The 57,671-nt window shown below is 68.5% G+C and carries 53 protein-coding genes and 3 tRNA genes (1 of these 56 cut by a window edge); 31 read left to right on the top strand and 25 right to left on the bottom strand.

Annotated features, from left to right (window positions below; translation table 11 throughout):
• From murJ to trxA, 6 genes are all read left to right on the top strand, one after another.
• Nucleotides 1-767, top strand: partial view of a murein biosynthesis integral membrane protein MurJ gene (murJ, locus tag AQJ27_RS33290; protein ID WP_067376699.1) — the end only. 1,537 nt of this gene lie to the left of the window's left edge; the window shows 767 of its 2,304 coding nt (coding positions 1,538-2,304); its start codon lies off the left edge, out of view; the stop codon is at nt 765-767.
• A 118-nt stretch (nt 768-885) separates the two neighbouring features.
• Nucleotides 886-2,601, top strand: coding sequence for a protein kinase family protein (locus AQJ27_RS33285; protein WP_067376696.1), 1,716 nt, complete (start codon nt 886-888; stop codon nt 2,599-2,601).
• A 28-nt stretch (nt 2,602-2,629) separates the two neighbouring features.
• Nucleotides 2,630-3,361, top strand: coding sequence for an RNA polymerase sigma factor SigM (gene sigM, locus AQJ27_RS33280; protein ID WP_067376693.1), 732 nt, complete (start codon nt 2,630-2,632; stop codon nt 3,359-3,361).
• The gene (locus AQJ27_RS33275; protein ID WP_067376690.1) at nt 3,358-4,302 is read left to right on the top strand and encodes an anti-sigma factor family protein; all 945 of its coding nucleotides are present in this window, start codon (nt 3,358-3,360) and stop codon (nt 4,300-4,302) included. Before sigM ends, AQJ27_RS33275 begins: the two co-directional genes overlap by 4 nt.
• Before the next feature lie 184 nt (nt 4,303-4,486).
• Complete coding sequence (trxB, locus tag AQJ27_RS33270) at nt 4,487-5,449, top strand: thioredoxin-disulfide reductase (RefSeq protein WP_067376688.1); 963 nt, start codon at nt 4,487-4,489, stop codon at nt 5,447-5,449.
• A gap of 42 nt (nt 5,450-5,491) precedes the next feature.
• Nucleotides 5,492-5,842 carry a thioredoxin gene (gene trxA / locus AQJ27_RS33265; protein WP_054236436.1) on the top strand — a complete coding sequence of 117 codons (351 nt, stop codon included), beginning with the start codon at nt 5,492-5,494 and terminating at the stop codon, nt 5,840-5,842.
• Between the two features lie 117 nt (nt 5,843-5,959).
• Here the strand turns inward: trxA and AQJ27_RS33260 are convergent, their stop codons facing one another.
• The 9 genes from AQJ27_RS33260 to rpmH form a co-directional block, all read right to left on the bottom strand.
• Entirely contained in the window at nt 5,960-6,577 is a 618-nt protein-coding gene (locus AQJ27_RS33260; RefSeq protein ID WP_054236435.1) for a GNAT family N-acetyltransferase, read from the bottom strand.
• Nucleotides 6,578-6,903: 326 nt separating this feature from the next.
• Nucleotides 6,904-7,998, bottom strand: coding sequence for a ParB/RepB/Spo0J family partition protein (locus AQJ27_RS33255; protein ID WP_067376685.1), 1,095 nt, complete (start codon nt 7,996-7,998; stop codon nt 6,904-6,906).
• Entirely contained in the window at nt 7,995-9,068 is a 1,074-nt protein-coding gene (locus tag AQJ27_RS33250) for a ParA family protein (RefSeq protein WP_079065448.1), read from the bottom strand. Before AQJ27_RS33250 ends, AQJ27_RS33255 begins: the two co-directional genes overlap by 4 nt.
• A 361-nt stretch (nt 9,069-9,429) precedes the next feature.
• Nucleotides 9,430-10,146, bottom strand: a complete 717-nt coding sequence (rsmG, locus tag AQJ27_RS33245) for a 16S rRNA (guanine(527)-N(7))-methyltransferase RsmG (RefSeq protein WP_067376677.1) — start codon at nt 10,144-10,146, stop codon at nt 9,430-9,432.
• Nucleotides 10,147-10,292: 146 nt separating this feature from the next.
• Nucleotides 10,293-10,802: a Jag family protein gene (locus AQJ27_RS33240; RefSeq protein WP_067376675.1), complete on the bottom strand. Its 510-nt coding sequence runs from the start codon at nt 10,800-10,802 to the stop codon at nt 10,293-10,295.
• Between the two features lie 15 nt (nt 10,803-10,817).
• On the bottom strand, nt 10,818-12,110 hold the full coding sequence (gene yidC / locus AQJ27_RS33235) for a membrane protein insertase YidC (RefSeq protein WP_067376672.1): 1,293 nt from the start codon (nt 12,108-12,110) through the stop codon (nt 10,818-10,820).
• A gap of 3 nt (nt 12,111-12,113) precedes the next feature.
• Complete coding sequence (gene yidD / locus AQJ27_RS33230; RefSeq protein ID WP_054236429.1) at nt 12,114-12,479, bottom strand: membrane protein insertion efficiency factor YidD; 366 nt, start codon at nt 12,477-12,479, stop codon at nt 12,114-12,116.
• Complete coding sequence (gene rnpA / locus AQJ27_RS52750; RefSeq protein WP_075031495.1) at nt 12,476-12,847, bottom strand: ribonuclease P protein component; 372 nt, start codon at nt 12,845-12,847, stop codon at nt 12,476-12,478. Before rnpA ends, yidD begins: the two co-directional genes overlap by 4 nt.
• 20 nt (nt 12,848-12,867) lie before the next feature.
• Entirely contained in the window at nt 12,868-13,005 is a 138-nt protein-coding gene (rpmH, locus tag AQJ27_RS33225; protein WP_006381191.1) for a 50S ribosomal protein L34, read from the bottom strand.
• A 399-nt stretch (nt 13,006-13,404) separates the two neighbouring features.
• Between rpmH and dnaA the strand changes: the two genes are divergently transcribed.
• The 9 genes from dnaA to AQJ27_RS33180 all read left to right on the top strand — a co-directional run bounded on the left by dnaA (nt 13,405) and on the right by AQJ27_RS33180 (nt 26,610).
• On the top strand, nt 13,405-15,495 hold the full coding sequence (gene dnaA / locus AQJ27_RS33220) for a chromosomal replication initiator protein DnaA (RefSeq protein ID WP_067376669.1): 2,091 nt from the start codon (nt 13,405-13,407) through the stop codon (nt 15,493-15,495).
• A 1,124-nt stretch (nt 15,496-16,619) separates the two neighbouring features.
• The gene (dnaN, locus tag AQJ27_RS33215) at nt 16,620-17,750 is read left to right on the top strand and encodes a DNA polymerase III subunit beta (RefSeq protein ID WP_067376666.1); all 1,131 of its coding nucleotides are present in this window, start codon (nt 16,620-16,622) and stop codon (nt 17,748-17,750) included.
• Between the two features lie 171 nt (nt 17,751-17,921).
• The gene (gene gnd, locus AQJ27_RS33210; protein ID WP_067376663.1) at nt 17,922-18,797 is read left to right on the top strand and encodes a phosphogluconate dehydrogenase (NAD(+)-dependent, decarboxylating); all 876 of its coding nucleotides are present in this window, start codon (nt 17,922-17,924) and stop codon (nt 18,795-18,797) included.
• A gap of 63 nt (nt 18,798-18,860) precedes the next feature.
• Complete coding sequence (gene recF / locus AQJ27_RS33205) at nt 18,861-19,982, top strand: DNA replication/repair protein RecF (protein WP_067376660.1); 1,122 nt, start codon at nt 18,861-18,863, stop codon at nt 19,980-19,982.
• Nucleotides 19,979-20,560, top strand: coding sequence for a DciA family protein (locus AQJ27_RS33200; RefSeq protein ID WP_067376658.1), 582 nt, complete (start codon nt 19,979-19,981; stop codon nt 20,558-20,560). Before recF ends, AQJ27_RS33200 begins: the two co-directional genes overlap by 4 nt.
• A gap of 365 nt (nt 20,561-20,925) precedes the next feature.
• On the top strand, nt 20,926-22,986 hold the full coding sequence (gene gyrB / locus AQJ27_RS33195; RefSeq protein ID WP_177324351.1) for a DNA topoisomerase (ATP-hydrolyzing) subunit B: 2,061 nt from the start codon (nt 20,926-20,928) through the stop codon (nt 22,984-22,986).
• A gap of 42 nt (nt 22,987-23,028) precedes the next feature.
• Nucleotides 23,029-25,623, top strand: a complete 2,595-nt coding sequence (gene gyrA / locus AQJ27_RS33190; protein WP_067376652.1) for a DNA gyrase subunit A — start codon at nt 23,029-23,031, stop codon at nt 25,621-25,623.
• Nucleotides 25,624-25,641: 18 nt separating this feature from the next.
• Nucleotides 25,642-26,421, top strand: a complete 780-nt coding sequence (locus AQJ27_RS33185; RefSeq protein ID WP_067376649.1) for a DUF3566 domain-containing protein — start codon at nt 25,642-25,644, stop codon at nt 26,419-26,421.
• Nucleotides 26,422-26,533: 112 nt separating this feature from the next.
• A tRNA-Ile gene (locus tag AQJ27_RS33180) sits at nt 26,534-26,610 on the top strand.
• Between the two features lie 54 nt (nt 26,611-26,664).
• Here the strand turns inward: AQJ27_RS33180 and AQJ27_RS56590 are convergent.
• Both AQJ27_RS56590 and AQJ27_RS33170 read right to left on the bottom strand, forming a co-directional pair.
• Nucleotides 26,665-27,042 (bottom strand): hypothetical protein, encoded by a 378-nt coding sequence (locus tag AQJ27_RS56590; RefSeq protein ID WP_159064450.1) that lies wholly within the window; start codon nt 27,040-27,042, stop codon nt 26,665-26,667.
• Between the two features lie 422 nt (nt 27,043-27,464).
• Nucleotides 27,465-27,818 carry a DUF6344 domain-containing protein gene (locus AQJ27_RS33170; protein ID WP_067376644.1) on the bottom strand — a complete coding sequence of 118 codons (354 nt, stop codon included), beginning with the start codon at nt 27,816-27,818 and terminating at the stop codon, nt 27,465-27,467.
• A 348-nt stretch (nt 27,819-28,166) separates the two neighbouring features.
• On the opposite strand from AQJ27_RS33170, the gene AQJ27_RS57980 reads away from it, so the two are divergent.
• On the top strand, nt 28,167-28,295 hold the full coding sequence (locus AQJ27_RS57980) for a DLW-39 family protein (protein WP_003999697.1): 129 nt from the start codon (nt 28,167-28,169) through the stop codon (nt 28,293-28,295).
• A 169-nt stretch (nt 28,296-28,464) separates the two neighbouring features.
• A complete protein-coding gene (locus tag AQJ27_RS33165) occupies nt 28,465-29,865 on the top strand; it encodes a hypothetical protein (protein WP_235613676.1) in 1,401 nt (466 codons plus the stop codon).
• Nucleotides 29,866-29,902: 37 nt separating this feature from the next.
• Here the strand turns inward: AQJ27_RS33165 and AQJ27_RS33160 are convergent, their stop codons facing one another.
• Both AQJ27_RS33160 and AQJ27_RS33155 read right to left on the bottom strand, forming a co-directional pair.
• A complete protein-coding gene (locus tag AQJ27_RS33160) occupies nt 29,903-31,588 on the bottom strand; it encodes a serine/threonine-protein kinase (RefSeq protein WP_067376638.1) in 1,686 nt (561 codons plus the stop codon).
• 132 nt (nt 31,589-31,720) lie between these two features.
• Complete coding sequence (locus AQJ27_RS33155) at nt 31,721-32,269, bottom strand: DNA-binding protein (RefSeq protein WP_067376635.1); 549 nt, start codon at nt 32,267-32,269, stop codon at nt 31,721-31,723.
• Between the two features lie 182 nt (nt 32,270-32,451).
• Here AQJ27_RS33155 and AQJ27_RS33150 point away from each other — a divergent pair.
• Nucleotides 32,452-32,524: transfer RNA gene (locus AQJ27_RS33150), tRNA-Ala, on the top strand.
• A 495-nt stretch (nt 32,525-33,019) separates the two neighbouring features.
• Here the strand turns inward: AQJ27_RS33150 and AQJ27_RS33145 are convergent.
• Nucleotides 33,020-33,706, bottom strand: coding sequence for a DUF5324 family protein (locus AQJ27_RS33145; protein ID WP_067376632.1), 687 nt, complete (start codon nt 33,704-33,706; stop codon nt 33,020-33,022).
• A gap of 312 nt (nt 33,707-34,018) precedes the next feature.
• Here AQJ27_RS33145 and AQJ27_RS33140 point away from each other — a divergent pair, with 312 nt between their 5' ends.
• Nucleotides 34,019-34,552, top strand: a complete 534-nt coding sequence (locus AQJ27_RS33140) for a peptidylprolyl isomerase (protein ID WP_067376630.1) — start codon at nt 34,019-34,021, stop codon at nt 34,550-34,552.
• A gap of 175 nt (nt 34,553-34,727) precedes the next feature.
• The gene (locus AQJ27_RS33135) at nt 34,728-35,639 is read left to right on the top strand and encodes a rhomboid family intramembrane serine protease (RefSeq protein ID WP_067376627.1); all 912 of its coding nucleotides are present in this window, start codon (nt 34,728-34,730) and stop codon (nt 35,637-35,639) included.
• A gap of 264 nt (nt 35,640-35,903) precedes the next feature.
• Here the strand turns inward: AQJ27_RS33135 and crgA are convergent, their stop codons facing one another.
• Nucleotides 35,904-36,158, bottom strand: coding sequence for a cell division protein CrgA (gene crgA / locus AQJ27_RS33130; RefSeq protein ID WP_054236413.1), 255 nt, complete (start codon nt 36,156-36,158; stop codon nt 35,904-35,906).
• 142 nt (nt 36,159-36,300) lie between these two features.
• Here crgA and AQJ27_RS33125 point away from each other — a divergent pair, with 142 nt between their 5' ends.
• The 6 genes from AQJ27_RS33125 to AQJ27_RS33105 all read left to right on the top strand — a co-directional run bounded on the left by AQJ27_RS33125 (nt 36,301) and on the right by AQJ27_RS33105 (nt 40,893).
• The gene (locus tag AQJ27_RS33125) at nt 36,301-37,080 is read left to right on the top strand and encodes a DUF881 domain-containing protein (RefSeq protein WP_067376624.1); all 780 of its coding nucleotides are present in this window, start codon (nt 36,301-36,303) and stop codon (nt 37,078-37,080) included.
• A gap of 35 nt (nt 37,081-37,115) precedes the next feature.
• Entirely contained in the window at nt 37,116-37,850 is a 735-nt protein-coding gene (locus AQJ27_RS33120; RefSeq protein WP_067377190.1) for a class E sortase, read from the top strand.
• Nucleotides 37,851-37,923: 73 nt separating this feature from the next.
• Nucleotides 37,924-38,085, top strand: a complete 162-nt coding sequence (locus tag AQJ27_RS54945; protein ID WP_165854063.1) for a hypothetical protein — start codon at nt 37,924-37,926, stop codon at nt 38,083-38,085.
• The gene (locus AQJ27_RS33115; RefSeq protein ID WP_067376619.1) at nt 38,082-38,720 is read left to right on the top strand and encodes an aminodeoxychorismate/anthranilate synthase component II; all 639 of its coding nucleotides are present in this window, start codon (nt 38,082-38,084) and stop codon (nt 38,718-38,720) included. Before AQJ27_RS54945 ends, AQJ27_RS33115 begins: the two co-directional genes overlap by 4 nt.
• Nucleotides 38,717-40,078: a class E sortase gene (locus AQJ27_RS33110; protein ID WP_067376616.1), complete on the top strand. Its 1,362-nt coding sequence runs from the start codon at nt 38,717-38,719 to the stop codon at nt 40,076-40,078. Before AQJ27_RS33115 ends, AQJ27_RS33110 begins: the two co-directional genes overlap by 4 nt.
• A gap of 62 nt (nt 40,079-40,140) precedes the next feature.
• Complete coding sequence (locus AQJ27_RS33105) at nt 40,141-40,893, top strand: class E sortase (RefSeq protein ID WP_067376613.1); 753 nt, start codon at nt 40,141-40,143, stop codon at nt 40,891-40,893.
• A 254-nt stretch (nt 40,894-41,147) separates the two neighbouring features.
• Here AQJ27_RS33105 and pknB read toward each other — a convergent pair whose 3' ends face one another.
• From pknB to AQJ27_RS56585, 7 genes are all read right to left on the bottom strand, one after another.
• Nucleotides 41,148-43,142, bottom strand: a complete 1,995-nt coding sequence (gene pknB, locus AQJ27_RS33100) for a Stk1 family PASTA domain-containing Ser/Thr kinase (RefSeq protein ID WP_067376610.1) — start codon at nt 43,140-43,142, stop codon at nt 41,148-41,150.
• Nucleotides 43,143-43,312: 170 nt separating this feature from the next.
• Nucleotides 43,313-44,797, bottom strand: coding sequence for a peptidoglycan D,D-transpeptidase FtsI family protein (locus tag AQJ27_RS33095; protein WP_067376607.1), 1,485 nt, complete (start codon nt 44,795-44,797; stop codon nt 43,313-43,315).
• Nucleotides 44,794-46,242, bottom strand: coding sequence for an FtsW/RodA/SpoVE family cell cycle protein (locus AQJ27_RS33090; protein WP_067376604.1), 1,449 nt, complete (start codon nt 46,240-46,242; stop codon nt 44,794-44,796). The genes AQJ27_RS33095 and AQJ27_RS33090 overlap by 4 nt, the downstream gene beginning before the upstream one ends.
• 26 nt (nt 46,243-46,268) lie before the next feature.
• The gene (locus AQJ27_RS33085) at nt 46,269-47,855 is read right to left on the bottom strand and encodes a Stp1/IreP family PP2C-type Ser/Thr phosphatase (protein ID WP_067377186.1); all 1,587 of its coding nucleotides are present in this window, start codon (nt 47,853-47,855) and stop codon (nt 46,269-46,271) included.
• A 90-nt stretch (nt 47,856-47,945) separates the two neighbouring features.
• The gene (locus tag AQJ27_RS33080; protein ID WP_067376600.1) at nt 47,946-48,482 is read right to left on the bottom strand and encodes an FHA domain-containing protein FhaB/FipA; all 537 of its coding nucleotides are present in this window, start codon (nt 48,480-48,482) and stop codon (nt 47,946-47,948) included.
• Between the two features lie 10 nt (nt 48,483-48,492).
• The gene (locus tag AQJ27_RS33075; RefSeq protein WP_067376597.1) at nt 48,493-49,350 is read right to left on the bottom strand and encodes an FhaA domain-containing protein; all 858 of its coding nucleotides are present in this window, start codon (nt 49,348-49,350) and stop codon (nt 48,493-48,495) included.
• Nucleotides 49,338-49,481, bottom strand: coding sequence for a hypothetical protein (locus AQJ27_RS56585; protein WP_159064449.1), 144 nt, complete (start codon nt 49,479-49,481; stop codon nt 49,338-49,340). Before AQJ27_RS56585 ends, AQJ27_RS33075 begins: the two co-directional genes overlap by 13 nt.
• A gap of 367 nt (nt 49,482-49,848) precedes the next feature.
• On the opposite strand from AQJ27_RS56585, the gene AQJ27_RS33070 reads away from it, so the two are divergent.
• A tRNA-Leu gene (locus tag AQJ27_RS33070) sits at nt 49,849-49,935 on the top strand.
• A 136-nt stretch (nt 49,936-50,071) separates the two neighbouring features.
• Here the strand turns inward: AQJ27_RS33070 and AQJ27_RS33065 are convergent.
• Nucleotides 50,072-51,238: a sensor histidine kinase gene (locus AQJ27_RS33065; protein ID WP_067376593.1), complete on the bottom strand. Its 1,167-nt coding sequence runs from the start codon at nt 51,236-51,238 to the stop codon at nt 50,072-50,074.
• Nucleotides 51,239-51,549: 311 nt separating this feature from the next.
• On the opposite strand from AQJ27_RS33065, the gene AQJ27_RS33060 reads away from it, so the two are divergent.
• Nucleotides 51,550-52,155, top strand: coding sequence for a TetR/AcrR family transcriptional regulator (locus AQJ27_RS33060; protein ID WP_079065428.1), 606 nt, complete (start codon nt 51,550-51,552; stop codon nt 52,153-52,155).
• Between the two features lie 512 nt (nt 52,156-52,667).
• Here AQJ27_RS33060 and AQJ27_RS33055 read toward each other — a convergent pair.
• Nucleotides 52,668-53,288 (bottom strand): ScbR family autoregulator-binding transcription factor, encoded by a 621-nt coding sequence (locus AQJ27_RS33055; RefSeq protein ID WP_054236402.1) that lies wholly within the window; start codon nt 53,286-53,288, stop codon nt 52,668-52,670.
• Between the two features lie 221 nt (nt 53,289-53,509).
• Nucleotides 53,510-54,304 carry a response regulator transcription factor gene (locus tag AQJ27_RS33050; protein ID WP_067376588.1) on the bottom strand — a complete coding sequence of 265 codons (795 nt, stop codon included), beginning with the start codon at nt 54,302-54,304 and terminating at the stop codon, nt 53,510-53,512.
• Nucleotides 54,305-54,778: 474 nt separating this feature from the next.
• Between AQJ27_RS33050 and AQJ27_RS33045 the strand changes: the two genes are divergently transcribed.
• The 3 genes from AQJ27_RS33045 to AQJ27_RS33035 all read left to right on the top strand — a co-directional run.
• Nucleotides 54,779-55,897 (top strand): ScbA/BarX family gamma-butyrolactone biosynthesis protein, encoded by a 1,119-nt coding sequence (locus AQJ27_RS33045; protein ID WP_079065427.1) that lies wholly within the window; start codon nt 54,779-54,781, stop codon nt 55,895-55,897.
• Nucleotides 55,898-55,987: 90 nt separating this feature from the next.
• Nucleotides 55,988-56,947, top strand: coding sequence for an NAD-dependent epimerase/dehydratase family protein (locus AQJ27_RS33040; protein ID WP_067376585.1), 960 nt, complete (start codon nt 55,988-55,990; stop codon nt 56,945-56,947).
• Nucleotides 56,948-57,383: 436 nt separating this feature from the next.
• Nucleotides 57,384-57,671 (top strand): biotin carboxylase N-terminal domain-containing protein (locus AQJ27_RS33035; RefSeq protein WP_279636197.1); only part of this gene is annotated, 288 nt, incomplete at its 3' end.

Here is a 57,671-nt window from a genome sequence, read left to right as displayed (position 1 = left end):
CCAACGCCCAGCTCGTGTGGGGCCTGCCGCAGGCCATCATCACGGTCTCGTTGATGGCGGCGCTGCTTCCGCGCATCGCCCGTTCGGCCCATGAGGGAGACAGCGGAGCCGTCCGTGACGACATCTCTCAGGGACTGCGCACGACTGCTGTGGCCATCGTGCCGATCGCCTTCGGCTTCGTCGCGCTCGGCATCCCGATGTGCACCCTGATCTTCGGTTCCTCGGGCACCAGCGAAGCCACCAACATGGGCTTCATGCTCATGGCCTTCGGCCTCGGCCTGATCCCGTACTCCGTGCAGTACGTCGTCCTGCGTGCCTTCTACGCGTACGAGGACACACGCACCCCCTTCTACAACACGGTCATCGTCGCCGCCGTCAACGCCGTGGCCTCCGCCGCCTGCTACTTCGTGCTTCCGGCCCGCTGGGCAGTGGTCGGCATGGCCGCCTCCTACGGTCTCGCCTACGCGATCGGCGTCGGTGTCGCCTGGAGCAGGCTGCGCAAGCGGCTCGGCGGTGACCTGGACGGCAACCGCGTCCTGCGGACGTACGCCCGTCTCGGCATCGCCTCGGTGCCCGCGGCCCTGCTGAGCGGAGCGGCCTGCTACGGCATCGGCCACACCCTCGGACAGGGCGTCGGGGGCTCCCTGGCAGCCCTCCTCGCGGGCGGCATCGCCCTGCTCGGCGTCTTCTACGTCGCCGCGCGGAAGATGCGCATCGAAGAACTCAACTCAATGGTCGGAATGGTCCGCGGGCGCCTGGGGCGCTGAGGCGGGGGTACGCGCACAACCATCGTCCGTCGCCGTGTGTCGTGCATAGCGCCGGACTGTGGGCACAATTGGTTTCTGCGTCGGACAGCGCGCAACGAATGGGGAGGCGGGAACGACGGTGGCGGAACGGAGCACGGCTGCCGTCGACGTGGCAGACAACAGCGGCGATGAGCCGCTGACCGCCAAGGCGGACCAGTCCACGTCCGACGGGGTGGCCCAGAACCGGGAGCGGGAGACGGACAGCGAAGAGGCACAGGGGAGCGGCGGGACCGAGAGTCCCGGAAAGGCCTCACCGCCCGAACTGCACAGCGGTCACAAGCTCGCCAGGCGTTATCGCCTCGAGGAGTGTGTCACCCGTCTGGACGGTTTCAGCAGTTGGCGTGCCGTGGACGAGAAACTCCGCCGCGCCGTCGGTGTGCATCTGCTGCCCGCCGACCATCCACGGGCCCGCTCCGTACTGGCGGCGGCCCGTTCCTCGGCCCTGCTGGGTGATCCCCGGTTCGTCCAGGTCCTGGACGCGGTCGAGGAGAACGACCTCGTCTATGTGGTGCACGAGTGGCTGCCGGACGCCACGGAGCTGACCGCGCTGCTGGCCTCGGGCCCGCTGGAGGTGCACGAGGCCTACCAGATGGTCAGCCAGGTCTCCCAGGCCATGGCCGCCGCGCATCGTGAGGGCCTCGCCCATCTGCGGCTGACGCCCAGTGCCGTGCTGCGCACCTCCAGCGGCCAGTGGCGCATCCGTGGGCTCGCCGTGAACGCCGCGCTGCGCGGCATCAGCTCGGACACCCCGCAGCGCACCGACACGGAGGCGATCGGGGCGCTCCTGTACGCCGCGCTCACCCAGCGCTGGCCCTACGACAACGACGCCTACGGTCTGTCCGGGCTGCCCAAGGGCGTCGGCCTGATCGCCCCCGACCAGGTACGCGCCGGTGTCCACCGCGGCCTGTCGGAGCTCGCCATGCGTGCGCTCGCCAACGACGGCGCGACCGCCTCCCGCCACGAGACTCCGTGCACCACGCCGGAGGAACTGGTGAAGGCGATCGCCGAGATGCCCCGCATCCGCCCGCCGGAGCCCACGTTCACGGCCCCGCCGGAGTACCAGCGCACCTCGTACCAGCAGGGCTACGGCCGCCCCGCGCCCCACATGGGCGCCACGCAGCCCGTATCCGCCCCGCCGCCCCCGCTGCAGAGCCGCACCGGCAAGGCCCTCAAGTGGGCCGTGTCGGCCCTCCTGATCGCCGCCCTGGGCCTCGGCAGCTGGCAGCTCGCGGATGCCCTGATGGACCACAGGAAGTCCGACGACACACAGAAGACCAAGACGACGGACGGCAACGGCAAGGGCACCGACGAGACCAAGCCGGTCAAGCCGATCGCCATCAAGGGTGCGCAGGAGTACGTCGCGAAGGGTGACGCCCAGGCGCCCGGGGACGTCGACAAGACGTACGACGGCGACAGCTCGACGTACTGGCGGAGCAAGAGCTTCGTCGACGGTCCGCAGATGAAGCCGGCCTTCAAGCCCGGCGTCGGCATCGTCTACGACCTCGGTTCGCAGCAGACCGTCACGGCGGCTTCGATAGGGCTCCGGTACCCCGGTGATCACACGACGATCACCCTCTACGGGACGGACTCGATGAGTTCCGCGACGCCGGTGGATTCGATGACGAAGATCGGGACCATCACGACGAGCGGCACCAGCGCGAAGATCACGGTCAGCAAGAAGGTGAAGACCCAGTACGTGCTGCTCTGGATCACGGCGATGCCCTACGCGTCCGGTGATCAGTACAGCGGCGCCGGCTACAAGCAAGCCATCACGGACGTGAAGTTCACCGGCTGACGTTCGTCGACGAAGGGGAGGGGGTCCGATGGCCGATGAGACCGGATACGGCGACGCAAGCGATCAGGACCTCCTCGCCCGTCACGTAGCGGGCGACCACGAGGCCTTCGGCGAGATCGTGCGGCGCCATCGCGACCGGCTCTGGGCAGTCGCCCTCAGGACGCTGGGAGACCGCGAGGAGGCCGCTGACGCCGTCCAGGACGCACTGGTCTCCGCCTACCGGGCCGCTCACACCTTCCGCGGCCAGTCGGCCGTCACGACCTGGCTGCACCGCATCACGGTGAACGCCTGCCTGGACCGCGCCCGCAAAGCCGCATCCAGGAAGACGTCTCCCGTCGATGACACCGAACGCCTGGAACAGCTCCTCGAACCACACGAGTCCGCCTCCGCCCCGGCCGAGCGCAACGATCTGCACCGCGAGCTGCTGACGGCACTGAGTACGCTCCCGGCCGACCAGCGCGCCGCTCTCGTCCTCGTGGACATGCAGGGCTACCCCGTGGCAGAGGCGGCCCGCGTCCTCGATGTGCCCGTCGGCACGGTGAAGAGCCGTTGCGCACGGGGCAGAGCCAGACTGCTGCCACTGCTCACCCATCTCCGTGTGGAGAACGGAAGCGGCGAGGGAAGCAACAAGTCGGGCGGCGGAAGGAACCGGACGCAGGGGACATCCGTCCCACCGGCAGCGGGACCGCACGATGCAGGTCCACGCGATGCAGGACCAAGCGATTCAGCTGCTGTGAAGGGCGGAGGTGGGCGAGCGTGACATCCACGACGGATACGGCCGGGCACCCGGATGTCGCGGAGATCTCCGACCTCTCCGAGGGTCTGCTCCCGCCTTCCCGCACCGCGGACGTACGGCGACACCTCGACGAGTGCGTGCTCTGCGCCGACGTGTACGACTCCCTGGAGGAGATCCGGGGGCTGCTCGGCACTCTGCCGGGCCCCACGCGCATGCCCGATGATGTGGCCGGCCGTATCGATGCCGCCCTTGCCGCGGAGGCTCTGCTCAGTGCCACGGCGCCCGACCGCGAAGCGGTCGAGGACGACAGCGCGGGTGTTTCACGTGAAACATCGCTCGCCGGGGTTTCACACACGTCGGGCGAACCGGGCCCTGCTTCCCTCACTGACCGTCCCTCGGGACGTCCCCACGCCGCCACCGGCCCCGGTCGCTCACGGCGGGGCCGCCGTGGGCGCCGCAGGGTGGTCGTCCTCGGCACGGTGTTCACGGCCGCCGCTCTCGGGCTGGGTGCGATCCTCGTGCAGTCGCTGGGCGACGGCTCCGGCAAGGGTCCACAGACGGTGACACAGCAGGGAGCGAAGGACACTTTTTCCGAGGGGAAGCTGAAGACTCAGGTCGCGGATCTGCTCGCGAAGAACAAGAGCGCGAGCACCCCCTCCGCCAGCCCGAAGCATCCTTGGGGGGTCCAGTCCAACGAAGCGGGCAACGGATCCGCCGGGGTCGACACCTTGATCACACCCACGGTGCAGATCCCCGACTGTATTCAGAAGGGGACCGGAAGCGCCGCGACGATCCTCGCGGCGCAGCAGGGCACGTACAAGGGGACGACGGTGTATCTCGTCGTAGTGCCCGACGCCTCCGACAGCACGAAGGTCACGGCGTACATCGTCGAAGCCGCGTGCGTAAAGCAGGCTTCGGCGTCCCCTGGCAAGCTCCTGCTGACACACTCGTACGCCCGCTCCTGAGCGCCTCGTCGTCGACCGGCCGCCTCCCCAGTAACCCCATGGCATCCCTGTGCGGTGTCTCGTCTCCGTGTGCCCGGACACAGAGGGAATGCAAGCCCCTTAGGATCCGTTGGGTGGGGTGAGAGTTCTGAGAGAGGCTCCCACCGGTAGAACGCAGCAGTCTCCAGAGACGAGGAATCAAGCCGTGAGCGACGTCCGTAACGTGATCATCATCGGATCCGGGCCTGCCGGCTACACGGCAGCGCTTTACACCGCGCGCGCGTCGCTGAAGCCGCTGGTCTTCGAAGGCGCCGTCACCGCCGGTGGTGCGCTGATGAACACGACCGAGGTGGAGAACTTCCCCGGTTTCCAGGACGGCATCATGGGCCCCGAGCTCATGGACAACATGCGCGCCCAGGCCGAGCGCTTCGGTGCCGAGCTGATCCCGGACGACATCGTCGCCGTCGACCTGACGGGCGAGATCAAGACCGTGACGGACACCGCGGGCACCGTGCACCGCGCCAAGGCCGTCATCGTCACGACGGGCTCGCAGCACCGCAAGCTCGGTCTGCCCAACGAGGACGCGCTCTCCGGACGCGGGGTCTCATGGTGCGCGACCTGTGACGGCTTCTTCTTCAAGGACCATGACATCGCCGTGATCGGCGGTGGCGACACCGCGATGGAGGAGGCCACCTTCCTCTCCCGCTTCGCCAAGTCCGTGACGATCGTGCACCGCCGAGACACCCTGCGCGCCTCCAAGGCGATGCAGGAGCGTGCCTTCGCCGACCCGAAGATCAACTTCGTCTGGGACAGCGAGATCGCCACGATCGAGGGCGACCCCAAGCTTGCCGGCCTGAAGCTGCGCAACCTCAAGACCGGTGAGATCTCCGACCTGGCGGTGACCGGCCTGTTCATCGCGATCGGCCACGACCCGCGCACCGAGCTCTTCAAGGGCCAGCTCGACCTGGACGAGGAGGGCTACCTCAAGGTCGAGGCGCCTTCGACCCGGACGAACCTGACCGGTGTCTTCGGCGCCGGCGATGTCGTCGACCACACGTACCGCCAGGCGATCACCGCGGCCGGCACCGGCTGCTCCGCCGCCCTCGACGCCGAGCGCTACCTCGCTGCCCTCGCGGACAGCGAGACCGCCGCGGCTGCCACCGTCTGACCCCCGTCCGCCCCACCGCACCAACCAGTTAAGGAGCCCGCCGTGGCCGGCACCCTGAAGAATGTGACCGACGATTCCTTCGAGCAGGACGTCCTCAAGAGCGACAAGCCCGTCCTGGTGGACTTCTGGGCCGCCTGGTGCGGTCCGTGCCGCCAGATCGCGCCGTCCCTCGAGGCGATCGCCGCGGAGTACGGCGACCAGATCGAGGTCGTCAAGCTCAACATCGATGAGAACCCGGGTACGGCCGCCAAGTACGGCGTCATGTCCATCCCGACCCTGAACGTCTACCAGGGTGGCGAGGTCGCCAAGACCATCGTGGGTGCGAAGCCGAAGGCCGCGATCGTCCGCGACCTGGAGGACTTCATCACCGAGGGCGCCGAGAAGACCGTCTGACCGGAAGCGCCGTCCTGCAACGGCGGCGATGTTTCACGTGAAACACGAATGGGCCAGCCCGGAAGGGCTGGCCCATTCGCATGACGGAAGAGTTTGCGTCGGCGGGCGGCACCACGGCTACAGAGGACGAAGCGCCGGCTCCTTCTGTACCGCTCCCAGGAGGCGGTCCAGAGCCAGCTCCACATCTTCCTTCCAGGAGAGCGTCGTCCGCAGTTCCAGCCTCAGACGGGGGTACCTGGGGTGGGGGCGCACCGTCTTGAAGCCGACCGCGAGGAGATGGTCGGCGGGGAGCACGCAGGCCGGTTCCTTCCACCGTGCGTCCCCAAAAGCCTCGATCGCCTTGAAGCCTCGGCGCAGCAGATCCTTGGCGACTGTCTGGACCATCACCCGGCCGAGTCCCTGTCCCTGATAGCCCGGCATGATGAAGGCGGTCATCAGTTGGACTGCGTCAGGTGAGACCGGGCTCGTGGGGAACGCCGTGGAGCGGGGTACGTAGGCGGGCGGTGCGTACAGCACGAAGCCCACCGGCACGTCGTCCACGTAGACGACCCGGCCGCAGGATCCCCACTCCAGCAGGACGGCGGAGATCCACGCCTCCTTCTCGAGTTCGGGCCTTCCCGCCTTTACCGCGGCTTCCCCACTGACGGGATCCAGTTCCCAGAAGACACACGCGCGACAGCGCTTGGGAAGGTCCGGAAGGTTGTCCAGCGTGAGCGGTACGAGCCGGCGCCCCATGAAGGATGTTCCTCGCTTCCTTCGCCCGCGGCGTCGCGAGCGGCTGTCAGAGCGCTTCGCTCCCTGAGCAGACTGCCGATGAACCCACCGACCGCCCCCAGTCCCAGGCCCGCGGTCACCAGTCCGGTACGGCTCACGGTTTGCATGGCCCCCGCCTCCCCGATGAAGGTGTCGCCAGGTGGATGCGCCATACCCGATCGCATCGTATCCACGATGCGATTGCATCGATACCGCCTGAAAGCAAAGAGCAGGCCGTGTTCCGGTACACACCGGACACGGCCCGCTCTTGTGGTCGACCGACGGGAACCACCCCGTCGCCGGGCGGCTCAGGCCTCCGTGTCCTCGGAGTCGTCGTCCAGGAGGCTCCTCTGGAGAACGCCTCCCTCACCGGGGGCGAGGGAGCTGAGGATCCGCTCGAGGTCGTCCATCGAGGCGAACTCGACCGTGATCTTTCCCTTCTTCTGCCCCAGGTCGACCTTCACGCGGGTCTCGAAGCGGTCCGAGAGGCGGGTGGCAAGGTCACTCAGTGCCGGGGAGAGCCGGGTGCCGGCTCGCGGTCCCTTGGAACGCGGAGCGGTCTGGGGGCGCGATCCCATGAGGGTGACGATCTCCTCGACGGCCCGCACCGACAGTCCCTCGGCCACGATGCGGTGGGCCAGCCGGTCCTGCTCCTCCGAGTCCGCGACGGAGAGCAGGGCGCGGGCGTGGCCCGCGGAGAGCACCCCGGCGGCGACACGACGCTGAACCGCCGGCGAGAGCTTCAGCAGCCGCAGGGTGTTGGAGACCTGCGGGCGCGAGCGGCCGATACGGTCCGCCAGCTGGTCGTGCGTGCAGTTGAAGTCCTGCAGCAACTGGTCGTAGGCGGCGGCCTCTTCCAGCGGGTTCAGCTGGGCACGGTGCAGGTTCTCCAGCAGTGCGTCCAGGAGAAGCTTCTCGTCCTCCGTGGCCCGCACGATCGCAGGAATGGCCTCAAGCCCCGCCTCGCGGCAGGCACGGAAGCGCCGCTCACCCATGATGAGCTCGTAGCGCGCCGGCCCCACCTGACGCACGACGACCGGCTGGAGAAGCCCGACCTCCTTGATGGAGGTCACCAGCTCGGCAAGAGCGTCCTCGTCGAACACCTCACGAGGCTGACGCGGGTTGGGGGTGATGTAGTCGAGGGGCAGTTCAGCGAAGTGAGCACCGACCGGTGCGGAGGGCACCTCCTGGCTCCCGATCGCCAGCGACTCCTCTGTTTCATGTGAAACAGGCGGCAGTGTGGTCACCTTCGCCGCTCCGACCCCGCGCTCTGCCGTGAGCACGGGTCCAGCCGCCGACGAGGCGGAGGCTCCGCCTGTCGGCGAGGGAACCGTCTTCTCTGTCGGAGCCGCGGGGATCAGTGCGCCGAGGCCCCGCCCCAGCCCTCGTCGTCGCTCACTCACTGGATCCCCTCCACCATGTTCTGACTGTTCTGTACGCCCACATGGGCGTTCTGCGCGTCGTACGCCACTCCGACTCCGCGGAGGGCGATTTCTCGTGCGGCCTCAAGATACGAGAGGGCGCCGCTCGACCCTGGATCGTAGGTCAGCACCGTCTGGCCGTAGCTCGGGGCCTCGGAGATACGGACCGAGCGAGGAATGCTCGTCCGCAGCACCTCGTCACCGAAGTGGCTGCGCACCTCGTCCGCGACCTGGGACGCGAGGCGCGTCCGGCCGTCGTACATGGTGAGCAGGATCGTCGAGACATGGAGGTCGGGGTTGAGATGCCCCCGCACCAGGTCGACGTTACGAAGGAGCTGACCCAGGCCTTCCAGCGCGTAGTACTCGCACTGGATAGGAATGAGGACCTCCGCACCGGCGACCAGCGCGTTGACCGTGAGGAGGCCGAGCGACGGTGGGCAGTCGATGAGGATGTAGTCCAGCGGCTGCTCGTACGCCTGGATCGCTCGCTCCAGCCGGCTCTCCCGTGCCACCAGGGACACCAGCTCGATCTCCGCACCGGCGAGATCGATCGTGGCAGGCGCGCAGAAGAGGCCCTCGACATCAGGGACCGGCTGGACGACTTCGGAGAGCGGCTTGCTGTCGATCAGCACGTCGTAGATGGAAGGCACCTCGGCGTGATGATCGATGCCGAGCGCCGTGGAGGCGTTGCCCTGAGGGTCGAGGTCGATCACCAGGACACGGCCGCCATGCAGGGCAAGCGAGGCAGCAAGGTTGACCGTGGTCGTGGTCTTGCCCACCCCACCCTTCTGGTTGGCGACCACCATGACGCGGGTCTGTTCGGGCCGTGGCAGGCCCTCCCCGGCGCGACCCAGCGCCTCTACCGCCAGTTGGGCAGCACGACCAATAGGAGTGTCGTCCATTGGGGGCGGTGTTTCACGTGAAACATCCTCCCCCATCGACTCGGTACGGGGACCGGGGACCGGATCGGTCATCGGTCCCGCGATGTTGGCGTCGGACCGCAAGGATTCACTCTCCTCGACTTCAGGCTCGCAATGAACAGAGCCTCCCATGCCTTCGGGGTCGTGAACCAGCGAGGCCCGTTCTTCTGTGGAGAAATCCACCTCTGTGGACAACTCCGCACCCTCCGCGAGTGAACCGAGAGGCTTCCGGTCGCGGGGTTCGGCCGCGGCGCGGCCGCGACTGATGATGCCGTGCAGCAGTGAGCGACGTTTCACGTGAAACACGATGCCTAGCGGCCAGGGCCTTCGCGGCGCGACACTCCGAGATGCGTAGGTTTGGCAGCTTGTGTGGAGTACGGCTCGCCGTCAGGACGGATCAGCCGGGTCGTCAGGACGGATCAGCCAGAGTGACAAAGAACTCCCGGCTCCGCCCTGCGGAACCGGGAGTCCACGATCCATTTCGCGCTCGGGATCAGCGGCGACGGCGCGTCCGCCCCGTCCGGGCCGCCTTCGCCCTCTTCGCGGCGAAGCGCACGCCACCCGGGCTCTCCCCGACCTCGACCCGCACCACGGTCGACAGCGGGTCCACAATGCCCTCGCCGACGTGCAGGATGGACGTCTCCACGGCGCCGAGCTTGCTGAGGGCCGTCGCGGCGCTCTTCAGCTCCTCCTCAGCGGTGTCGCCCTTGAGAGCCAGCATCTCGCCGTACGGACGGAGAAGGGGGATGCCCCACGTCGCCAGCCGGTCCAGTGGGGCAACAGCCCGGGCCGTCACCACGTGGACCGCCGGCAGCGTTCCCATGACCTCCTCGGCGCGGCCGCGCACGACGGTGACATGGTCGAGGCCGAGGAGCTCGACGACCTCGGTGAGGAAGTTGGTCCGCCGCAGCAGCGGTTCCAGCAGAGTGATCTTGATGTCTTCCCGGACCAGGGCCAGCGGAATGCCGGGCAGTCCCGCGCCGGAGCCGACGTCGCACACGGTCACACCTTCGGGCACGACCTCGGAGAGCACCGCGCAGTTCAGCAGGTGCCGCTCCCACAGCCGGGGCACCTCGCGGGGGCCGATCAGTCCCCGCTGCACTCCCGCCTCGGCCAACAGCTCCGCGTACCGGACCGCGTCTGCGAAGCGATCGCCGAATACCTCGCGCGCCTGCTCGGGCGCAGGGGGAAGCTCCGCTGCCTCCGTCACGGGGACCGTCCTTCCGTACCGCATAAGCGCGCTGAGCGCTGACCACCAGGGCTATCAGGGATTACCAGGAACTACGAGGGACTATCAGGCTGACAAAGTTCGGCCCCGCCTGCTCAACAGACGGGGCCGAGGAACCTTCGTACCGATCAGGCGGGAAGCACGACGACGAAGCGCTGCGGCTCCTCGCCCTCGGACTCACTGCGCAGACCGGCGGCCTTGACCGCGTCGTGGACGACCTTGCGCTCGAAGGGCGTCATCGGCTTCATCTTCACCGGCTCGCCGGAGCTCTTCACCTCGGCCGCGGCCTTGGCGCCCAGCTCGGAGAGCTCCTCGCGCTTCTTGGCGCGGTAGCCCGCGATGTCCAGCATGAGCCGGCTGCGGTCCCCGGTCTCCCGGTGAACGGCCAGGCGCGTGAGCTCCTGGAGGGCCTCAAGCACCTCGCCATCGCGACCGACCAGCTTCTGCAGGTCACGGCTGCCGGCGTCGCTGATGATCGAGACAGCGGCGCGGTCGGCCTCGACGTCCATGTCGATGTCGCCGTCGAGATCGGCGATGTCCAGCAGACCCTCGAGGTAGTCCGCCGCGATCTCGCCTTCCTGCTCAAGGCGGGTCAGGGTGTCGCCCTCAGCGGCGGCGGAGGTGGTGCCTTCCGTCACGGGATGGACTCCTTCTTACTTCTTGGACGGGGACTTGGGTCGCTGCGGACCCTTGCGCTGTCCGGACTGGGCTTTGCTGCGGGTACCGGTGCCCGGCGTGTTGCCGCCACCTGCCGGCTTTGCGGCGGGCTTGGCGTCCTGCGGCTCGTCGGACTTGGTCAGCGAGGTCTTCGGCTCGGGCTCACCCGCAGCCTTCGCCCCACCGGCCGCCGCGCCCGACTGACGCTGGGACTTGGACTGGCGCTTCGGCTGCTGACGCTTGGGAGCGCCGCCGGTGGTGGTCGTGGTGCCGTCCTCGGCCTCGACAACCGTCTCGGCCTGACCCTTCACCACAGTGCCGTCAGCCTGGGCCACCAGGCCCACCTTCGTCAGGCTGTTGATGAACTTGCGCTCGAACTCGTTGCGGTCGCGGCCCTTGGTGACGATCGCCTTGACGATGGCCTTCTCGCCACGGCTGCGCGTCTTCTCGTGGTGCGTGACGTGCTTCTGCAGGCGCTCGAGGTACGCGGCCTGAGCCTTGGAACCCGGGGTCGGGTTGTTGCGGATGACGTACATCTGCTGGCCCATGGTCCACACGTTGGTGGTCAGCCAGTAGACGAGGACGCCGACCGGGAAGTTGATGCCGAAGACGGCGAACATGACCGGGAAGACGTACATCAGCATCTTCTGCTGCTGCATGAAGGGCGTCTTCACCGTAGTGTCGACGTTCTTCGTCATCAGCTGGCGCTGGGTGTAGAACTGCGAGCTCGACATCAGCACGATCATGATCGCGGTGACGACCCGGACATCGGTCAGCGTGGCACCGAGCTGGGTGACCTTGTCGGCGCTGTCGGTGAACTTCGCCGCGAGCGGTGCGCCGAAGATGTGCGCCTTCTGCGCACTCTCCAGCAGGCTCTGGTTGATCACACCGATCGTCTTGCCGGTCGCGATGCCGTTGAGCACGTGGTACAGGGCGAAGAAGAACGGCGACTGCGCCAGGATGGGAAGGCACGAGGAGAGCGGGTTGGTACCCGTCTCCTTGTACAGCTTCATCATCTCTTCGGACTGGCGCTGCTTGTCGTTCTTGTAGCGCTCCTGGATCTTCTTCATCTCGGGCTGCAGCGTCTGCATCGCCCGAGTCGACTTGATCTGCTTCACGAAGAGCGGAATGAGGCAGATACGGATCAGGATCACCAGGGACACGATGGACAGGCCCCAGGCCCAGCCCGTATCGGGACCGAAGATCTTCCCGTACACAGAGTGGAACTGGACGATGACCCAGGAAACGGGTGTCGTGATGAAGCTGAAAAGACTGGCAATCGTGTCCACTAATCAGGCTCCTTGAGCATGGGACGGGGTCTCGGCGGCCGGGCTCGAGGGATGGTCGGACATTCCATGACCCTCAATGGCCGGTTCGGCGGCGGAGTTCCCGCCCTTGCGTGCACGCCAGGCGTTACGCAGCATTTCGTGCCACCGCGGACGCTTGCGCGGCGGAACATGGTCCACGCCACCCAGCGACCACGGATTGCACCGGAGGATGCGCCAGGCGGTGAGTGCCGTTCCCTTGATCGCACCGTGCCGGTCGATGGCTTGGTAGCCGTAGTGGGAGCACGACGGGTAGTACTTGCACACAGGCCCGAGCAGCGGGCTGATCGTCCACTGGTACAGCTTGATAAGAGCCAGCAGCGGGTACTTCATCGCGCGCCCCCTCCCAGCAGCCGCTGAAGGGCGGCATCCAGGTCTCGGGCCAGCTGTTCATGGTCGGCGTCGCCCGCACCGGGCAGCGCTCGTACGACTACCAGGCTACCGGGGGGCAACTGGGCGACTCGGTCACGCATCAAATGGCGAAGTCTGCGCTTCACCTTGTTGCGGACAACCGCTCCACCCACGGCCTTGCTCACGACGAAACCCGCACGCGTCGGGGGAGCGCTCTCCCCAGGCGCGTGCGGGTCCGTTGCACCGCTACGTAGATGGACGACGAGGAGCGGGCGTCCGGCCCGGCGTCCTCGGCGTACCGCGGTCGCGAAGTCCTCGCGCCGCCTCAGCCGATGCTCGGTAGGCAGCACGACATCATGACCTGTTGTTATCAGGCGGACAGGCTGGCGCGACCCTTGCCACGGCGGTTCGCGAGAATCGCGCGGCCGGCACGGGTGCGCATCCGCAGGCGGAAGCCGTGGGTCTTGGCGCGACGACGGTTGTTCGGCTGGAAGGTGCGCTTGCTCACTCGGGGGCTCCAGAAAGAATCGGTGGTGGCGGGGTGCCGCCTTGGCTGTCACCGTGCGCCCACGAGGTAGCTCGTAATTACGCCCGAGTGCACCGCTTCCCGATCACTTGACGTGACCTGTGCCCATCGGAGGCAGGCGGCAGCAGCCATCGACAACTCGACCTGGTCACGGTACGCGCGGCTACGCCATCCGGTCAAACCGGCTCCCGGCAGGAGACACTATCCACAGGCTGGGGACAACAACTTGAACCGCAGCGGTCGCCCTGACTACCGTGGCTGAACTCCGATTCGTTCCCTTCCCACCGCCCCAGCGGATTTGTTCCCACCGCCCCACCCGACTGACTTCCCAACCTGTTCCCAGAACCACACGTTCGTGGGACCCGTGAGAGAGCGTGCCCTGTGGCTGACGTACCTGCCGATCTTGCCGCAGTGTGGCCACGAGTACTGGAACAGCTCCTCGGTGAGGGCCGCGGTCAGGGTGTGGAGGCGAAGGACGAGCACTGGATCAAGCGCTGCCAGCCGCTGGCACTGGTCGCGGACACCGCGCTGCTCGCGGTTCCGAACGAATTCGCGAAGGGCGTCCTCGAAGGACGTCTCGCACCGATCGTCAGTGACACGCTGAGCCGCGAGTGCGGCCGCCCGATCCGTATCGCGATCACCGTCGACGACTCGGCCGGGGAACCCCAGCCTCCGACGCCACCCGCCCCCCAGACCCGGTACGACGAACCCGAGCTCCCCTCCGGCTCGGGCCAGGGCCGTGACACGTACGACAGTCAGGGCGGCGACGAGCGGAACCCCTACGGCGGCCAGGGCGGCGAGGACCGCAACAGCTACGGCGGCCAGGGCCGTGACGAGCGCCACGCCTACGACTCCCAGGGCCGCGAAGACCGGGGCGGCTACGACTCCCCGGGCCGTGACGAGCGCAACCCCTATGACGCTCAGCGCCGCGACGGGTACGAGGGGTACGGCCGCCACCGCGCCGACGACCACCGGGGTGACCACCGAGGCGGTCGCTCCGACCAGCTCCCGGGCGCCCCCGGCGACCAGCTGCCGCCCGGCCGCTCCGACCAGTTGCCCTCGTCCCGCGCGGATCACCTGCCGACCGCCCGCCCCGCCTACCCGGACTACCAGCGCCCCGAGCCCGGCGCCTGGCCGCGGCACACCCAGGACGACTACGGCTGGCAGCAGCAGCGCCTGGGCTTCCCCGACCGCGACCCGTACGCCTCGCCCTCGCAGGACTACCGGCCGCAGTCGATGGAGCGCCCGCCCTACGAGCAGCAGCGCCAGGACTACGACCAGCCGCGCTCCGAGTACGAGCGCCCCGACCGCCGCGACCTCCAGGAGCCGTCCTCGGGCGGTGCGCCGCCGCACCGCGGCGGCCCCTCGCTGCCGTCCTCCAGCGGCGCTCCCGGCCCGCTGGGCGCGAAACCCGCGCCGGCGTCCGGTCCGGGCGAGCCCACCGCGCGCCTCAACCCGAAGTACCTCTTCGACACGTTCGTCATCGGCGCCTCGAACCGCTTCGCGCACGCGGCCGCGGTCGCCGTCGCCGAGGCGCCCGCGAAGGCGTACAACCCCCTCTTCATCTATGGGGAGTCGGGTCTCGGCAAGACGCACCTGCTGCACGCGATCGGGCACTACGCGCGCAGCCTCTACCCGGGCACGCGGGTGCGGTACGTGAGCTCCGAGGAGTTCACCAACGAGTTCATCAACTCCATCCGCGACGGCAAGGGCGACAGCTTCCGCAAGCGGTACCGCGAGATGGACATCCTTCTTGTCGACGACATCCAGTTCCTCGCGGACAAGGAGTCGACGCAGGAGGAGTTCTTCCACACCTTCAACACGCTCCACAACGCGAACAAGCAGATCGTTCTCTCCAGCGACCGGCCGCCCAAGCAGCTGGTGACCCTGGAGGACCGGCTGCGGAACCGTTTCGAGTGGGGTCTGATCACCGATGTCCAGCCGCCCGAGCTGGAGACCCGTATCGCCATCCTTCGCAAGAAGGCGGTGCAGGAGCAGCTCAACGCTCCGCCGGAGGTGCTCGAGTTCATCGCGTCCCGGATCTCGCGCAACATCCGTGAGCTGGAGGGCGCGCTGATCCGGGTGACGGCGTTCGCGTCGCTCAACCGGCAGCCGGTGGATCTCGGGCTGACGGAGATCGTCCTGAAGGACCTGATCCCGGGCGGCGAGGACTCCGCCCCGGAGATCACCGCGACCGCGATCATGGCGGCCACCGCGGACTACTTCGGCCTCACGGTGGACGACCTGTGCGGGTCCTCACGCAGTCGCGTCCTGGTGACCGCGCGGCAGATCGCCATGTACCTGTGCCGCGAGCTCACCGATCTCTCGCTGCCGAAGATCGGCGCGCAGTTCGGCGGCCGCGACCACACGACCGTCATGCACGCCGACCGCAAGATCCGCGCGCTGATGGCCGAGCGCCGCTCCATCTACAACCAGGTCACCGAGCTCACCAACCGCATCAAGAACGGCTGACCGGCGCGGCGGTACGCCGCCGAGGGCGCCCCGGGACACGGTCCCGAGGGCGCCTTTCGCTGTTCCGGCCCCCTGTTCCGGCCCGCGGCTCCGGCCCACTGTTCTGGCCCCCTGTTCCGGCCCGCGGCACGCGCATGCGGTGCTCGCATGCGCGCCGAGAGGGACTCAGGCAGCCGCTCCCAGAGCCTCGGGCACCCCCTCCGAGAGCACTCCGGAAGGTTCTGGACCTCGCTCCGAGGGGCCCACGAGGGGTCTGAGACCCGGTCCCAAGGGGGCTCCGAGCGCTTCTGGGGCTTGTTCCGAGGCCGTCGGCTCTCGTTTCACCGCTACCGGAACGACATCATCTGTTCGAATACGAGCCGGGTTACGGCCACTCTCCACAGATTCGGTGACTTTCTGGCGTCCACACCCTGGGGACCGCGAAGTTGTCCCGATCGTGTCCACAGGGGCCGCTGTTGAAAGACCATCAGACCAGGTCAGCCCCCTGTGGATTCGTGGACGAACATTCTCCACAGACTGTGGACGAAGAAAAGATCCACAGGGTGTGCACGAAGTTGTCCACCGGCGACCCACAGGCTGGAGCCGGTTGTCCCCAGCCATCCCCAGCTTCTCCACACCCCTGTCCACTGTTCGGCAACGTGACGCGCCCGATCACCGTGTCGAGTGAAAGGCGTCACACCAAGGTGCCGGATTGGCCTGTGGGGAACGTGGGTAAAGCTGGGGACGGATCTGGGGAGAAGTGGCCCGAGGCTGTGCATCGAGTGTGCAGAACTTTTCGTCGTCCACAGAGACCCCCGGTTGTCCACCGCCTTCGCCCACAGGGTCGGTGGACAAAAAATCCCGTCTGACCTGCGAAAACAGGGTTATCCACGGTTTCCACAGGCCCTACTACTAAGACCAACTAGATAGAGGCTGGGAATCGTTTCGAAGACGGGGCTGTGCACAACTCGCTCTCGGAGGCTCAAGTGCCGCTCGGCACGACTTGACCCCGAGGGGCACCGACTGTCAGTGCGGTGCGTCAGACTGGTCCCCGGTGTCCTGCCCGCCACAGGGCTGAACGACACCGAGTCAGACGACGAAGGCCAGCAGGGCGAGAGCGCCGGCAACAGACGGAGGCGGCAACGGTGAAGATCCGGGTGGAACGCGACGTACTCGCGGAGGCAGTGGCCTGGGCGGCACGCAGCCTCCCGGCCCGTCCGCCGGCGCCTGTGCTCGCCGGCCTCCTTCTGAAGGCCGAGGAGGGCTCCCTGAGCCTCTCCAGCTTCGACTACGAGGTCTCGGCACGCGTCTCCGTGGACGCGGAGGTCGACGAGGAGGGCACGGTCCTCGTCTCTGGCCGCCTGCTCGCGGACATCTGCCGCGCCCTCCCCAACCGGCCGGTGGAGATTTCCACAGACGGTGTACGGGCGACCGTGGTCTGCGGCTCCTCGCGATTCACACTCCACACCCTGCCTGTGGAGGAGTACCCCGCGCTGCCGCAGATGCCGTCGGCGACCGGCACCGTCCCCGGTGAGGTCTTCGCCTCGGCGGCCGCCCAGGTGGCCATCGCGGCGGGCCGTGACGACACGCTGCCCGTGCTCACCGGTGTGCGCATCGAGATCGAGGGCGACACGGTCACGCTGGCCTCCACCGACCGCTACCGCTTCGCGGTCCGCGAGTTCCTGTGGAAGCCGGAGAACCCCGATGCGTCCGCGGTGGCCCTGGTGCCCGCCAAGACGCTCCTGGACACCGCCAAGGCCCTCACGAGCGGCGACAGCGTGATCCTGGCGCTGTCCGGCTCGGGCGCCGGCGAAGGCCTCATCGGCTTCGAGGGGGCGGGCCGGCGTACGACGACCCGCCTGCTGGAGGGCGACCTGCCGAAGTACCGCTCGCTGTTCCCGACGGAGTTCAACTCCATCGCGGTGATCGAGACCGCCCCCTTCGTGGAGGCCGTCAAGCGTGTGGCCCTGGTCGCCGAGCGCAACACCCCGGTGCGTCTGAGCTTCGAGCAGGGCGTGCTGATCCTGGAGGCAGGCTCCAGCGACGACGCACAGGCTGTGGAAAGGGTCGACGCGCAGTTGGAGGGCGACGACGTCTCGATCGCCTTCAACCCGACGTTCCTGCTCGACGGCCTGAGCGCCATCGACTCGCCGGTGGCGCAGCTCTCCTTCACGACGTCCACGAAGCCCGCGCTGCTGAGCGGCAAGCCCGCGGTGGACGCCGAGGCGGACGAGGCCTACAAGTACCTGATCATGCCGGTGCGCCTGAGCGGCTGAGTGAGGTGAGCCCGCCGGACGGTCCGTCCGACCGGTCCGGCGGGCGCATCCACAGGTGGGGCGAACGCCTGAGCGGCTATGCCCACAGGTGTGCGTGAGCGTCCGGGTTTAGGCTCAGACACAGGTACGAAAGTGCCCTCACGCCACGTCGCAAACCTAAGGAACAACCTGATGGAGCTCGGTCTCGTCGGCCTCGGCAAGATGGGCGGCAACATGCGCGAGCGGATCCGCCGCGCAGGTCACACCGTCATCGGATACGACCGCAACCCGGACCTCGCCGATGTCCACAGCCTGGAAGAGCTTGTGGGCAAGCTCAAGGGTCCGCGCGTGGTGTGGGTGATGGTCCCGGCCGGTGCCGCCACGCAGTCCACCGTCGACCAGCTCGGCGAGCTCCTGGAGCCCGGGGACGTCGTCGTGGACGGCGGCAACTCCCGCTGGACGGACGACGAGAAGCACGCGGAGGAACTGGCCGCCAAGGGCATAGGTTTCGTCGACTGCGGCGTCTCCGGCGGCGTCTGGGGCCTGGAGAACGGCTATGCGCTGATGTACGGCGGCGACGCCGAGAACATCGCCAAGGTGCAGCCGATCTTCGAGGCACTCAAGCCGGAGGGCGACTTCGGCGCGGTGCACGCCGGCAAGGTCGGTGCGGGGCACTTCTCCAAGATGGTCCACAACGGCATCGAGTACGCCATGATGCAGGCCTACGCCGAGGGCTGGGAGCTCCTGGAGAAGGTCCACTCCGTCACCGACGTGCGGGAGGTCTTCCGCTCCTGGCAGGAGGGCACGGTCATCCGTTCCTGGCTGCTGGACCTGGCGGTGAACGCCCTGGACGAGGACGAGCACCTGGAGAAGCTGCGCGGTTACGCACAGGACTCCGGCGAGGGCCGTTGGACGGTGGAAGCCGCCATCGACCACGCGGTGCCGCTGCCCGCGATCACCGCGTCGCTGTTCGCGCGGTTCGCCTCGCGGCAGGAGGACTCGCCGCAGATGAAGATGGTCGCGGCGCTGCGCAACCAGTTCGGCGGCCACGCGGTCGAGACGAAGTAATCCACAGATCCACAGGCCGTGCGGCGGTGGATCCACAACCCTGGGGGAGGTCGGCGAACGACCATGCACGTCACGCATCTGTCGCTGGCCGACTTCCGCTCGTACGCCCGGGTCGAGGTCCCGCTCGACCCGGGCGTCACCGCGTTCGTGGGCCCCAACGGACAGGGCAAGACGAATCTGGTCGAGGCGGTCGGCTATCTCGCGACCCTCGGCAGCCACCGCGTCTCCTCCGACGCGCCGCTGGTGCGCATGGGCGCCGACCGGGCGATCATCCGGGCCAATGTCCGCCAGGGCGAGCGCCAGCAACTCGTCGAGCTGGAACTGAACCCCGGCAGGGCCAACCGCGCCCGCATCAACAGGTCCTCGCAGGTCAGACCCCGTGATGTGCTCGGCATCGTGCGCACCGTGCTGTTCGCGCCCGAGGATCTCGCGCTGATCAAGGGCGACCCCGGTGAGCGGCGCCGCTTCCTGGACGAGCTGATCACCGCCCGCTCCCCGCGGATGGCGGGCGTCCGCTCCGACTACGAGCGGGTCCTCAAGCAGCGCAACACCCTCCTGAAGTCGGCCGCGTTGGCCCGCCGTCACGGCGGCCGCACCATGGACCTCTCCACGCTCGACGTGTGGGACCAGCACCTCGCGCGCGTGGGCGCCGAGCTGCTGGCCCAGCGGCTCGACCTGGTCGCCGCGATCCAGCCGCTGGCCGACAAGGCGTACGAGCAGCTGGCCCCCGGCGGCGGACCCGTCGCCCTGGAGTACAAGTCGTCCGCGCCCGGCGAGGCGCACACCCGCGAGGACCTGTACGAGCAGGTGATGGCGGCGCTCGCCGAGGTCCGCAAGCAGGAGATCGAGCGGGGCGTGACCCTCGTAGGACCCCATCGGGACGATGTGGTCCTCAAACTCGGCCAGCTGCCCGCCAAGGGATACGCCTCCCACGGCGAGTCCTGGTCGTTCGCGCTGGCGCTGCGCCTGGCCTCGTACGACCTCCTGAGGGCCGAGGGCAATGAACCGGTGCTGGTCCTCGACGACGTCTTCGCCGAGCTGGACAGCCGCAGAAGAGAGCGCCTCGCCGAGCTCGTCGCTCCCGGCGAGCAGGTCCTCGTGACGGCCGCGGTCGACGACGACGTACCGGGCGTACTGACGGGGACGCGTTACGCCGTCTCCGAGGGCACGGTGGAGCGGGTATGACGGAGAACACACCCGGCGGATCGGCCGCCTCCGAGGGAGCTCCGGAGAAGGGCCCGGAAGCGGCCTCCAAGAAGACCCCCGAGCACTCCGGCGTCGACCTCGCGCGCGTGGCGTTGCGCGCCGCGAAGGAGCAGGCACGGGCGCGGGGGGACGCGGCGCAGCAGAAGAAGCAGGCGCGGCGCGGCGGCCTGCGCTCCGGCGCGCGCGCCGACGGGCGTGATCCGATGGCGCTCGGCGCCGCGATCAACCGGCTGCTCACCGAGCGCGGCTGGGAGACGCCGGCCGCGGTGGGCGGTGTGATGGGCCGCTGGCCGCAGATCGTCGGCGAGGACCTGGCCAAGCACTGCGTCCCGCAGAAGTACGACGAGGACGAGCGGGTGCTGACCGTGCAGTGCGACTCGACGGCCTGGGCCACCCAGTTGCGGCTGCTCGCCCCGCAGGTGGTCGCGCGGCTGAACCAGGACCTCGGGCACGGCACGGTGCGGCTGATCAAGGTGCAGGGCCCCAACGGTCCCGCGCGCCGTTTCGGCCCCTTGCGCGCCCCCGGAAGCACGGGTCCCGGCGACACCTACGGGTGACAGAGGCCACATCGAGGGGCCCCTGCGCGGGAGTGCACGCGGTTGCGAACACCGACCTGACTCCGCGGTAGCCAAGGGTTGACACCCGGAAGCGCTGAGTGCCGCTGTAAGCCTCTTTGAGCCCGGGTCCACATATGGGGAGTCGGGAGAGACCGGTTCAGGGCGGCACATGCGGACTCAGGTACCGGCAAACCCCCATCACTGTCGGCGCTACCGGTAGACTGGAAGCTAATCCCGCCCCGCTTGCGGGGACCGTCCGGGAAAAGCTGAGCAACGCTGATCAAGGCTTACCAACGCAACGTGCCGCAGCCGCTCCGGCAACCCGCCGACGAGCTTGGCTTGTGCTGTGCCAGAAAGGGCGCTTCGTGGCCGATTCCGGCAACCCCAACGAGAACACCCCGTCCACCGACGCCGGCGACAACGCCGAGGCCACGACCTCGAACGGCGAGGTCACAGCCTCGTACGACGCCAGCGCCATCACCGTCCTCGAGGGTCTGGACGCGGTTCGCAAGCGACCCGGTATGTACATCGGCTCGACCGGCGAGCGCGGACTGCACCACCTCGTGTACGAGGTCGTCGACAACTCCGTCGACGAGGCGCTGGCCGGCCACGCGGACACGATCGACATCACGATCCTCGCCGACGGCGGCGTGCGTGTCGTGGACAACGGCCGCGGCATCCCCGTGGGCATCGTTCCCTCCGAAGGGAAGCCGGCCCTCGAGGTCGTGCTGACGGTCCTGCACGCGGGCGGTAAGTTCGGCGGCGGCGGCTACGCGGTCTCCGGTGGTCTGCACGGCGTCGGCGTCTCCGTCGTGAACGCCCTGTCGAGCAAGGTCTCCGTCGAGGTCAAGACCGACGGACGGCGCTGGACGCAGGACTACAAGATGGGCGTCCCGACCGCCCCTCTCGTCGAGCACGAGGCCACCGACGAGACCGGCACCTCGGTCACGTTCTGGGCCGACGGCGACATCTTCGAGACGACCGAGTACTCCTTCGAGACGCTCTCGAGGCGTTTCCAGGAGATGGCGTTCCTCAACAAGGGTTTGACGATCAAACTCACTGATGAGCGCGAGTCTGCGAAGGCCACGGCCGGTGCGGACGAGGCGGGTGCGGACGAGAAGGCCGAGGTCAAGACCGTCACGTACCACTACGAAGGCGGCATCGTCGACTTCGTGAAGTACCTCAACTCCCGCAAGGGAGACGTGGTGCACCCCACCGTCATCGATCTCGAGGCCGAGGACAAGGACAAGAGCCTGTCCCTCGAGGTCGCGATGCAGTGGAACAGCGGCTACAGCGAGGGCGTGTACTCCTTCGCCAACATCATCCACACCCACGAGGGCGGTACGCACGAGGAGGGCTTCCGTGCGGCGCTGACCTCGCTGATCAACAAGTACGCGCGCGACAAGAAGCTGCTGCGCGAGAAGGACGACAACCTCACCGGTGACGACATCCGCGAGGGTCTGACCGCGATCATCTCGGTCAAGCTGAGCGAGCCGCAGTTCGAGGGCCAGACGAAGACCAAGCTGGGCAACACGGAGGCGAAGACCTTCGTCCAGAAGGCCGTCTACGAGCACCTCAACGACTGGCTGGACCGCAACCCGAACGAGGCCGCGGACATCGTCCGCAAGTCGATCCAGGCGGCCACCGCGCGCGTGGCGGCCCGCAAGGCCCGCGACCTCACCCGCCGCAAGGGCCTCCTGGAGACGGCGTCCCTGCCGGGCAAGCTGTCCGACTGCCAGTCGAACGACCCCACCAAGTGCGAGATCTTCATCGTCGAGGGTGACTCCGCCGGTGGTTCGGCCAAGTCTGGGCGCAACCCGCAGTACCAGGCGATCCTTCCGATCCGAGGCAAGATCCTCAACGTCGAGAAGGCGCGGATCGACAAGATCCTGCAGAACCAGGAGATCCAGGCGCTGATCTCGGCCTTCGGCACCGGGGTCCACGAGGACTTCGACATCGAGAAGCTCCGCTATCACAAGATCATCCTGATGGCGGACGCCGACGTCGACGGCCAGCACATCAACACCCTGCTGCTGACCTTCCTGTTCCGCTTCATGCGGCCGCTGGTCGAGGCCGGGCACGTGTTCCTGTCGCGTCCCCCGCTGTACAAGATCAAGTGGGGCCGGGACGACTTCGAGTACGCGTACTCGGACCGTGAGCGCGACGCGCTGATCGAGCTGGGCAAGCAGGCCGGCAAGCGCATCCGCGACGACTCGGTCCAGCGCTTCAAGGGCCTCGGCGAGATGAACGCCGAGGAGCTGCGGATCACGACCATGGACCAGGAGCACCGGGTCCTCGGCCAGGTCACGCTCGACGACGCCGCCCAGGCCGACGACCTGTTCTCGGTCCTCATGGGCGAGGACGTCGAGGCCCGCCGCGCGTTCATCCAGCGCAATGCCAAGGACGTCCGCTTCCTCGACATCTGAGTCGGTCTCAGCTGACCGCAGCAGAAAGGATCTTCACCAGCAATGGCCGACGAGAACACTCCCAGCACGCCTGAAGAAGGCGGCGAGATCACCCTGCGCGTCGAGCCCGTCGGGCTCGAGACGGAGATGCAGCGCTCGTATCTCGACTACGCGATGTCCGTCATCGTGTCGCGCGCGCTGCCCGACGTCCGGGACGGCCTCAAGCCCGTCCACCGCCGCGTCCTGTACGCCATGTACGACGGCGGCTACCGGCCCGAGAAGGGCTTCTACAAGTGCGCCCGCGTCGTCGGCGACGTCATGGGCACCTACCACCCGCACGGTGACTCCTCGATCTACGACGCGCTGGTCCGCCTCGCGCAGCCGTGGTCGATGCGGATGCCGCTGGTGGACTCCAACGGCAACTTCGGCTCTCCGGGCAACGACCCCGCGGCCGCCATGCGCTACACCGAGTGCAAGATGGCGCCGCTGTCCATGGAGATGGTCCGTGACATCGACGAGGAGACCGTCGACTTCACGGACAACTACGACGGCCGCAACCAGGAACCGACGGTTCTGCCGGCCCGGTTCCCGAACCTGCTGATCAACGGTTCGGCGGGCATCGCGGTCGGCATGGCCACCAACATCCCGCCGCACAACCTCCGTGAGGTCGCGTCCGGCGCCCAGTGGTACCTCGAGAACCCCGAGGCCAGCCATGAGGAGCTGCTCGACGCCCTGATCGAGCGCATCAAGGGCCCCGATTTCCCGACCGGCGCCCTTGTAGTGGGCCGAAAGGGCATCGAGGAGGCGTACCGCACGGGCCGTGGCTCCATCACGATGCGCGCGGTCGTCGAGGTCGAGGAGATCCAGAACCGCCAGTGCCTGGTGGTCACCGAGCTCCCCTACCAGACCAACCCCGACAACCTCGCGCAGAAGATCGCCGACCTGGTGAAGGACGGCAAGGTCGGCGGCATCGCGGACGTCCGCGACGAGACCTCCTCCCGTACGGGCCAGCGGCTGGTCATCGTCCTGAAGCGCGACGCGGTCGCCAAGGTCGTCCTGAACAACCTCTACAAGCACACGGATCTGCAGTCGAACTTCGGCGCCAACATGCTGGCGCTGGTGGACGGCGTTCCGCGCACGCTCTCGCTCGACGCGTTCATCCGCCACTGGGTGACGCACCAGATCGAGGTCATCGTCCGTCGTACGCGCTTCAGGCTGCGCAAGGCCGAGGAGCGCGCGCACATCCTGCGTGGCCTCCTGAAGGCCCTGGACGCCATCGACGAGGTCATCGCGCTGATCCGGCGCAGTGACACCGTCGAGATCGCGCGCGAGGGCCTGATGGGCCTCCTGGAGATCGACGAGATCCAGGCCAACGCCATCCTCGAGATGCAGCTGCGCCGACTGGCCGCCCTGGAGCGCCAGAAGATCATCCAGGAGCACGACGAGCTCCAGGCGAAGATCACCGAGTACAACGCGATTCTCGCCTCGCCGGAGCGCCAGCGCTCGATCATCAGCGAGGAACTCGCGGCGATCGTCGACAAGTTCGGCGAGGACCGTCGCTCCAAGCTGGTGCCCTTCGACGGTGACATGTCCATCGAGGACCTGATCGCCGAAGAGGACATCGTCGTCACCATCACGCGTGGCGGCTACATCAAGCGGACCAAGACCGAGGACTACCGCTCGCAGAAGCGGGGCGGCAAGGGCGTACGCGGCGCGAAGCTGAAGCAGGACGACATCGTCGACCACTTCTTCGTGTCGACCACGCACCACTGGCTGCTGTTCTTCACCAACAAGGGCCGCGTCTACCGCGCGAAGGCGTACGAGCTCCCGGACGCCGGGCGTGACGCGCGTGGACAGCACGTCGCGAACCTGCTGGCCTTCCAGCCGGACGAGGCGATCGCCGAGATCCTCGCGATCCGTGACTACGAGGCGGTGCCTTATCTGGTGCTGGCCACCAAGGGCGGCCTCGTGAAGAAGACGCCTCTGAAGGATTACGATTCCCCGCGCTCCGGCGGTGTCATCGCGATCAATCTGCGCGAGACGGAGGACGGTTCCGACGACGAACTGATCGGAGCCGAACTCGTATCGGCCGAGGACGATCTGCTGCTGATCAGCAAGAAGGCACAGTCGATCAGGTTCACGGCGACGGACGACGCCCTGCGGCCCATGGGCCGTGCGACCTCGGGCGTCAAGGGGATGAGTTTCCGCGAGGGCGACGAGCTGCTCTCGATGAATGTTGTTCGACCCGGTACGTTCGTGTTCACTGCTACGGACGGCGGGTACGCGAAGCGGACCGCCGTTGACGAGTACCGCGTTCAGGGTCGTGGTGGCCTCGGTATCAAGGCTGCCAAGATCGTCGAGGACCGCGGGTCCCTCGTCGGCGCGCTGGTGGTCGAGGAGACGGACGAGATCCTCGCCATCACCTTGTCCGGCGGTGTGATTCGCACGCGAGTCAACGAGGTCAGGGAGACGGGCCGTGACACCATGGGTGTCCAACTGATCAACCTGGGCAAGCGCGATGCCGTGGTCGGCATCGCTCGTAACGCCGAGGCCGGTCGCGAGGCGGAGGAAGTCGACGGCGAGATCGCCGAGGACGAGACCGCCGAGGGCGTCGAGGCCGTCGGTACGGACGAGGGCGAGCAGTCCTCGCCCGAGTAGCGCGAGGAGTGAGTCATCGTGAGCGGAGCCACGGGCGCCGGATCGACCGGTACGGATACGGACGGCGGCCGTGGCTCCGCCGCGGAGACGACTGACTCCCATGACTCTCATGGATCCCAGGGGGGAACTGTGACGGACACCCGAGGCCCGCAGGCCCAGCAGTACGCGGCCGGAGCGGGCCCGGCGGCGGCCGGTCCGGCAAAGACCAAGGCCGCGCCCGGTTCGGCGCCCCCACCGGGGGCTCCTTCGGCCGGTTCGACCGCTTCGGCGGCCCCTGTCGGGGCCGCACCCGAGGCCGGCTCCGCGCTGCCGGGGGAACGGCAGCCGCAGCAGCCCGCGCAGCCGTACCACCCGCCGCAGGCGTACCCGGCTCAGACGCCGTCCGGCGCCGTACGTCTGCCGCGGACCGGAGCGCGCACCGCGCCCCGTACGCGCAAGGCGCGGCTGCGGGTGGCCAAGACCGACCCCTGGTCGGTGATGAAGGTCAGTTTCCTGCTCTCCATCGCGCTCGGCATCTGCACGATCGTGGCGGCGGCGGTGCTGTGGATGGTCCTGGACGCGATGGGCGTCTTCTCGACGGTCGGCGGCACGATTTCCGAGGCGACGGGTTCGAACGAGTCGAACGGCTTCGACCTGCAGTCGTTCCTCTCCCTGCCGCACGTCCTGATGTTCACGTCGATCATCGCGGTCATCGACGTCGTGCTCGCCACGGCGCTCGCGACGCTCGGCTCGTTCATCTACAACCTCTCCGCGGGCTTCGTCGGCGGTATTGAACTGACCCTCGCCGAGGACGAGTAACAGCAGCTCGTCGGGCCCGGCCAGGAGGCCTGGGATACCGATTTTGGGACTGGCCGCGTCGTGCGCTAATCTTCAGAGGTCAGCGCGCGGGACACACACCGCAAAGCGCGGCGGGGCTATAGCTCAGTTGGTTAGAGCGCATCCCTGATAAGGATGAGGCCACAGGTTCAAATCCTGTTAGCCCCACCAGCCAAAAGACCCCCGGGTGATCCACCCGGGGGTCTTTGGCATCTGCAGCAGACGTCATCCACGGGTGACGTCATCTACAGCTGACATCAGTGCGGGCTCAGGAAAGCGGTGATTGCGCAGAGCGCCGCGCCCAGCAGCAGAATGATCCCCGGCCCCCGCAAAGACGAACAGCGCCATGCCGAACAGCGTCAACGCCGCGTACTTCTCGGTGCGGGCCGGGCTGATCCGTACGTAGGAGCCGGCGTCGACCCGGTCCAGGCGGGTGGTCTGCCCCGAGGCCAAGGACAGGTTCACGGTGAAGCGTGCCGCGGGGTCCGTGGAGCGGCCGTCGTCCGACCGGAAGGCGCCGGTGCACCGGATCTCGGGCTTCGGCTGACCGACCCGTGCGCAGGACGCGACCGTGAGCGTGCAGGGCTCGCCCAGCAGGCCCACGCCGTGGCCTGCCTGGTAGAGCCCGAACGTGATCAGCCCGGCCCCGATCAGCGCGAACAGGGCGGAGAACGCCGGCCGCTGGGCCGGGTTCGCCGGCCGCGACGGCCCGCGGTTCGAGATCGCTGGAGCCAGGCACTGTCTCCTGACCTGGTGATCCCGTGAGCTGGTGGTCCCGTGAGGGCGACACGGGACGCTACCGGAGGGGCCCAGATCTGAGGCCGGGAGGCGATCCTGACGATTGTCGAGCGGCGCCGGTGTGCCGGACACGGCGAGCTGCCAGGACACGGCGAGGTGCCCGGACATGGCGAAGGCCCGGCAGCTCTTTCGAGGTGCCGGGCCTTCGGATCTCTGGTTGCGGTGTACGCAAGTTCGCCGCTACGTCGGGGGAGGGGGACTGGGGGGATGGGGCGGAGCCGTGCCGGTCAGCGCTGCAGGAGGGTCTCGGGCTCGGTGTGGGCCTCAGGGGCGCAGAGCGAGGCGAGGTCGGCCGGGTCGGCCTCGGTGGCCTCGGTCGGCGGGCGGTGCCGGCAGCTCGGTGAGGAGCCGTGGGCCTCGGCGCGGATGCGTTGCTTCATCGTGGGGGGCAGGGCCCGGCTGTATGGACCGGCCCAGGGAGAGATCGTCGGTACTGTCGCGGAGATCGTGCTGTTGCGCGTCGCTTCGGCCTGCGGTACGGCCGCGGCCGCGGTGGTCGTGATGAAACCGAGCGCCGTGCACAGCGCGACGAAGGCGGTGACGATGGCGGTCCACAGCTTCATGACCTTGTTCTGGGTCATGGCCCCTCACTTTCGGGTCAGGCGATTTGCGTACTTTCCTCATGATGTGTATGCGGGCCGCGAAGTGGTGGACCGACGCCCGTGGCGCGTCGATGTTCAGATCAACACCACTCGGATGGACGCAAGAGGTCGGAAAAGTGCCTGAAAGGTGCGAGAGGGTACTGAAAGTCACCGTGTGCGAGGTGTGATCACCCTGCGATACGACCGTGGCCGGAGCGGCCGGATCCGTTCCTACTGCTCTCCGCCGGGCGGCAGTTGGGGGCCGATGCAGGTCACCGATCGATATCGGTCGGTGTGTATAGTCGGGCGCCAGAGGTCCCCTACGTCAACGAAAGACGAGGTCGCGCGGTGAAGAAGCTTCTCCTGGTCGCACTGGCCGCCATCGGCGGGCTCCTCGTGTACCGCCAGATCCAGGCGGATCGCGCCGAGCAGGATCTGTGGACGGAGGCGACTGACTCCGTGCCCACGGGTTCGTGAGAATCGACACCAGTCTCAGATCAGACCCCGACCGCCCTAGCGGTCGGGGTTTTGTATTGCCCCGACCCACTCTGAATTCGCTTCAGCGAACGGATTGATTGCGTAAGCGAATATGTCGGCCTTTGGGCGGGTCGTTTCGGCCGCTTGTGCGGATAGCGGGGGTGGCTCCGTGACCGGCGGGGCAGGATGGGCCACGGTCCGGGGCGACAACGAGGGGTGGCGCGTGATGGGGCGGCGCACGGCATGGTGGCACGGCGGTCGGCCGCTCGCGATCGTGGCAACGGTCCTGTGCGCGACGGCGGCCCTGCCCGGACGGCCCGCCGCGGCAGTCGAGTCCGGTACACCCAAGCCGTACGCCTTCGCCCAGGGCGCCACGACGGTCCAGGGCGCCACGGGCACCACGGACGCCGTACGGCTGGAGCCCGGCGGGACGTACCGCAGTTCGCTCGGCAAGGACGGCAAGCTCTACTACCGCCTGGAGCTCGACGCCACCTCCAACGCGTACATCGCCGCCACCGCCGTCCCCAGGCCCGGCGCCGAGGTCGCCTACTCCGACGGCGTCAAGGTCTCCGTACAGGACAGCAACAGCAGCAGCTGCTCCTCCTCCACGACCGCCCACTTCGGCGCCTCCCAGAGCCCCCACCCCATCGCCGCCTGGGCGTCGCGCGAGATCGGCCCCGGCAAGTACGCCTGCCAGACGGCCGGAACGTACTACGTGGTCGTCGAGCGCGTCGCGACACCCGTCTCCTCGGCCTCCCCGCCCTCCTCCCCCGACGCCTGGGACCTCGAACTGAGCTATGTGTCGGAACCCCGCTTGGAGAAGGCGGATTCGACCAGTGCCCCCGAGACCTGGAACTCCGCCTCGCCCGAGGCCCTGCAGGGGGATGCGCGGCCACGCCGGGGCGGTGCGGGGTTCACCACGGCCGGCGCCCTCGGACAGGGAGTCTGGAAGGACGGGATCAGCCCCGGGCAGACGCTCTTCTACAAGGTGCCGGTCGACTGGGGACAGCAGTTCCACGCCACCGCCGAACTCGGCAGTTCGAGCGGCGGTGAGGGATCCATGGGCACGGCTCTCGTCATGTCCCTCTACAACCCCGTGCGCGGACTCGTCACCGACGTGGGCGCGGGATACGACGGCAGCCAGCGGTCGGCCGCTCTGGATCCGCTGCCGCCCGTCGAGTACGACAACCGCTACGCCTTCAACAACCGGATCAGCGGCATGCGGTTCGCCGGTTCGTACTACCTCGTCGTACACCTCGCGGCGCAGGTCGCCGACAAGTTCGGCGACGGGCCGTTCGGACTGACCCTGCGCGTACGGGTGGACGGCGCCGCGCAGACCGGCCCGGCGTACGCGGGGCGGGCCGTACCGCAGGACGTGTTCGACTCCGCGACCGGTGACTCCGTGCCGGCCACGGGTGGGATGGCGCCTGCCGGAAGCGGCGGGAGCGACGACGCCTCCACCATGAAGCTGGTCGCCGTGGGCGGTATCGGCACGGGGACCGTCCTGGTGCTGGCGCTCGGGGTGTGGACGGTGGCCGCACGACGGCGGGCGACGCCGCGCGGCTGGTAGGCCCGTCAAGGGGGACGGGGCGTAGGGGCGCCGGAGCTCAGATCTGGGTCAGCGCCCAGAAGCCCACCGCGAAACAGGCCAGCGCGAGAAGCAGCACCGGGACGGCCACCTTCGCGGGCGGTCCGGGGCGGGGCTGCGCGTGCTGACGCGTCGCGGCGCTCGGATCCGGGGGCCACAGGGGGGAGGGCGGCTGCACGGGCGTGTGGTCGAACGGCAGGGCATGGGTGGGCGCCGGCACCGGCAGCACGACCGAGGTGGGGGGAGTGGGGGGCTGATCGTGCTGCCACAAGGACCGGGGTCGTGGCAGCGGTGGCGGCAGGTGGAAGCTGCCGGTGTCCGACATCGTGGACGGCTGCGGGGGTGTGGCGTCGGGGGCGGGGTGCGGGGGTGCGGAGTCCGGGGCAGGGTGCGGTGGTGGTGCGGCGCCCGGGACGGGGTGCGGTGGTGCGGCGCCTGGGGCAGGCTGCGGTGGTGCGGCGCCTGGGGCAGGGTGCGGTGGTACGGCGCTGGGCGCGGGCTCGTGTCGTACGGCGCCGGAGGCGGCCTCGTGTCGTACGCCCCCGGAGTCGGACGCAGGCCATACGCCCCCGGAGGAACGATCCGCCCACGCGGCCCCGGAGACGGGCTCCCGGGACAGCGCCCCGGGATCGTGACGCCACGGCCCCGAGTCGTGGGGGCCGGAACCGGTGCCGGAGGCGTTGCCAGAAGTTGTGCCATGAGTCGTGCCAGGAGTGGTGCTGGAGCCGGTCGCGGACTCAGAGCCGGTCCCGGTCCCGGAGCCGGTGTCGGAGGCAGAGCCGGACCACGAAGGCGCGTTCTCCGCGGCGCGTGGCGTGGTCGCCCTGAGTGGTCCTGCTGGGCCGAACCCCGGGGGAAGCGGACCGAGTTGGTCGAAGACCTCGACCAGCTCGTCGTCGGGGCCGGGCTCGGGCAGCAGCTCGGCGGCGGAGGCCAGCGCCTTGCGTGCCCCGGTCGCGGTGCGGAACCGTGCCCGCGGGTCCGGCTGCAGCAGCGTGGCCACGACCTGCCACAGCGGCTCGGGGATGCTCTGGGGAGCGGCCGGTGTGCCGTTCTCCGCGAAGTACTCGATCAGGGCCTTGGCATCGGGTCTGGCCCCTTCGAGCAGGTAGAGGGCGACCAGACCGACGGCGAACAGATCGGCGGGGAAGTCCGGCTCGGCGCCCATCATCTGCTCGGGAGCGAAGTAACCGGGCGTTCCGACCACGTAGTTGGTCTCGGTCAGCCGTGGTTCACCCAGTCGCATCGCGATGCCGAAGTCGGACAGGCGCAGCCGTGGACGGGCCGTACCGGTCGCTTCGAGGAGGATGTTGGCGGGCTTGATGTCACGGTGCACGACGCCCTCCGCGTGTACCGCGGCGACTCCCGACAGGAGCTGGTCGAGCAGGGTGCAGACGAACGGGGGCGGCAGCGGGCCGTAGTCGTTGATCAGGTGGACCAGGGAGCCCCCGGCCACCAGGTCCATGGTGAACAGGACCTTGTCGTCGTCGGCGGCCCAGCTGGCGGGCGCGAGCACATGGGGGTGATCGATCCGTAGCGCCTGCTCCCGCACGAAGCGCAGCAGCGCGTGCGCGTCGCTCTGCTGGAGCACCTTGGCGGCCACATAACGGCGCCGCCGCTGGTCCCAGGCGCGCCAGACCGCACCGACTCCCCCGTGGCCGATCGGGTCGACCAGTTCGTAGCGTCCGGCGAAGACCTCACCCATGGTCGTGCGTCGCTCCCCTTCGGCGGTCGGTCCGGCGCAGGCCCCCCGTTGAGACGCCCGGCGGCCCGAGGTGCGGAGCCGGACGGCGTCCCGAGCCCCCGGCGCCGGGTGTGCGGCGGCCGGGCCGTCGGCTCAGCTCTGGTGCGACTGGTAGTGCGCGACCGCGTCGGAGGTGCGGCCGGCGCCGTACACCCGGAGGAACTCTGCCAGTTCCGGGTGGGTCGGGGCGAGGGTGTCGGCCGCGTCGATGATGTCTCCCGCGGCTGCCACGGAGCGCAGCAGCGACTGGATCTCGCGGACCACCCGCTTCACCGTGGGCGCACCTGAACTGCTCGTCGACTGCGTGGTGTTGCTGAGCACCGAGCCCCCTTGCGACTTTTTGATCTCGTCCATGCGCTCGGTCGCCTCGGCGGCGCTGACGCTGCCGTCCGCGACCTGCCCCGCCAGGTCCTGCAGCAACTGCACGCGCTGGACCACCGCCGGATTGCCGATCTTGGCACGTTGACCGCTCATCAGCTGCGACAGCATGGGCGCGGAAAGTCCCAGCACCCCGGCAAGACGCGCCTGGTTGAGGCCCAGATCCTCGATGAGCCTACGGAAGAGCGCCCCCAACGGCTCTCCGTACCAGTTCCGCTGCAGCTCTTGGGCTCTTGCGGTTGCTTCCTGCTGTGCGGCGTCCATTGCGTCTCCCCATCGCTTCCCCAAATACGGTGGTTCGCTGTCGCGAACCACGTCGAGCATCTTACGGAGAGTGGTCGTCCACGGGGACCCCTAATCTTTTTGCGAGATCCCGGGGGTGACCCGGTACTCTGGTCTGCGGCGCCCTCCGGTACCCGATTGCACCGGCCGGACGCCTGTCTTCCGGGGCCTTAGCTCAGTTGGTAGAGCGCTGTCTTTGCATGGCAGATGTCAGGGGTTCGACTCCCCTAGGCTCCACATCCCGGACCGGTCAGACGCCCTTCAGGGCGGCTGGCCGGTTCTTGTTTTCCGGTGACCTGAGTCACGCGGCAGGCTTCGCAGTCGTTGCAGTTGTTTGCGCAAACGATCGGCTTGCGTGCGGGCGTGGGCGGCGCCCCGCTGGTGATCGATAGGGCGCGGGGGCCGTCTGCGTCACCGTCGGAGCCTCGCGTGAGCTGCTATAAGCAGATATGCGTAATCATGGCAATGCGCAGGGTGAAGAGGGTCTGTGTGGATGTTGTGAGCATCGGTCGTTGCAAACGTCATCGTGGCGGAAGACGTAAATCGGCTGGTTTCCGTGCCGCGCCCACGGGTCCGTCGTTCGGTTCCACTCAGCCGGTTCCGCCGGTTCCGCCGGTTCATGCGGTTTCGCCGGTTCCACGTGAAACATCGCCGTGGGGCAGGAGACCCTCAAGTCTCCTGCCCCACGGCGATGTTGTTGCCCTTGCTCAGGGCTCGTTTCCCTGGTCCGGGTCAGAGGCGGTCGTCGCGGTCCGTCTCCTCCTCGGCCTGCTTGGCCTGGACCTCGGGGTCCAGGTCGGACAGGCCGGTGCCGTCGACCGAGGACAGACGGCCCGCCTCGGGCACCTCCGTCGCGGCGGGCGGCTCCACCAGCCAGTCGGGGTTGGCCTGCTTGTCCCACCACTTCCAGGCGGCGAAGGCGCCGCCCGCGAGAATCCCCAGAACGAGCAGCCCCTTGGCGACGCGGCCGGCCTTCGCGCGCCGCTCGTGCTTGCGGACCAGTTTCTGGATCTCCTGGGGCGAGACCTGTCCGCGCAGCGCGGCGATCGCCGCCACACCACGTGACGCGGCCTCCTCACGCACAGGCTGGGCCGCGGCCACCGCCTGCTCGATCCTCGGCCTGGTGTACTCGGCGGCCTGCACGGCCGCCTGCCGGGTACGGACGGCGGCCTGGTCGACCTTCGGCGGCACATGCGTACGGGCCTGTTCAAGGCGCGGCGCGAGATGGGCGCCGTATTGGACGCGGGCCTGTTCTGCGGCCAGCGACACCTTGGGCGCGAGCCGTACGAGTGCCTCGTTCGCGTAGTACGAGGCCCGGTCCTTGGCCGTGTCGGCGTAAGGCGCCACCACTTCCGCGGCGTGCAGCACGCTGTCCTTCGCCGAGCCGGTCGCGGCGCGCACGCTGTCAATGCGGGTCACGGGTTTTCCTCCTCCTCGGTGGCGTACGGGGGCGTTCGAGTACCCCAAAGGGGGCACGGTTCACCTTTCCGCCCTGTTCGAGATCATGCCCCCCGAGGGGCCGCGAGGCATGCGAGATAGGGCATACGGGGCAACAGGAGCTTGTCGCCGACAATGCCACGGATCGTCGCTTCGCGTCCCGCGCACGCAAGGACTCGACGGGATTTCCGCAAGGGCGAACCCGGATATTCGCTCGGAGGTGGTGGTCGAGCGACGCGCGGCCCGGTCCGTGCGAGGATCGGGGGGTCAAAAGAAGGCAACGGAAGGCAGATCGTGGCTGAGCAGCTTTACGCCACCCTGAAGACCAACCAAGGCGACATCGAAGTCCGGCTTCTGCCGAACCACGCGCCCAAGACGGTCCGGAACTTCGTCGAGCTTGCCACGGGCGAGCGTGAGTGGATCAACCCGGAGACGGGTGAGAAGTCCACCGACAAGCTCTACGACGGCACGGTCTTCCACCGGGTGATCAGCGGATTCATGATCCAGGGCGGTGACCCGCTGGGCAACGGCACCGGCGGCCCCGGTTACCAGTTCGAGGACGAATTCCACCCGGAGCTCGCCTTCGACAAGCCGTACCTGCTGGCCATGGCCAACGCCGGCCCCGGTACCAACGGCTCGCAGTTCTTCATCACCGTCTCCCCGACGGCCTGGCTGACCCGCAAGCACACCATTTTCGGCGAGGTCACCAGCGCGGCCAGCCAGAAGGTCGTGGACGCCATCGTGAGCACCCCGACCAACCCACGCACCGACCGCCCGGTCAACGACGTCGTCATCGAGTCGGTCGTCGTCGAGACCCGCAAGGGCTGAGCCCCGCCCCGCGAGGGCTGAACCTCGCGAGGGCTGAACCCCGCGAAGGCCGGGACGAAGGCTGAGACCCAAGGACCCGAAGGTCCCGAGGGCTCCCGCAGGGAACCAAACGCCCCGCTCATCCGTAAGGATGGGCGGGGCGGTGCATTGCGTACGACCGGATTGAGGGGACCCCATGGACCAGGCGCCAGGCAACCCGCAGGGCCCGCAGGACCAGGGGCATCAGGACGCCCAGGCCCTGCCCACCTGCTACCGGCATCCGGATCGCGAAACCGGCGTGCGCTGCACCCGCTGTGAGCGCCCCATCTGCCCCGAGTGCATGATCAGCGCCTCCGTGGGCTTCCAGTGCCCCGAGTGCGTCCGCGCCGGCTCCGGTACGGGCCACGCGCCGTCGGCCTCGCAGCCCCGCACCCTCGCGGGCGGCACCGTCACCGCGGACCCCCGGCTCCTCACCAAGATCCTGATCGGGCTCAACCTCGCCGTCTTCCTGGTCCAGCTGTCCCTCGGCGACCGCTTCACCGACCGCTTCGACCTCATCGGCCGCGCGTACGTCCCGCTGCTCGGCTCGGTCGAGGGCGTCGCGGAGGGCCAGTGGTACCGCATGCTGACGGCGATGTTCCTGCACGGCAGCTATATCCACATCCTGTTCAACATGCTCAGCCTGTGGTGGATCGGCGGCCCCCTGGAAGCGGCCCTCGGCCGTGCCCGCTATCTCGCCCTCTACTTCGTCTCGGGTCTCGCGGGTAGCGCGCTCACCTATCTCGTCGCCGCGCCGAACCAGCCCTCGCTGGGCGCCTCCGGCGCGATCTTCGGCCTCTTCGGCGCGACCGCTGTCCTGATGCGCCGGCTCAACTACGACATGCGCCCCGTGATCGCCCTGCTGGTGATCAACCTGATCTTCACCTTCGGGTGGAGCAACATCGCCTGGCAGGCCCACATCGGCGGACTCGTCGGCGGTGTCGTCGTCGGTTACGCCATGGTCCACGCCCCGCGCGAGCGGCGGACCCTGATCCAGTACGGGGTGTGCGCCGTGGTCCTGGCCGCGGTGGTCGTCGCGACGCTGGTCAGGACGGCTCAGCTCACCTGAGGTACCGCTCGGCTCACTTGAGAAGCCCTGGGGAGCGGTGTTGTCCACAGACCGTGGCGGATCTTGTGCACGCTGTGTGGGAACAGCTGTGCCCCCTGTCACTGACCCGAGTTTTCGCAGGTCGGACAGGGGGCGAACAGGTTTGCGGATCCCGATAGGTCAGTCACACCGGCGTCAACCCCGGATGAGTTATCCACAGATCGTCTTAGTTTTCCACCTGTGGAAAACTCTTGTGGATAACTCAGTGGATAACCCTGGGCAGAGCTACTTCCACTGCGTGGAGACGCCGAATCCCGCCGCGATGAAGCCGAAGCCGACCACGATGTTCCAGTTGCCGAGGGCGTCGATGGGCAGCGAGCCGTCCGTCACGTAGAAGATGACGATCCAGGCGAGGCCGATGAGGAACATGGCCAGCATGACGGGTGCGACCCAGCCGCGGCTGGTCAGCTTGATGTTGGTCGCCTGCTTCGCCGGGGGCGGCGTGTAGTCGGCCTTCTTGCGGATACGTGACTTCGGCACGAGGGTCTCTCCTGTCGATGCGCTGCGTGGCCGCGCAGGGAACTGGGGCGGGCTCCGGGGCAGCGTACAAGGGGACACTGAGCGCTCCCCCGGGCGTCCGTTAGCGTAGTGCTTCCGCGGCGCCGAAGGAGATAAGGGTACGTTGAGCAATTCTGCCGACTCCCCCGGGACGGGTTCGAGTCCTGCCGTTACGCGCCGTTTCCGGCCCGTACGTGTACTCACCGTCGCCGTCTTCGCGCTCGCCGGGCTGATTTTCTTCACCAGCTTCAACACGGCCAAGGGCACCAATATCCGCACGGACGCGTCGTTGCTGAAGCTCTCCGACCTCATTCAGGAGCGCAGCCACAAGAACGCGTCGCTGGACGAGTCCAACGGCGTCCTGCGTGACGAGGTCGACACGCTCGCCGGGCGGGAGAACGGCGGCAGCAAGGCCGACACCGCCAAGCTCGCCGCGCTGGAGAAGAACACCGGCACCCAGAAGCTCAAGGGCAAGGCCGTCACGGTCACCCTCAACGACGCGCCGCCGAACGCCACGGCCAAGCTGCCCGGCTACCCCGAGCCGCAGCCCGATTACCTGGTCATCCACCAGCAGGACCTGCAGGCCGTGGTGAACGCCCTGTGGCTGGGCGGCGCCCAGGGCATCAAGGTGATGGACCAGCGGCTGATCTCCACCAGCGCCGTGCGCTGTGTCGGCAACACCCTGATCCTCCAGGGCCGGGTCTACTCGCCCCCGTACAAGATCACCGCGATCGGTGACCCTCAGAAGCTCCAGAAGGCCCTCGCCGACTCTCCGGCGATCCAGAACTACATGGTGTACGTCAACGTCTACGGGCTCGGCTGGAAAGTCGAGGAGAACGGGACGGTGACTCTTCCCGGCTACTCGGGCACAGTGGATCTCCACTACGCAAAACCTGTGGAGTAGTGGCTTAAGCAGCTGCCGCTGGGGGTCCCGTGTCGGTGCGAGTGCTCGTCCGGACAGTGAGCGAACTGTGCATCACCATCGGCACGCTCATCGTGCTCTTCGTGGTCTACGTCCTGTTCTGGACGGGCGTGAAGGCCGACAGCGAGATGAACCACCAGATCGACCAGCTCCAGAAGCAGTGGTCGAAGGGATCGGTCGCGCAGCAGTCGAAGGCCCCTCCGACCACCACCCCGGCGACCGGGAACCCGAAGACGCCGACGGCGAGAACGACCGAGAGCCCGAAGGCCCCGGGCCCCTACGCCTACGGCAAGCCCTTCGCGGTGATGTACATCCCCCGCCTTGGTTTCACGTGGAACAAGCCCGTACTCGAAGGCACCGGCACGAGCGTCCTGCAGAAGGGGCTCGGGCATTACCGGGGGACGGCCCAGCTCGGGCAGGAGGGGAACTTCGCCGTCGCGGGGCACCGGCGCACGTACGGCGACCCGTTCAAGGACTTTCCCCAGCTGCGCAGGGGGGACGCGGTGGTGCTGACCGACGGGACGACCTGGTTCACGTATCGGATCGACAAAGGCCCTTACAAAACAGTGCCCACGGACGTTGAGGTGATCGATCCTGTGCCACGTAAGTCCGGGTACACGGCTCCGGGCCGCTATCTCACGCTGACCACGTGCGATCCGGAGTGGGGACACAGCCATCGGCTGATCGTCTGGGCTCACCTGGATTCCACGCAGCCCGTGGAGGCCGGGAAACCTCAGGCGCTACGCCGTTAGTCTGGTCCCGTACGGCGTGGGTCCGATGGTGTAGGGCGTGGCTCTGGTGCCGTGATGCGACGGAAGGGACAGCATGTACGGCTTCATCTGGCGGCATTTGCCGGGTAACGCATGGGTGAAGGCGCTGATCTCACTCGTGCTCGTCCTCGCGGTGGTCTACGTACTCTTCCAGTACGTCTTTCCGTGGGCCGAACCGCTGCTCCCCTTCAACGATGTGACGGTGAACAACCAGTGAGCGCGCGGATTCTCGTCGTCGACAACTACGACAGCTTCGTCTTCAACCTGGTCCAGTACCTGTACCAGCTCGGCGCCGAGTGCGAGGTGCTGCGCAACGACGAGGTCTCGACCGCGCACGCCCAGGACGGATTCGACGGCGTACTGCTGTCACCCGGCCCCGGCGCTCCCGAGCAGGCCGGCGTCTGCGTCGACATGGTCCGGCACTGTGCGGACACGGGTGTCCCCGTCTTCGGCGTCTGCCTCGGCATGCAGTCGATGCAGGTGGCGTACGGCGGTGTCGTGGACCGGGCGCCCGAGCTGCTGCACGGCAAGACGTCGTTGGTGGAGCACGAGGGCAGAGGTGTCTTCGCCGGACTGCCGTCCCCCTTCACCGCGACCCGCTATCACTCGCTGGCCGCCGAGCCGGAGACCGTGCCGGCCGAGCTGGAGGTCACGGCCCGTACCCACGACGGGATCATCATGGGGCTGCGCCACCGTGAACTCCCGGTCGAGGGTGTGCAGTTCCATCCCGAGTCGGTGCTGACCGAGCACGGTCACCGGATGCTCGCCAACTGGCTGGTGGAGTGCGGCGACCAGGGTGCCGTGGCGAGGTCGGTGGGGCTCGCCCCGGTGGTGGGCAGGGCCACGGCGTGACCGCCCTGCGCCCCGAGCGCGAGTCCGGCGCCGCCTACGGCGGCACTGGAGACGACGGGTCCTCGTACGGGCAGCAGCCGTACGGGGGACCCGGCGCGTTCGAGGCCGCGGTCGAGCAGCTCGCGGATCCGCTCACCGATCCGCTGCCGGGCTCCAGGGCCGCCGCGCGGCCCGGCGGGCGGCACGCCGCCCCGCCGTCGGCCGACGTACCGCCCGCCGCCGTGTCGGAGGGCGGGCTCGGGCAGGAGTGGTCCGGGCAGGGACAGCACCAGTACGCCGTGGACGGCCCCGAGGGGTACGCGCGGAACTGGCAGGGGTCGCCGGGGGGTGCGCAGGGTCCTGCTCCCGCCTACGGCGAACCGCTCACCAGACCCATGCCCGGGTACGCCGAACCGGTCGGCGCGGCTCCGAAGCGGGACGACGAGACCGTGGCGCTGCGGGCCTCGGAGGTCTCCGAGGCGCGGCGCAGGGCCGAGCAGTTGGCGGGTCGGGCCACGAACGAGGGGATACCCGCTCCCGGGGGTCGTGCGGCGCGGCGCAAGGCGGCGCGGCGCCACGGGCGCCACGGAGGGGCTCAGGAGCCTCAGGAGTCCCAGGATGCCCAGGAGTCGGTGGAGTCGGCGGAGAAGGCCGCTGAGGCGCCGCTGAGCCGTGTTCAGGCCCGGCGGGCGGCGCGCGCGCGGAAACCCGGTGCGGCCGTCCTCGTCAGCCGGTTGATCGGCGAGGTGTTCATCACCACCGGCGTCCTGATGCTGCTGTTCGTGACCTACCAGTTGTGGTGGTCGAACGTGCGGGCGCACCAGCAGGCGGGCAGTGCCGCGCACCACCTCCAGGAGGACTGGGCGAGCGGCAAGCGGAGTCCGGGGACGTTCGAGCCGGGGCAGGGTTTCGCCATCCTGCACATCCCGAAGCTGGACGTGGTCGCTCCGATCGCCGAGGGCACCAGCAAGACGAAGGTCCTTGACCGCGGAATGGTGGGTCACTACGGCGAGGGAGCCCTGAAGACGGCGATGCCGGACGCCAAGACCGGCAACTTCGGTCTCGCGGGGCACCGCAACACGCACGGAGAACCGTTCCGGTACATCAACCGGCTCAAGCCCGGCGACTCCATCGTGGTCGAGACCCAGGACGACTACTTCGTCTACAAGATGACGTCGATCCTGGCGTCGACGCCCCCGTCGAACACGAAGGTGCTGGACCCGGTCCCCCAGGGGTCCGGTTTCACGGCGCCGGGCCGCTACATCACACTGACCACCTGCACGCCGGAATTCACCAGCAAGTACCGCATGATCGTGTGGGGCAAGATGGTCGAGGAACGCCCGCGCAGCAAGGGCAAGCCGGACGCGCTCCTCGGGTAGGAGCCCCGTCGGGCACCAGCACGTGAGACAACCTGAGACAGACCAGACGGGGCAGATGCACAGTGGCAGCGAGGACCGACCACGACGAGCGCGCCGAGGCCGACGCCGACGCCGAAACGGCTGCTCCGAAGCGTCGTGGAGCGAGCCGGATCGCGATGGCGGTCAGCATCCTGGGTGAACTCCTCATCACCGCGGGCCTGGTGCTCGGCCTGTTCGTCGTCTACTCGCTGTGGTGGACGAACGTCGTCGCGGACCGCAAGGCCGACAAGCAGGGCGACAAGGTCCGCGACAACTGGGCTCAGGACAAGGGCGGCCCGGGTGCGCTGGACACCAAGGACGGCATCGGCTTCCTGCACGTCCCGTCGATGAAGAACGGCGAGGTGCTGGTCGAGAAGGGCACCTCCACGAAGGTCCTCAACGACGGCGTCGCCGGCTACTACATCGACCCCGTCAAGGCGACGCTGCCGATGACCGACAAGACGGGCAACTTCACGCTCGCCGCCCACCGCGACGGCCACGGCGCCAAGTTCCACAACATCGACAAGATCAAGAAGGGCGACCCGGTCGTCTTCGAGACCAAGGACGACTGGTACGTCTACAAGGTCTTCTCGATCCTCCCGGAGACCTCGAAGTACAACGTCAAGGTCCTCCAGTCGCTCCCGAAGCAGTCGGGCAAGACGAAGCCGGGCCACTTCATCACTCTGACGACCTGCACGCCGGTCTACACGTCGGAGTACCGCTACATCGTGTGGGGCGAGCTGGAGCGCGTGCAGAAGGTGGACAGCGCGCGCACGCCGCCGAAGGAACTGGGCTGAGATGACTGAGTGACCGGCAGCGACTCGGTCACCTCGCATGGCGAAGGCCCGAAGCCGCGACTTGCTCTTGCGGCTTCGGGCCTTGCCGTTTCGCGTTGCCTGTCGCAGCGCCTTGAGGCGCGCCCCGGAGCCTCGATGAGGGCGTTGCACATGGGGACGAGGGTTCTGCCGAGGACGTGGAAGAACTGTGCCCCGCCCGGGGAGCCCGGGCGGGGCACAGTTCTTTGACGCCTGGTTCAACCGCTACGTCAGCCTCAGGTGAGACCACCGACGAAGCCGTTGCCGCCGCCGTTGTTGTTGCCGCCGTTCTGCCCGGAATCGGCCGCGATGAGGTTGACCTTCTGGCCCGCCGTCACCTGCGAGCCCTGCTGCGGATCGCTGGTGAGCACAATGGCGTTGTCGTCCTGTGACCCTGCGACGTTGCCGAGCTGGAGATTGTTCTGCGCCAGGACCTGCTTGGCCTGGGCAAGGGTCATCTGGGTCACCTGCGGCATCTGGAAGGTCTGGGCCTGCGCCTTGCCGATCTGGATGTTCACGGTGGAGTTCTTGTCAGCCGAGCTGCCGATCGCCGGAACGGTCGAGACGACCTTGTCGGCCTGGTTCGGGTCGGTCACGTCGATCTGGCTGCAGTTGCCGACCAGGTTGTTCTGCGTCATCAGCGCTTTGGCCTCGTCACACGACTTGCCGGTGACGTCCGGGACCGTGGCCTTCTCTGCGGCCTTGGCGATGGTGAGGGTGATCGTCGATCCCTTCTCCACCTCCTTGCCGAGCTTCAGAGACTGATCCAGGACGGTGTCCGGGGTCTCCGTGGATTCCTGGGCCTTCGTCTTGACGTCGAACTGGTAGCCGTCGCCCTGGAGGATCGTCTTGGCCTCGTCCAGGCTCTTGCCGAGGACGCTGGGCACCACGACCTTGGGCGCTCCTGTGGACACCACCAGGTTGATCGTGTCGCCCTTGGTGGCCTTCACGCCCGCCTTGGGGTCCTGGTCGCAGACGTTGCCAGTCTTCTCGTTCTCGCAGGGTTTCTTGGTGATCGAAACCTTCAGCTCGGCGTTGGTGGCCAGCTGGGTGGCTTCCCTCTGCGACTGGCTGACGAGGTTGGGCACGGTGACGCTGTTGTTGCTCACCCCGCCGCCCCCGAACATCCACTTCCCGATCAGGATCGCGCCGACCAGGACCAGCACACCCGCCACGACCAGCAAGATCGTCGAGGTGTTCGACTTCTTCTGCTGGCGGCGGCGGGCCGGGCGGTCGTCGTAGTTGTTGTAGCCGTAGCCGCCGTCGTCCCCGTTCATCGGGGGCAGCATGGACGTGGCCTGGGCGTCCGTGGAGCGCAGCGCCGTGGTGGCCTGGTCGTCCGGGTAGCCGCCGTAGCCCACGGAGCCCATGGCGGCCGTGGCGGCGACGGGCTGGCCGTCGAGGCAGGCCTCGATGTCCTGGCGCATCTCGTCGGCGGACTGATAGCGGTAGTCCGGGTCCTTGACCAGTGCCTTCAGGACGATCGCGTCCATCTCGGGCGTGATCTCGGGGTCGAAGACCGACGGCGGCTGCGGCTCCTCGCGTACGTGCTGGTACGCCACCGCGACCGGGGAGTCGCCCACGAACGGCGGACGCACGGTCAGCAGCTCGTAGAGGAGGCAGCCGGTCGAGTAGAGGTCCGAGCGCGCGTCGACCTGCTCGCCCTTCGCCTGCTCCGGGGAGAGGTACTGGGCGGTGCCGATGACCGCGGCGGTCTGCGTCATGGTCATGCCGGAGTCACCCATGGCGCGGGCGATACCGAAGTCCATGACCTTGACCTGGCCGTTGCGCGTCAGCATGACGTTGGCCGGCTTGATGTCGCGGTGGACGATTCCGGCGCGGTGTGAGTACTCGAGGGCCTGGAGGATGCCGATGGTCATCTCCATGGACCGCTCGGGGAGCAGTCTGCGGCCCGAGTGCAGCAGCTCGCGCAGCGTGGACCCGTCGACGTACTCCATCACGATGTACGGGATGGAGATGCCCTCGATGTAGTCCTCACCCGTGTCGTACACGGCGACGATCGCGGGATGGTTGAGCGAGGCGGCCGACTGGGCCTCCCGGCGGAACCGGGCCTGGAACGACGGATCGCGTGCGAGGTCGGCTCGCAGCGTCTTCACCGCCACGGTGCGGCCGAGCCGGGTGTCATGGGCGAGATGTACCTCCGCCATGCCACCACGGCCGAGCACCTGGCCCAGCTCGTACCGGCCGCCGAGGCGACGCGGCTCTTCCATAGCTACCTACCAGCCCTCTCCGTCGGTCCCGACCGCACGCATGTGTGGTCCGGCGGTGTGCCGTCCGGGCATACCGTACCCGGCTCGGCTTCTGTGACCTGGCCAAGCCCGTCACCCGATACAGGACCGGTATCGCAACGTGCACCGATGTGAAGGGGACGTGACAGGGGTCACTTCTTGCTGTCGATGACTGCCTTCATCACGCTCCTCGCGATGGGGGCGGCGAGACCACCGCCCGTGATGTCGTCACGGTTGGCGCTGCCGTCCTCGACCACCACGGCCACGGCGACCGGCGAGCTGCCGTCGGGGAGCTTGGCGTACGAGATGAACCACGCGTACGGCTTCTCGCTGTTCGCGACACCGTGCTGGGCGGTACCGGTCTTGCCGCCCACGGTGACGCCGGGGATCTGCGCCTTGGTACCCGTGCCCTCCTTGACGACCGTCTCCATCATCGACTGCAGGATCTGGGCGTTCGACTGGGAGAGCGGCTGGCTCATCTTCTGCGGTTCGGTCTGCGAGATGACGTCCAGGCTCGGGGCCTGCAGCTTGTCGACCATGTACGGCTTCATCAGCGTGCCGTCGTTGGCGACCGCCGAGGCGACCATGGCCATCTGCAGCGGAGTCGCGGCCGTCTCGAACTGGCCGATGGAGCTGAGCGCCGTCTGCGGCCTGTCCATCGACTTGGGGAAGACGGAGGCGTTCGAGCGGACCGGCGTGAACTGCTCGGCGTTGAAGCCGAACTTCTCGGCCTCCGACAGCATCTTGTCCTTGCCGAGGTCGGCGCCGATCTTGCCGAAGACGGTGTTGCAGGAGTAGCGGAGCGCGATGCGCATGCTCGCGTCCTTGCAGGGGATGCTGCCCTCGTTCTTCAGCTCGGTCTTGGTGTCCGGCAGGGTGTACGGCAGCGGCGAGTTGGTGTTCTCGTCCGCCGACTTGTACAGACCGTTCTCCAGCGCCGCCGCCGCCGTGACCACCTTGAAGGTGGAGCCCGGCGGGTAGGTCTCGCGCAGCGCCCGGTTGAGCGTCGGGTCGTCGGGGTTGTTCTTCTTCTGCAGCTTCGTCCAGGCCTTGCCGTCGACGCTCGTCGAGTTCCCGGCGAAGGTCGAGGGGTCGTACGACGGGGTCGAGGCCAGCGCCAGGATCGCGCCGGTCTTGGGGTCGATCGCCGCGACGGCGCCCTTGCCCCGGCTCAGCAGGCCCTGGTAGGCGGCCTTCTGCGCGGCGGCGTTGAGGGTGGTGACGACATTGCCGCCCTGCTTCTTCTTACCCGTGATCATGTCGAGGGTGTTGCGGAAGAAGAGCCGGTCGTCGTTGCCGGTGAGGATGCCGTCGTCGATGCTCTCCAGCTGGGTGGCGCCGAAGGCCTGGGAGGCGTACCCGGTGACGGGCGCCCACATCGCGCCGTCCTTGTAGGTGCGCTTGTACTCGAAGTCGTTGATGCCGTTCTTGGTCGACTTGATGGCCCCGGTGATCGGGTTGCCGTCGACGATGATGTCGCCGCGCGGGGTGGCGTACCGCTCGATGGCGACGCGGCGGTTGAGCGTGTCGGTCCGCAGGCTGTCGGCCTGGACGTACTGGATGTAGTTGTCGCGGAGGAGCAGGGCGAGGACGAGGAGCCCGCAGAAGATCGCGATCCGGCGCAGGGGCTTGTTCACGGGCGGACCACCTGGGTCATCTCGGCGTCGGGGCTGGGTGCGGGTGCGGGGGCCGGGCGGCGGGCGGTGTCGCTGATTCTGATGAGGATGCCCATGAGCGCCCAGTTGGCGATCACGGAGGAGCCTCCGTAGGCCACGAACGGCATCGTCATACCGGTGAGCGGGATCAGGCCCATGACGCCGCCCGCGACGACGAAGACCTGGAGCGCGAAGCCGCCGGAGAGACCGACGGCGAGGAGCTTGCCGAACGGGTCGCGGGCCGCGAGCGCCGTACGGATGCCGCGCTCCGCGATCAGGCCGTAGATGACCAGGATCGCCATGATCCCCGCCAGGCCCAGTTCCTCGCCGAAGCTGGCGAGGATGAAGTCGGAGTTGGCGGCGAACCGGATGAGCTCGGAGTGGCCCTGTCCCCATCCGGTGCCGAGCGTGCCGCCGGAGCCGAAGGCCCACAGGGCCTGCATGGCCTGCTCGGAGTGGAGGATGCCGTCGTGGGTTCCGGCCTGGCTGAGCTTGTACTCGTGCAGCGGGTTGAGCCAGGCCTGGACACGCGTCTGGATGTGCGGTTCGAAGCTCGCCACGCCCACGGCGCCGGCCGCCGACATCAGCAGACCGAAGACGATCCAGCTGGTCCGCTCCGTGGCGACGTACAGCATGATCACGAACATGCCGAAGAACAGCAGCGAGGTACCGAGGTCGGTCTCGAAGACCAGGATCAGGATGGAGACGAACCAGACGACCAGGATCGGGCCGAGGTCGCGCCCGCGCGGCAGGTAGAGGCCCATGAAGCGGCGGCTGGCGAGGGCCAGCGCGTCGCGCTTCACCATGAGGTAGCCGGCGAAGAAGACCGCGAGGATGATCTTCGCGAACTCGCCGGGCTGGAGGGTGCCAAGACCGGGGATCGAGATCCAGATCTTGGCGCCGTAGATGTTGGCGCCGAGGCCCGGGACCAGCGGCAGCAGGAGCAGGACCAAGGCCGCGAACATGGAGATGTAGGTGTAGCGCTGCAGGACGCGGTGGTCCTTCAGGAAGATCAGCACGGCGACGAACAGACCGATGCCCAGCGCGGTGTACATCAGCTGGCGGGGCGCTGCCTGCGCGAAGTTGGGCAGCGACTGGAGCAGCTTCGACTGGTCGAGACGCCAGATCATCACCAGCCCGAGGCCGTTGAGCAGCGTCGCCAGCGGCAGCAGCAGCGGGTCGGCGTACGGCGCGAACTTGCGGACGCCGAGATGGCCGACGCCCGCGATCAGGCCGAGGCCGAGGCCGTAGCTCAGCAGGCCGGCCGGCACCGTCCCATCGATGGCGAGGCCCACGTTGGCGTACGCGAAGACCGGGATGAGGACGGCGAACACCAGCAGCGCCAACTCGGTGTTTCGGCGGCTCGGTGTGCCGATCGAACCGATGGTCGATGTGTGGTGCGTCGGCGTGTTCGTACTACTGCTCATGGTGTGACAGGGCCCCTCACGGCTTCTTACTGCTTACCGCACAGCGAGACCAGCTTCTGCTCCTCGTCGGAGAGGCTGGGGCCGGGTGTGGGAGTGGGTGCGGCGGAGGTGGACGGTTTCGAAGACGGTGCCGAGCTCGATGGGTTCGGCGTCGCGGACGGGCTGGACGTGGCCTTGGACGTCAGAGAGGTGGTTGTGGTTCCCGTGGTTCCACCTGCCTGGCCCGTGCCGGTCTTCGCGCTGTTCTGGCTGTCGACGGCGCGGCGCTCGGCGTCCTTCTTGCACGCGGAGGCCTGTGTGGCGAGCTCGCTGATCTTCTTCTGGGCGTTCTGGAGGCCGCCCTCCGCGATCGTCGCCGTGACCTGCTTCTGCTGGTACGGCGGCAGGTACTTGAGTTCGATCTCGGGGTGATCCTTCTCCACCTTCGAGAGCGAGACCCAGGCCAGGTCCTGGCTGATCCCGCGGTACAGCGCGACGTGCTGGTCCTGGGTGCCGACGTAGTACTGCGTCTGCGTCCACCGGTAGCCGCCGTACAGACCGCCGCCGATGACGGCGAGCGCCAGCGCGGTGTAGAGGGATCTCTTCAGCCACTTGCGTCCGGCGCTCGGCTTGACGAAGTCCTCGTCGGAGTAGTCGCCGTAGCCGCCCGTGGAGACGTAACCGGTGGTGTCGCCGCTGCCGGGCGGGCCGAACTCGCCGCCACCGCCCTGTCCGGGCACCGGACGGCCGAGGCTGGAGGCGCGGCCCGCGGGGGTCTGCATGGCGCCGTCGTCGTGCAGCTGGTGCTGGTGCTGGTTCTCGGCGACCGCGCCGACCACCACCGGGGTGTCGGAGAGCTGGGCGGCGAGGGTGTCGCCGGAGTCGATGTCGAGGACGTCGGCGACGATGACGGTGATGTTGTCGGGGCCGCCGCCGCGCAGCGCGAGCTCGATGAGGTTCTGGACGGTCTCCTGCGGGCCCTGGTAGCTGGCGAGCGTGTCCTCCATCGTCTGATGGGAGACGACGCCGGACAGGCCGTCGGAGCAGATCAAGTAGCGGTCGCCGGCGCGGACTTCGCGGATGGAGAGGTCCGGCTCGACGTGGTCGCCGCTGCCCAGCGCGCGCATCAGGAGGGAGCGCTGCGGGTGGGTGGTGGCTTCTTCTTCGGTGATGCGACCCTCGTCGACGAGGCGCTGCACCCACGTGTGGTCCTGGGTGATCTGCGTGAGGACGCCGTCACGCAGGAGGTACGCGCGTGAGTCGCCGACGTGCACGAGGCCGAGGCGCTGACCGGTCCACAGGAGCGCGGTGAGGGTGGTCCCCATGCCCTCCAGTTGGGGATCCTCCTCGACCATCATCCTCAGCTGGTCGTTGGCACGCTGTACGGCGGTGCCCAGCGAGGTGAGGATGTCGGAGCCCGGGACGTCGTCGTCGAGCGCGACGATGGTGGAGATCACCTCGGAGGAGGCGACCTCACCGGCGGCCTGGCCGCCCATACCGTCGGCGATCGCGAGCAGGCGGGGACCGGCGTAACCGGAGTCCTCGTTGCCCTCGCGGATCATGCCTTTGTGCGATCCGGCGGCGAAGCGCAGTGACAGACTCATGCGCACCTCGCCCGTCGGCTCCGGGTACATCCGCACGGTGCCCACCCTCCGGTCGGGAGCGCGCCGGGGTCCGTCGTGTGGACCGCTGCTGCGTGCTCGCTCCGCTCGCTCATTGTCGTACTACTTCCGCAGCTCGATGACGGTCTTGCCGATGCGGATCGGCGCGCCCAGCGGAACGGGCGTGGGAGTCGTCAGTCGGCTCCGGTCGAGATACGTGCCATTGGTGGAGCCGAGGTCCTCGACGATCCACTGGCCGTCCCGGTCCGGGTAGATCCTGGCATGGCGGCTGGACGCGTAGTCGTCGTCCAGCACGATGGTGCTGTCGTGCGCGCGGCCCAGGGTGATGGTCTGCCCCTGCAGCGCGACGGTCGTGCCCGTGAGAGTGCCCTCGGAGACGACCAGCTTGGTGGGGGCGCCGCGGCGCTGTCGGCCACCACCGCCGCCGCCGCTCGGCGGCGCCGCCTGCTGCTGGCGCTGCGGAGGTGGTGTGGTTTGGCGCGCGGCCTGCTGCGGCCTTGAGGCGTCCCTGCGCGAGCCGCGCTGTGTGACGCGCGTTCCGAACAGGTCGCTGCGGATGACCTGCACGGCCACGATCACGAACAGCCACAGTACGGCCAGGAAACCCAGCCGCATGACCGTGAGGGTCAGCTCTGACATTGCCCCCGCTTCACCCTTCGGCTTGCCGGTAAATGATGGTGGTGCTGCCCACGACGATCCGCGAGCCGTCGCGGAGCGTAGCGCGGGTGGTGTGCTGCCCGTCCACCACGATGCCGTTGGTGGACCCGAGATCCTGGATCGTCGAGGGCGTTCCGGTCCGGATCTCACAGTGTCGGCGGGATACGCCGGGGTCGTCGATCCGCACGTCGGCTTCGGTGCTGCGGCCCAGAACCAGCGTCGGGCCGGAGATCTGATGGCGGGCGCCATTGACCTCGATCCAGTGCCGCATGCGGCCGCCTGCCACCGGGCCCGGAGCCGCGCCGGGCCGGGAGCCCATCGGCGATGGGCCGGGGCGCATGCCGGGCGGCGGCGCGGACGGCATCGGGGGAGCCCCCGTGGGACCCGCGCCCGGGGCTGCCGCCGGATAGCCGTAGCCACCGGGACGGCCGGGGGGCGGGCCCGCCGGGGTGCGCTCGGGGGCCTGCTGGTCGGTGGAGGAGGCGAGCGTACGGCTGCGCACCCGGTAGAGACCGGTGTCGAGGTCGTCCGCCTTCTCCAGGTGGACCTTGATGGGGCCCATGAAGGTGTAGCGCTGCTGCTTGGCGTAGTCGCGCACCATCCCGGCGAGCTCGTCGCCGAGCTGGCCGGAGTAGGGGCTGAGGCGCTCGAAGTCCGGCGTGCTCAGCTCCACGATGAAGTCGTTGGGTACGACGGTCCGGTCGCGGTTCCAGATCGTGGCGTTGTTGTCGCACTCGCGCTGAAGTGCTCCGGCGATCTCCACGGGCTGGACCTCGGACTTGAACACCTTGGCGAAGGTGCCGTTGACCAGACCTTCGAGACGCTGCTCGAACTTCTTCAGGACTCCCATGGGGCACCTCCTCCTTCGTAACCGTCCTGGTTCTGCCTGCTGTCCACGTCGTACTGCGTACGGCCCGCCGTGTCGTACGGCCTGCCGTAGTCGTCCTGGTCCTGCTGGTACTGCTTACTGATCGTATCCACGCGTCGGGAAATCGGCTGGTTCCCCCTGTCGGCCCTGTCGACGGGTGTCGACGCCTTCCGAAGTCCCTTCCCGGAGTTCCCTCCGGGGCTCCTCTTCGAACACTTCCCGGCACTACTCCTGCCAAGGATCGTAGAGGCGACCCGAGACCAGTGTCCCGCACCTGACTGTGCACCCTGTCCTGCTCCTGGCGAGATGGCCTGGACCGGTACGAGGTTGATACGTGAACCGGTTAGGCCTGAGACGTGCGGTGCCGGCGAGGCCCGTGGCCGTGGAAAGGGATGTGATTCCACCCCGGACAGCGTGCTAATCTTCTGCATGTCGACAGGCGCTCACACCACTCGGTGAGAGACCAAAGACACACCCAATGCGCGGGTGGCGGAATAGGCAGACGCGCTGGATTCAGGTTCCAGTGCCCGCAAGGGCGTGGGGGTTCAACTCCCCCCTCGCGCACCAGCGAAAAGGGCTCATCGTGAAGACGATGGGCCCTTTTCCATGTCTCCGGTACGGGTCCCGGGGGGCGGGCCGGGGTGGGGTTGGTCGGGGCGCTGGTCGGAGTGTGTTCTGTCTCTCAGTTTTCCTCGGGTGGGGCTCAGGGGTGTCTGCGCAGGGGGAGATGGATCTCCAGCAGGGTGCCGGTGGGGGTGCCCGGGGTGATGGCGGTCCGGCCGCCGAGGTCCTCGACGCGGTCGGTGAGGGAGCGCAGGGCCCGCGCGGAATCGGCGGAACCTGCCGTGGGGCCGCGGCCGTCGTCGGTCACCTTCGCGTACAGCCAGCGCCTGGTGATGCGTACGACGGTGTCCACGCGGCGTGCGCCCGAGCGGGCCAGGCGGTCGCGCAGGGCCTCGCGCAGGGCGAGGAAGGTCTCCTCCCGGTGCCGCTCGGAGAGGGTCCACTCGTCACCGATGACCTCCACGGAGGCCTGGATACGGCGGGCGTCGCGGGGACGGGGGCCCGCGAGGAAGGCCTCCAGGGCCTCGCGCAGGGGCGGTAGGCCGGCGCGGTGGCGCACGCCGTCGATGAGCGCCTGGTTCTCCCTGGCCGCCGCGGCCAGTGCCCTTCGGGCGGTGGCGAGGTGGGCCGCGACGGCGCTGGGGACGCCGGGGCTGGGTGAGGCGGTCCTGACGGGGGCGCAGGTCGCGGCGGCGTCGAGGCTGAGACGGGCGAGGGACAGGGCGCCGCCCAGTTCGTCGTGCAGCTGCCGGGCCAGCCGGCGGCGTTCGCCGCGGCCGTCGTCGCCGGACCACATGCCCTCCCCTGCCTCCCGGACGACCTCGCCGAGGCGTCGGACGACCGCGACCGCGCGGGGCAGCGCGCTCTCGTGGTGCGCGATGCCGTTCTCCAGGACGTGCAGCAGGGCGCACTCGAGGAGCAGGGCGACCGCGGCGGCCACCTGGTGCGGGGAGGCGGCGGGCGGGGCGATGGGGGCGGGGGTGGGAGCGGGGGTGGTGTCCGCGGCGCGGGCCAGGGCGGTGCGGGCGAACTCCGTCAGCGCGGTGCGCAGGGCGGGCACTTCCGCCTCGGCGGGGGCGAGTGCGGTGGGGAGGCGGGCGGTGAAGCGGTCCAGGACGGCGCCGGTCTCCCAGGACCCCAGGGTGGTGGCGGACGACATGAGGGGGGAGTGGCCCGGGCGGGACGACATCCGGGCCGCCGCGCGGACCAGGCCCTCGTGCAGGGCTTCGCCGAATCCACTGCCGACCAGGGGGATGGCCGCGGTGACAGAGGGGATCGGGCCGGTGGGGGCGGTCGTGCTGCTCATCGGACTCCTCGACGCTCGGGTGACGCTTGGGTGCCGGGGCAACGTGGCCATCGCCAACGTAACAAACAGACTTGTCTGATTGTCAAGAGTGGACGGGCGTTCCGGATGGGGTGTGATCACGGGTTCGCCCGGTCGTCAAGGGTCCGTCCATGGGCAAGAGCTGCAGGATTTATGGGGATTGGATGGAGGTCCGGGTTCACAGGGCCCTCGACTAAAACAGGCATGGTTGTATGATTCCGGTTGTTGCTGGCGCCTTCGGGGCACCCGCGCGCTCCTTCATGCCAAGAGCAGGAATAGGCAGGTGCAGCCTGATGCAGACCCGGTCCGAACAGACCCGTCAGGCTCTCGTCCGTGCCGCGGCGGAACTGATAGCGAACGGCCGGCTCTCCGATGCGGGACTGGTCAACATCTGCCGCCGGGCCGGGGTGAGCCGGGGGGCTCTCTATCACCACTTCTCCTCCACCGCGGAGTTGACGGCCGCGGTGTACGAGCAGGCGCACGAGCGGGTCGTCGCGCTGATGGACGAGGCCTTCGAGGGGCCCGCGGAGGATGCCCCGGAGCGCCTCCTGGTCGCCCTGTGCGAGGCGTTGCGCACGGAGGAACTGGTCCGGGCCGGCATACAGCTGGCGGTGGACGGGTCGGCGGGGCCGCCTCGGTTGCGTGACGACGTACTGGCGTTGGTGCGCAGGCGGGTGGTCGACGCGCACCGGGACGTCGTGCCGGCGCCGGAGGATCTGGCCGAGCTGGCGGTGGTGGTGGCCGCGGGGCTGGAGTCGCTCGGACACACGGACGCGGAGTGGTGGGACCCCAAGACGTCCAAGCGGTTGTGGGTGTTGTTGCGCCCGTTGTTCTCGTTGGCCGGGGAGGGGCTGGTGGGAGAGGAACGACGGGTGGGGAGCGGGTCCGAGGGGGGCTGAGCTCTGAAGCGGGCGTGAGGGTGGCCCTCTGCGGTCTTCTCAAGGTCCCGCGTCCTGGGCGGAGTTGGCCTGAGCGCCGACGGGCGGAACTCGGCAGGGCTTGGGTACGCGGCCCAGGACCCCGGGGACACCGGCCCCGTCCGGGAGGCGTAAGGGAGGCGGAAGGGAGGCGGAAGGGAGGCGCAAGGCAGGCGGAAGGGGTCTGGAGCCGGGGTGTGGGTGGAGCCCTCGGTGTCCAGAGGCTGGTTGCGGGGCGGTGCCCGTGAACGGGACGGCATGCGAAGGGGACCCGTCGCATGCGAAGGGGACCCGTGGTGGGGGGCTTGGCCCGGGGTGAGGTGCCGGGCTCGGGTCCGTCACGGATGAGGCGGCCCCGCCCGGGAGTTCGCGTTCGGGGCGCCGTGTGCTGTTCGGCAGGCGGTGCAGGACGCGGTGCAGGGGGTGTGGGCAGGGCGTGGGGCTTGGTTCTGGGATTTGGCTGTGGGACTTGGCTGTGGGGTGTCGGGCGGGGGTCAGGCCGTCTCGCGGGCCGGTGGCGGGATGGTGCGGAGGCGGCCGAGCATGCCGGGCGTGGCCAGGCCGGGCAGCATGAAGCGCCAGAACGCGCCGATGCGCTCCGGCAGATCCTCACGGTTGCTGTAGACCTGGGACATCAACTGCAGGCCGGTGAAGGCCCCGACGATGGTCGACGTGGCTTCCTGGATGTCCACGCCCGGCAGGATCTCGCCCTGCTCCTCGGCCTGCCGCAGCAGGGCGAGTATGGCGGCGCCGGACTGCTCGTACGCCGTCTGCGGCGGCCGCGAGAACGACGTCTGCTCGACGGCGAGCCGCACGCTGGCCCGTAGCACCGGATCGCGCTGGAGACGCTGGGCGAACTCCAGGGTGAGGTCGATGACGGCCTGGAGCTTCACCGCCTGGTCCGGCACCACCAGCGCCTCGCTGTGCGCGGTCACGAGGGCCACGGCGATCGCTTCCTTGGAGGGGAAGTGGTGGTAAAGCGCGCCTCGAGTGAGGCCCGTCCGGGCCAGGATGTCGTTGGTGCTCGCCGCGTCGTAGCCCCGCTCGTCGAACACGCGGGCCGCGGACTCCAGGATCGAGTGCCTCGACCTCGTCCCGCGCTCTTGTGTGGCCATACCAGGTCCTTGCTCTCGCCCACTGGAATTTTACCGACTGGTCTGTATTGTATCGGCAAGGCGGCACGCCGCCAGTAGGCGGGAGTATTTGCTTCCGGTTTGGCTCGATTTTCGGTCGGTCCTCGGCCGTTCATCGAGTGCTTCTCCAGTGGACCTCGAGCGGACTTCGAGCGGCCCTCAAGGGGCCTTTGTGTGGTCTTCGTACGGCCTGCGGGTGCCGTTCAGGGGTGGCCGAGCCGAAAACCGACACCGCGTACGGTGATGATCCAACTGCTCGAACCGAGCTTGCCGCGCAGGCTGCTGACGTGGGTGTCGATGGTGCGCCCGCGGTGGGACCAGGTGTCGTCCCAGACCTGCGCCATGAGCTGGCGTCGCGGCATGACGGTGCCGGGCTGTGAGGCCAGCAGATGCAGCAGGTCGAACTCCTTGCGGGTCAGGTCCACCGGCTTCCCGTTCAGCGCGGCCACCCGGGTGCCGACGTCGATGCGCAGCGGCCCGTGGGTGATGACCTGGGCGGCGGCGGGCTGTTGACGCACCCGGCGCATCACCGCCTCCATCCGGGCCAGTAACTCGCGGAAGCCGTACGGCTTGACCAGGTAGTCGTCCGAGCCGGCCTGCAGTCCGAGCACCCTGTCGAGCTCGGAGCCGCGGGCGGTGACGGCGATGACCGGGGTGTCGCAGACCGCCCGGATGCCCCGGCACACCTCGAGCCCGTCCAGGTCGGGCAGGTCCAGGTCGAGCAGTAGGAGATCGGCTTCGCGGTGCGCCTGGAGCGCCTTGGTGCCGGTGGCCACGCTCTGCGCGGCGTACCCCTGCCGCAGCAGGCCCTGGACGAGGGAGTCGGCGGCCCTGACATCGTTTTCTACGACCAGGACGCGCAGTGCGCCGGCCGGCGGGCCGGGGTGGTCGGCGGCCGTCTGTGGGGCAACGGCCCGCCCGGGCTGGGGAATCGTGGGGCGGTGCGGAAGATTGCGCTGCGATCGGGCGTCGAGTAGATCCACGGCTTGCCGATTCATCTGCTCCTCCTGAGGCACAGTCTCGTCATCACGGAACGGACTGCTGAACTCTCACAATGAGGACGATAGCAAACAGACTTGTCTGATTGTCAACGCGTTCGAAATCCCCCGCGCGTCGGTCCGTACCTTTTCCAATCTACCCACGTTGACCTGCATGTATGTGGAGATGTCCAGCGCTTCAAGGTCATGTTTCCGGCAGGTTGCGGTCGGGGTGGACCCCCTTGTCCTGCGCGTGTCCTTGGCTCTAACCATGCAGGTCTGCACGGTTTGAGAGATCGGCCGTCCCCGATGGCGCAATCGTGCTGTACCGGCCTGTAGCGGCGGCTCATCGCTCGAAGGATGCTAAAGCTTTACTTGAAAAACCGAACAGACATGTCTGTATCTTGTGTGAGCGAGAGAACGTCGGCCACGGGGGGTGGCTGCCGACGGTACGGATTGCTGCCCCCTGCTCGGAAACAGACAGGAGTGCCGTACATGTCGTACACCACCTCCACCCGTGTGTCCGTCGAAGACGACGTCGCGACGGTGGGCACCAGCGCCTCACGAACCGCCTCACGACCCGCTGCTCGACACGCTGTTCAACCCGCCGTTCAGACCTCCGCCCAGACCTCTGCCCAGGTCTCCGCCCAGGCCTCGGTCCAGGCCTCCGTCCAGACCGCCGCGCGAACTCTGACGCCGCGGCTGACCACGACGGTTCCGCGCGAGTACGTCCATCGCGCCGCCGTCTCGGAGGTGTTGCTGACCGGCTGGGAGGCCGCCGCCGAACCAGCCGGACCCGACCCGGACGAATTCGCGGTCAGCGCCCAATGGCCGCGCAGCCACTCCTTCTTCACCCAGTCCGGCGGCTACCAGGACCCGATGCTCCTGATCGAGTCCGTCCGCCAGATCGGTTCCCTGCTCGCGCATGCGGAGTTCGGCGTCCCCTTCGGGCACCAGTTCCTGATGTGGGACATGTTCTTCAGCACCTCCCCCGAACTGCTCGTCGCGGACGCCGTCCCCACGGAGGTCGAACTGCGCACGGTCTGCCGCGACATCGTCCGCAGGGGCCGGGTGCTCGGCGGTATGCGCTACGACGTCACCGTGCTGCGCGACGGAAGGGCGCTGGCCACCGCCGGCGCCGCGTTCAGCTGTACCAGTCCCGCCGTCCACCGCAGGCTGCGCGCCGGCCGGCCCACCACCAGCGACCGCGTCGTGCCGACCGCGATCGACCCGGCCGTGGTGGGCCACTCCGACGACCGGCACGTGCTGCTCGCCGAGCCCGGATCGGACTCCGGCACCGGCGACCGCTGGGAACTGCGCGTCGACACCGCCCACCCCACTTTCTTCGACCACCCCGTCGATCACATACCAGGCATGGTCCTGCTGGAGGCCGCCCGGCAGGCCGCCCTCGTGTCGACCGGGATGCCGGACGCCCTCCTGGTGGGTCTCAAGAGCAACTTCGCGCGCTACGCCGAGTTCGACGCGCCCTGCTGGATCGAGCCGCAGGCCGAACCGCACGGTACGGAGGGCGGCGTACTGGTGCGGGTGCGCGGTACGCAGCACGCTGAGACCGTCTTCACCGCCGAGCTCGTCTTGAGCCCGCGCGACCGCTGAGCCCGCGCGACCGCTGAGCCCGCGCGGCCGCTGAGCCCGCGCATCATCCGTACGCCTGGGAGAACGTCCCCATCCCGAGGAGACAGACCCGTGCCCACCATCCTGATCACCGGCGCCGCCGGCTTCGTCGGCGGACACGTCACCCGTGAAGCGGCCCGGTACCGGGCCGACTTGAGGCTCATGTCCCATCGCAGTCCCCTGCTCGGCTCCGGTTCCCCGACCCAGGAGGGTCCTGCGGGCCATGACGGTGCTCGCGTCGTACGGGCCGATCTGACCGACCCCGCGTCCTTGCGCGGGGTGTGCGACGGCGTCGACGTCCTGATCCACTGCGCCTCGCAGATCGGCGGCGGCGTCGAGGTCAACGAGGCCGTCAACGCCCGTGGCACGGCGGCGCTCATCGAGGAGGCGCGCCGCGCGGGGGTTGCGCGCATCGTCCAGCTGAGCACCGCGTCCGTCTACGGCCGTGGCACCTTCCGCGGCGACCGGCCCGAAGAACTGCGCCGCAACCCGGGCTCGCCCACGTCCCGCACCCGGGCCGCGGCCGAGGACACCGTTCTCGCGGCCGGCGGTGTCGTCCTGCGCCCGCACCTGGTGTACGGGGAGGGCGACAGATGGGTGGTGCCCGGCCTGACCCGGATGCTGCGCGTGCTGCCCGGCACGGTGGAGGGCTGGCCCGCCCGGAGCTCCGTGATCGCCGCACCCGAACTGGCCGCGCTGCTGGTGGCCACCGCGCTCGCCCCTGCCGCCGACCTGACCGCTTCCGTCTACCACGCCACCCACCCGGAGCCCCTCCCCGTCGACACCCTTCTGCGCGCGGTCGCCGAGTGCACGGGGGCCGACCGGCCGGACCGGGAACTGACCGTCGACCGAGCCCGGGCGGTCCTGGCCGAGAACGGTGTACCTCCGTCCGCACTCGACATGTTCACCACCGACCACGTCTTCGACAGCACCCCGCTCTGGTCCGACCTGCGTCGCGCACCCGGCGCCGGTTTCGACGCCGATTTCCCCCTCGCGGCGCCCTGGTACCGCAAGGCCCTGCGGGACGGTTGACCGGGGACGAGCCCGGGAGCTCGCCCGGCCGAACGGTCAAGTGATCGACCGGCCCGCGAAACCCTGCGGGATGGCGTGAAGCGCCCCCCGAACGCCCCCCGAACGCCTCCCGAACGCCTCCCGAACGCCCCTCCTGAACCCCTCCCGAACGCCGCTCCGGAACGCCTCCGAACGTCGTCCCGGAACGCCTCCGAACGCCCCTCGTACGTCCCTCGAAAATCTCTTCGGAATGGCGCATTCCTTTTCTTTCCGGACCCGGCGGATCCGTCCGCCGGGTCCGGCTATTTGACGGAGGTCTGACCTTCCTCTTTCCTCTTCCGGTAAGTGCTGCCCCGGGTCTGCGGATTCTGACCCAGTTCTGCAACGGACCGTATTGAAGGGGAAGTGCGCACTCGAACAGTCTTGTGGCTCCGAGCGGAGTCTGGGGAGGTTCATCGTGCGCAAGGTGCTCATCGCCAACCGTGGCGAAATCGCTGTCCGCGTGGCCCGGGCGTGCCGGGATGCCGGGATCGCGAGCGTTGCCGTGTATGCGGAACCGGACCGGGATGCTCTGCATGTCCGGGCGGCGGACGAGGCGTTCGCTTTGGGCGGTGACACCCCCGCCACCAGCTACCTGGACATCGCCAAGGTCCTCCAGGCCGCCAAGGACTCCGGCGCGGACGCCATCCACCCGGGCTACGGCTTCCTGTCGGAGAACGCCGAGTTCGCCCAGGCCGTCCTGGAC

It is taken from the genome of Streptomyces olivochromogenes (genome assembly GCF_001514115.1).
Lineage (GTDB): Bacteria > Actinomycetota > Actinomycetes > Streptomycetales > Streptomycetaceae > Streptomyces > Streptomyces olivochromogenes.
This window is presented reverse-complemented; position numbering and strand designations above follow the sequence as displayed.

What these genes read in the sequence shown, in the direction of transcription:
- AQJ27_RS33160 (WP_067376638.1), bottom strand. Translation starts at nt 31,588, where the DNA reads ATGGGTGAGGTCTTCGCCGGACGCTACGAACTGGTCGACCCGATCGGC.
- AQJ27_RS33085 (WP_067377186.1), bottom strand. Translation starts at nt 47,855, where the DNA reads ATGTACCCGGAGCCGACGGGCGAGGTGCGCATGAGTCTGTCACTGCGC.
- AQJ27_RS33090 (WP_067376604.1), bottom strand. Translation starts at nt 46,242, where the DNA reads ATGAGCAGTAGTACGAACACGCCGACGCACCACACATCGACCATCGGT.
- AQJ27_RS33065 (WP_067376593.1), bottom strand. Translation starts at nt 51,238, where the DNA reads ATGAGCAGCACGACCGCCCCCACCGGCCCGATCCCCTCTGTCACCGCG.
- recF (WP_067376660.1), top strand. Translation starts at nt 18,861, where the DNA reads ATGCACGTCACGCATCTGTCGCTGGCCGACTTCCGCTCGTACGCCCGG.
- AQJ27_RS54945 (WP_165854063.1), top strand. Translation starts at nt 37,924, where the DNA reads ATGTACGGCTTCATCTGGCGGCATTTGCCGGGTAACGCATGGGTGAAG.
- AQJ27_RS33055 (WP_054236402.1), bottom strand. Translation starts at nt 53,288, where the DNA reads ATGGCCACACAAGAGCGCGGGACGAGGTCGAGGCACTCGATCCTGGAG.
- AQJ27_RS33155 (WP_067376635.1), bottom strand. Translation starts at nt 32,269, where the DNA reads ATGGACGCCGCACAGCAGGAAGCAACCGCAAGAGCCCAAGAGCTGCAG.
- AQJ27_RS33075 (WP_067376597.1), bottom strand. Translation starts at nt 49,350, where the DNA reads ATGGGAGTCCTGAAGAAGTTCGAGCAGCGTCTCGAAGGTCTGGTCAAC.
- AQJ27_RS33135 (WP_067376627.1), top strand. Translation starts at nt 34,728, where the DNA reads ATGGACCAGGCGCCAGGCAACCCGCAGGGCCCGCAGGACCAGGGGCAT.
- gnd (WP_067376663.1), top strand. Translation starts at nt 17,922, where the DNA reads ATGGAGCTCGGTCTCGTCGGCCTCGGCAAGATGGGCGGCAACATGCGC.
- AQJ27_RS33060 (WP_079065428.1), top strand. Translation starts at nt 51,550, where the DNA reads ATGCAGACCCGGTCCGAACAGACCCGTCAGGCTCTCGTCCGTGCCGCG.
- pknB (WP_067376610.1), bottom strand. Translation starts at nt 43,142, where the DNA reads ATGGAAGAGCCGCGTCGCCTCGGCGGCCGGTACGAGCTGGGCCAGGTG.
- AQJ27_RS33170 (WP_067376644.1), bottom strand. Translation starts at nt 27,818, where the DNA reads ATGACCCAGAACAAGGTCATGAAGCTGTGGACCGCCATCGTCACCGCC.
- sigM (WP_067376693.1), top strand. Translation starts at nt 2,630, where the DNA reads ATGGCCGATGAGACCGGATACGGCGACGCAAGCGATCAGGACCTCCTC.
- yidD (WP_054236429.1), bottom strand. Translation starts at nt 12,479, where the DNA reads ATGAAGTACCCGCTGCTGGCTCTTATCAAGCTGTACCAGTGGACGATC.
- gyrA (WP_067376652.1), top strand. Translation starts at nt 23,029, where the DNA reads ATGGCCGACGAGAACACTCCCAGCACGCCTGAAGAAGGCGGCGAGATC.
- AQJ27_RS33250 (WP_079065448.1), bottom strand. Translation starts at nt 9,068, where the DNA reads ATGGGAGGCTCTGTTCATTGCGAGCCTGAAGTCGAGGAGAGTGAATCC.
- AQJ27_RS33200 (WP_067376658.1), top strand. Translation starts at nt 19,979, where the DNA reads ATGACGGAGAACACACCCGGCGGATCGGCCGCCTCCGAGGGAGCTCCG.
- AQJ27_RS33045 (WP_079065427.1), top strand. Translation starts at nt 54,779, where the DNA reads ATGTCGTACACCACCTCCACCCGTGTGTCCGTCGAAGACGACGTCGCG.
- AQJ27_RS33080 (WP_067376600.1), bottom strand. Translation starts at nt 48,482, where the DNA reads ATGTCAGAGCTGACCCTCACGGTCATGCGGCTGGGTTTCCTGGCCGTA.
- AQJ27_RS33050 (WP_067376588.1), bottom strand. Translation starts at nt 54,304, where the DNA reads ATGAATCGGCAAGCCGTGGATCTACTCGACGCCCGATCGCAGCGCAAT.
- AQJ27_RS33260 (WP_054236435.1), bottom strand. Translation starts at nt 6,577, where the DNA reads ATGGGGCGCCGGCTCGTACCGCTCACGCTGGACAACCTTCCGGACCTT.